Here is a 56,060-nt window from a genome sequence, read left to right on the forward strand (position 1 = left end):
AGCGCCAACGTCGTCTCTCGTCGTGGAGGGCGTTGGCGCCCTACGCGCGGCGACCCCCTCTGGCCTGCCGGCCATCTCCCCCGCAAGGGGGGAGATTGGCAGCTTCAACGCCGGTGCTTACACCGCCGGCGGGTTCAACCGGGCGAAACCTTCCTGTCGCCGATAGGGGAAGTACGGATAGGGCGCGGTTACCGCGCTTGCTTCATCGAGCGTCTTCATCTGCTCCGGCGTCAATGCCCAGCCTACCGCGCCGAGGTTCTGGCGCAGTTGCTCCTCGTTGCGCGCGCCGATGATCACCGACGACACGGTCGGCCGTTGCAGGAGCCAGTTGATGGCGACCTGCGGCACGGTCTTGCCGGTTTCGGCGGCGACGGCCTCCAGAGCATCGACAACCCGATAAAGAAGCTCGTCCTCCACCGGCGGACCGAAGCTTGCCGTGTCGTGCAGCCGGCTCTTTTCCGGCAGCGGTTGGCCGCGGCGGATCTTGCCGGTCAGCCGGCCCCAGCCAAGCGGGCTCCACACCAGGGCGCCGACGCCCTGGTCGAGGCCTAGCGGCATCAACTCCCACTCATAGTCGCGGCCGACCAGCGAGTAATAGACCTGATGCGCGACATAGCGCGGGTAGCCATGCTTGTCCGCCAGGCCGAGCGACTTCATCACCTGCCAGCCGGAGAAGTTGGAAACGCCGACATAGCGCAGCTTGCCGGAGCGGACGAGCTGGTCCAGCGTCGACAGCACCTCCTCGATCGGCGTCGCGGCGTCGAAGGCGTGGAGCTGCAAGAGGTCGATATAGTCGGTGCCGAGGCGTTTCAGCGCCGCATCGACGGACCGGATCAGCCTCGAGCGCGACGAGCCGTAGTCGGCCGGTCCGTCACCCATAGGCAGCGACGTCTTGGTCGAGATCAGCACCGCGTCGCGGCGGCCCTTGATCGCCTCGCCAAGCACCTCCTCCGAGGCGCCGTTCGAATAGACGTCGGCCGTGTCGAAGAGATTGACGCCCGCCTCCAGGCAGATGTCGACCAGCCGGCGCGCCTCCTTGGCGTCGCTGTTGCCCCAGGCGCCGAACAGCGGGCCCGAGCCGCCGAAGGTTCCGGCGCCGAAGGAAAGCGCCGGCACTTCCAAGCCAGCGGCGCCAAGACGTCGATACTCCATGATTTTTCTCCTTGTAATGTCGGGATTGGCGTGTCGGAACGGACGTAGACGCTCAGCACCGGGCCAGCGCCGGAGCGCCGACCGCGCGGCGCTCGAGGCGCTGCGCCAACAGCACCACGGCAAGCGCGGCGAGCGGCACCAGGCCGGCGACAGGCGTGACGGCGCCGAGGCCCGGTCCGTGATCGATGACGAAGCCGCCGAGCCAGGCGCCGATCGCGTTGCCCAGATTGAAGGCGGCGATGTTGAAGGACGAAGCGAGGCCCTGGCCGGCGCCCTTCGCCTTCTCCAGCACCCACATCTGCAGCGGCGCGACGGTGGCGAAGGCAGCCGCGCCCAACAGGCCGACGGCAATGATTGCCGCGATCGGCTGATGGATCGCCGCGGTCATGACGAACAGCACGGCCGACAACGCGACCAGCGTAGCGACGACCGTCGGCACAAGATGCCGGTCGGCGAGGCGTCCTCCGAGCAGATTGCCGGCCACCAGCCCGCCGCCGAAGACGAGCAGGATTGGCGACACGGCGGCTTCGGAAAAGCCGCTGATGCGGGTCAGGATCGGCGCCAGATAGGTGAAGGCGGCAAAGACGCCGACCCAGCTCAGCACCGTGGTCAGCAGGCCGAGCAGTACCGGCCGGCGGCCAAGTACGGCAAGCGCGCCTTCGGAGCTCTCATCCTCGCCGGCCGCGGCCGGCTCGTCGCGCGGCACCAGCAGCGCGATCACGGCGAAGGCGACGACACCGACCAGCGTGACGGCCAGGAAGGTGGAGCGCCAGCCATAGGCCTGGCCGAGCCAGGTGCCGAACGGCACGCCGAGGATGTTGGCGACGGTGAGGCCGGTGAACATCAGCGCGATGGCCGAAGCCTTCCTGTTCGGCGCCACGAGACTGGTGGCAACGACCGAGCCGACGCCGAAGAAGGAGGCATGGGCGAAGGCCGTCAACACGCGCGCCGCCATCAGCGTCCAGTAGCCGGGCGCCAGCGCACAGGCGAGGTTGCCGACGGTGAAGACCACCATCAGGGCAAGCAGCAGCGTCTTCTTCGCCAGGCGGCCGGTGAGCGCGCCTAGCAGCGGCGCGCCGACGACGACGCCCAGCGCATAGCCGGAAATGAGCAGGCCCGCGGCCGAGATCGAGACGCCGAGATCGGCGCTGACATCGAGCAGCAGGCCCATGATGACGAATTCGGTGACGCCGATGCCGAAGGCGCCGGCGGTGAGAGCGTAGAGAGCAAGGGGCATGGCGGTGGTCCAATTGATCTGAGCGGACGCAGTCCCCGCGCCCGACCGGGTAGATCGTTATCCGCCAAGCTGTGAACCAGCCTTGCAAAGGGCATATTTTCTGTGAAATAGATTCACGAATGGCGAGACCCGAAATCAATCGTTCCGGCGAGATCGAGGTGTTCGTCCGCGTGGTCGAGGCCGGCAGTTTTTCTGCCGCGGCGCGGGCGCTGCGCATGACGCCGTCGGCGGTGAGCAAGCTGATCGCGCGCTTGGAGGCGCGGCTCGGCGCGCGCCTCGTCAGCCGTTCTACGCGCCGGCTGCAATTGACGCCGGAAGGCGTCGCTTTCCACGACAGCGGCATCCGCATCCTCGCCGACCTCGACGCGGCCGAGCGCGAAGCGGCGGCGGGCGCGGCACCCCGCGGCAGGCTCAGGGTCAACAGCTATGTGCCCTTCGGCCAGCACCGGCTGATGGAATTACTGCCGCGCTTTCTGGAACGCTACCCGGAGATTAGCGTCGAGGCGGTGCTGACCGACAATGTCATCGACCTTCTGGAGGAGCGGGCCGACGTTGCCATACGCGCCGGGCCGCTGCGCGAATCGCGGCTGGTGGCGCGCAAGCTCGGCCAGAGCCGGATGGTGCTGGTGGCCGCACCTTCCTACCTCGAAGCTCGCGGCACGCCGCACACACTGTCCGACTTCGGACGTCACAATATGCTGGCCTTCGGCTTCGCCAGGCATATTGAAGGATGGCCTTTCGTCGATGCAGCAGGCAAATCGATCATCCTTCCGATCGTCGGAAACATGACGCTGACCGACGGAGAGGCGATGCGGCGGACGGCGCTGGCGGGAGCCGGCATCGCCCGGCTGGCGCGCTGGCATGTTCAGCCGGATATCGACGCCGGAGGATTCGTGCCGCTGCTGGAGGAGTTCAATCCCGGCGACGAGGAACCGACGCACGCGGTCTATGTCGGCCAGGGCAAGCATCTGCCGGCCAGGGTGCGGGCTTTTCTCGATTTTCTCGCGGAGACGGTGCGTCTTTAGGGGAAAGCCACTCGCTCGCAGGAACAGCAGCCCTCGCCTCTTGAAACGGAACGGAAGCTGCAATAAATGAGTGGGCACTCAATCATTGGAGGCGCCTTTTGGCCCGCCCTATAAGCGAAGAAAAGCGGGATGCGATACTCGCGGCGGCGGCGAGGAATGTCGCGGCGCATGGCCTAAGCGCGCGGACCGCTAGGATTGCAGCCGATGCCAAAGTCGCTGAAGGCACAATCTTCTCCTACTTCGAGAACAAGGACGTCCTCCTGAATGAGCTCTTTGTCTCACTGAAACAGGAATTGGGAACGGCCATGGTCGAAGGCTTTCAGCGTGCCGACGATTTCGCCGGCCGGTGGGCGCTCGTATGGGATGCGTATATCGAGTGGGGTGCGGGCTTCCCAGACAAACGGAAGGCGCTCCAGCAGTTGAATGTGTCGGATCGCATCACGGCCGAAAGCAGAAAAAGGGCATCGCTTCCGACGCGCGAGATCGGTGTGGCGATGTTGCAAGACATCAAGACCGGTGCCTTAAGGGCTCAACCGTCTGAATTCATTGGCGCAACATTCGAAGCGTTGGGAGAGATGACCCTGGGCTTCATAGCGCGAGAGCCGGATCGGCTCGGGGAATACAAGCGCGTGGGCTTCGGAGCCCTGTGGCACGCGATCGCAAATCAATGACTATGATCTTGTTCCAAAATTGAGTGATTGCCCACTCAAAAAATTTGAAGGAGTTAAAACATGAGATGGACAGCCAACGACATTCCGTCCCAGGTAGGTCGCCGTATCCTCATCACCGGAGCAAACTCAGGCATCGGTTTCCACGCCGCGCTTGAATTGGCTAGGCGGGGTGCCGAGGTCGTGCTGCCGGCGCGGAGCGAGGACAAGGCGCTGGATGCCATACGCCGCATCAAGGCAGAAGCGCCTGGAGCCAAGCTCGTTCCCGCTTTGCTTGATCTTGCCTCTCAGGAAAGCGTTCAGGCTTTCGCGAAATTTATCGTTCAACGCTTTCCCGGACCGTCCATAGACGTTCTGATCAACAATGCCGGGGTGATGGCATTGCCGAAGCGAGAACTGACCGTGGACGGTTTTGAACGCCAGTTCGCCACCAACTTCCTCGGCCCATTCGCTCTGACGGCGCTGATTTTCCCGCACCTCAAACCGTTGGCGGGCAGCCGGATTGTCACCTTGGCGAGCGAAGCCGCACACCATGGTCGAATTGAGTTCGACAACCTTCAGTCCGAGCGTAAGTACGTTCCGTTATATGGCACTTATGCCCAGTCAAAGCTCGCGGATCTGATATTCAGCCTCGAATTGCAAAGGCGGCTGGACGCGACAGGGTCGCCGATCGCGAGTATCGCGGCTCATCCCGGCATCGCAACCACCAACCTGCAATCGAACATGACCGGGATTTATAAGCTTGTCGGTCCGCTCCTCACGCCGCTTCTCGGTCAGAGCGCGGCGCAAGGAGCGCTGCCGGAATTGTTCGCCGCCGCATCGCCCAGTGCCAAGCCCGGCGGCTACTATGGGCCGGATGGAACAAAGGAACGCAAAGGCTACCCGGCACCTGCCAAAGTTCCTGCCGCCGCAACGGACTTGCGGGTTGCCGAGAAGCTATGGATCAAAGCCGAGCAGCTGACGAAGGTCACTTTCAATCTGCTGACATCGCCGAATGAGGCAATAGTCCGCGCGCAAATGTGACTTCCCCTGGATTTGAGCGTCTTCACCCCGTGGCAATCGAAGTCGGAAACGTCGCAGGCATTCGTGGGCGCGGGCTCGAGCAGCCGCACGCCCGAAGACGCGCGGCTGCTCGGCCAAGTCGATGAGCGGGACTACGCCTTCGGCACGAAAGGCGCCGGGCGCCGGCCGGCGCCTTGCCGCTCCAGCATCCAGCCGGGGTATTCGGAGGGCAGCGCGCTCACCTCGTCGAGCTTGGCGAGATCGCCGGCATCGAGCTTCAGTCCGGTGGCGGCGAGGTTCTGCTCGAGCTGGTCCATGCGGCTGGCGCCGATGATGACGCTCATCACGAAGGGCTTGGCCAGCACATAGCCCAGCGCCACCGTGGCGACGCCGACGTCGTGCTTCCTGGCGATCTCGCGCATGACGGCGACCGCCGCCCAGGCGCGGTCCTCGTCGACCGGCGGGAAGTTGAAGCTGGCGCGGCGGCCCTCGCCATTGCCCGGGGCGCCGGGGCCGTATTTGCCCGAGAGCAGTCCGCCGGCCATCGGCGACCAGACCATCAGGCCGAGCTTTTCCTCGTTGATCAAAGGCACGATCTCGCGTTCGAGATCGCGGCCGGCGATCGAGTAATAGGACTGCACCGTCTCGAACCGGGCATAGTCCTTGCGCTCGGCGATGCCCAGGGCCTTGGCGATGCGCCAGGCCTGCCAGTTGGAGACGCCGACGTAACGCACCTTGCCGCTGGCGACGAGGTCGTCGAGCGCCCGCAGCGTCTCGTCGATCGGCGTCACCGTATCGGTGCCGTGCAACTGATAAAGATCGATATGATCGGTCTGCAGCCGCTCCAGGCTGCCGTCGATCGAATCCATGATGTGGCCGCGCGAGGAGCCGCGCTGGTTGGGGCCCTCGCCCATGACGCCATGCACCTTGGTGGCGATGATGACGTCCGAGCGCTTGACGCCAAGGTCTTTGAGCGACTGGCCGAGCAGCCGCTCCGACTGGCCGAAGGAATAGACGTCGGCGGTGTCGAAGAAATTGATCCCTGCGGCGATCGAGCGAGCGACGATGTCGTTGACGCCCTTTTGGTCAAGGCTGGCGATGAGGCCCCATTGAGCGTTCTCGCCGGCGGCGCCGAAGGTCATGGTGCCGAGGCAGAGTTCGGAGACGAAGAGGCCGGTATTTCCGAGTTGGTTGTAGCGCATGGTGGGATTTTCCCCGGGAGAAGGATTGAATGACATGAGGGGAAATAGGAACGGGCCGTTTCGTTTCAAGCGCTGGCGCAAGCGCGACGGCCATCTGGCTCAAAGATTGCTGACGGTCCGCAGCGGGGGACAGAGCGTGGGTTAGGCTTCCCAAGGATTAAGAACGGTGACGCCGAGACCTTCGAAGTCTGCGACATTACGCGTGACCAGGATAAGGTCATGCACGAGGGCGGTTGCCGCGATGAGAGTGTCGGCGCTGCCGCGCGTACGGCCCGCCGTGATGCGACCCCATACCAAGGCAATCTCTTCAGTAATCGCGAGAATGCGGTCGGCGTTGTCTTTTCGCAACTCCCGCAGCCAGACATCCAGCCGAGCTGATCTTTCGGGATCCGCCTTGCGCTGCTTGACGATCACTCGCTCGATCTCGCCAAGGGTGATGACACTGAGACTGATCGAGGCCGGATCGATCGAAGCCAGCCAAGCTGTTGGCTTCGGCAGGCGTCTCTGCACGTCCGAAACAACGTTCGTGTCGAGCAGGTACATCAGAGGTCAATGTCCCGGACCATCGTGTCCGGACGACGGGTGACTTCCTCGGCAAATTCATCGTCCCAGCCGGGACCGGTCAGAAGATATTCGGCGAGCGACTTCTTCTTTCCCGCCAACCGGTCGTAATCCTCGGCTGACAGCACAACTGCCGCTCGCTCACCGCGCAACGTCACAGTCTGCGGCCCCTCACTGCGTGCACGCTGCACCACTTTTGAGAAATTGTTCTTGGCGTCCTGAAGGTGCCAGTTCATGGGATTGTTGCTAGCTAGCCTGGCTAGATATATGGGAAGACTGCCTCGATATCAAGAATGGGCAGGAGCGTCACGGCTGCCGAAGATCGCCGAGCCGACCCTGACGCTGGTCGCACCAAAGGCGATCGCCGTCTCGTAATCGCCGGACATGCCCATCGAGAGTTTTGCGACGCCGGCTTCGCGGGCGAGCTTTTCCAAAAGCGCGAAATGCGGGCCGGGGTTTTCGTCCGCCGGCGGAATGCACATCAGCCCTTCGATGGCGAGGCCATGGACGTCGCGGCAGCGCTTGACGAAGGCGACCGCCTCGCGCGGCTCGATGCCGGCCTTTTGCGGCTCGGAGCCGGTGTTGACCTGGACATAGAGTTTTGGCGTCCGGCCTTGCCTGGCGATCTCCTTGGCAAGCTCTCCGGCGATCTTCTCGCGGTCGACCGTCTCGATGGCGTCGAAAAGCGCCACAGCTTCCTTCGCCTTGTTGGATTGCAGCGGTCCGATCAGATGCAGCTCAATGTCGGGAAATGCCTCTTTCAGCGCCGGCCATTTACCTTGCGCTTCCTGCACGCGGTTCTCGCCGAAGACGCGCTGGCCAGCCTCGATCACGGGGCGGATATCATCGGCCGCGAAGGTCTTCGACACCGCCACCAGCGTAACGGCGCCGGGTTCGCGCTCGGCATTTGCGATCCTTGCCTTGACCGCGTGAAGCTGTTCGACGGCACTCGTCATGGCCATATCCTGCCTGTAGTTTTAGCGGCAACGCCGGCTCGCCACAGTTGACGGGTCCGGCAATCCATGGTGAACACCGCGACGACATTTTATCGGCTGCCGGCCTTGTCCGGCGCCGCGCACCTGCTTTTAAGTGAAAAACATCCGATGGCAACCGAACGATACAATCCGCGCACCTCAGAGCCCAAATGGCAGAAGGCCTGGGCCGAAAAGAAGCTGTTCGAAGCCCGGAACGACGACCCGAAGCCGAAATACTACGTGCTCGAGATGTTCCCCTATCCGTCGGGCAAGATCCATATCGGCCACACCCGCAACTATACGATGGGCGACGTGGTCGCTCGCTACAAGCGGGCCAAGGGTTTCAACGTGCTGCACCCGATGGGCTGGGACGCCTTCGGCATGCCGGCCGAGAACGCGGCGATGCAGAACAAGGTCCATCCCAAGGACTGGACCTATGAGAACATCGCCGTCATGCGCGAGCAGCTCAAGATGATGGGCCTGTCGCTCGACTGGGCGCGCGAGTTCGCCACCTGCGACGTCGACTACTACCATCGCCAGCAGATGCTGTTCCTCGACTTCGTCGAGAAGGGCTTGGTGACGCGCAAATCCTCCAAGGTCAATTGGGACCCGGAGGACATGACGGTGCTCGCCAACGAGCAGGTCATCGACGGCCGCGGCTGGCGCTCGGGCGCGCTGGTCGAGCAGCGCGAGCTGACGCAGTGGTTCTTCAAGATCACCGATTTCGCGCAGGATCTGCTGGAGTCGCTCAACGGTCTCAACGAGTGGCCGGAAAAGGTCAAGCTGATGCAGCACAACTGGATCGGCCGCTCGGAAGGGCTGCTGATCCGCTGGCCGCTGGCCAAGCCGGTCGACGGCGAGCATGAGCTGGATGTCTACACGACCAGGCCCGACACCATCTTCGGCGCCTCCTTCATGGCAGTCGCCGCCGACCACCCGCTGGCGAGGAGGGCCGCCGAGAGCAATCCGGCGCTGGCCAAGTTCATCGACGAGGTCCGCCATATGGGCACCTCGGTCGCCGCGCTTGAGACGGCCGAGAAGAAGGGTTTCGATACCGGCATCCGTGTCGTCCACCCATTCGACGAGAACTGGACGCTGCCTGTCTATGTCGCCAATTTCGTGCTGATGGAATACGGCACCGGCGCCATCTTCGGCTGCCCGTCGGGCGACCAGCGCGATCTCGACTTCGCCAACAAATACGGCCTGCCGGTGATCCCGGTGGTGATGCCGGAAGGCGAAAATCAAGGAAGCTTCCAGATCATCGAGGAGGCCTATGACGGCGACGGCGTGATGATCAATTCGCGCTTCCTCGACGGCATGAAGCCCGAGCGGGCGTTCGACGAAGTGGCGAAGCTGCTCGAAAAGAAGACGATCGGCGGCCGGCCGATGGCGGAGCGCAAGGTGAACTTCCGCCTGCGCGACTGGGGCATCTCGCGCCAGCGCTACTGGGGCTGCCCGATCCCGATGATCCATTGCGAGGCTTGCGGCGTGGTGCCGGTGCCGAGGGCCGACCTGCCGGTCAGGCTGCCCGACGACATCGAATTCGACCGCCCTGGCAATCCGCTCGATCGCCACCCGACATGGCGGCATGTGAAGTGCCCGCAATGCGGCCGCGACGCGCGGCGCGAGACCGACACGATGGACACCTTCGTCGATTCGTCCTGGTATTTCGCGCGCTTCACCGCGCCCTGGGCCAAAGAGCCGACCGAGCCGAAGGCGGCTGACGAATGGCTGGCGGTCGACCAGTATATCGGCGGCATCGAGCACGCGATCCTGCATCTGCTCTATTCGCGCTTCTTCACCCGCGCCATGCGCGAGACCGGCCATCTCAATCTCGCCGAGCCGTTCAAGGGCCTGTTCACGCAAGGCATGGTGGTGCACGAGACCTATCGGATCGGCGGTCCGTCGACCAATGGGCGCTGGCTGTCGCCGGGCGAGGTCAGGATCGAGGATGCCGGCGGCAAGCGCCGCGCCATCGAGATCGCGACCGGCGAGGGGGCGACGATCGGCGCGCTCGAGAAAATGTCGAAGTCGAAGAAGAACACGGTGAGCCCGGAAGAGATCACTGACGGCTACGGCGCCGATACCGCGCGCTGGTTCATGCTGTCGGACTCGCCGCCGGAGCGCGACGTCGAATGGACCGACGAGGGTGCCGCCGGCGCACATCGCTTCGTCCAGCGCGTCTGGCGCCTGGTGCAGATCGCGGCCGAGCAGCTCAACGGTGTGAAGCCTGCCGCGGCGAAAGAGGGCGATGCCGGAGCCGTCTCCAGGGCCGCGCACAAGATCCTGAAGGCGATCGGCGAGGATATCGAGAAGCTCGGCTTCAACCGGGCTATCGCCCGCATCTACGAGCTTGCCAATGCGCTGACGGCGCCGCTCAACGATGTCGCCGAGGGCAAGGCCGACACGGCGCTGAAAGGCGCCTGCCGCGAGGCCGTCGAGATCCTGGTGCATGCGATCGCGCCGGTGATGCCGCATCTGGCCGAGGAATGCTGGCAGGAGCTGGGCGGCACCGAGATGGTCGCGGAACGGCCGTGGCCGGCCTACGATCCGGCGCTCGTCGTCGACAACGAGATCGTGCTGCCGGTGCAGGTCAACGGCAAGAAGCGCGGGGATTTGACAATTGCCCGCGACGCGGATCAAGGTGCCGTCGAAAAAGCGGTGCTGGCCCTCGACTTCGTGCAAAAAGCGCTCGATGGTAAGGCTCCCCGCAAGGTGATCATCGTCCCGCAGAGGATCGTCAATGTCGTTGCCTGATCCGGAAAAGTCACAGGCGGCGCGTTTGCTGCGCCGCGCGGCTCTCTGCGGCCTAGAGCGGTTCACCGTTTCACGGAAACGGCGAACCGCTCTATCTCTTTGTTTTGACGCAATTCCGGACGGAAAACCGTTTCACACTTTTCCTGCAATTGCTCTAGTCGCCTCGCTGGCGCTGGTCTCGGCCTGCACGGTGCGGCCGCTCTATTCCAGCCAGCCGCTCACGACCGGTTCCAATGTCGGCGCCGCCGCCGAGCTGGCATCGATCTCGATCAAGCCGGTCGGCACCCGTTACGGCCAGCAGGTGCGCAACAATCTGATCTTCGCTTTCGGCCAGGGCTCGGGCGAGCCGGCCTCGCCTGCCTACACGCTCGACCTCGGAGTCAGCGAGCTGGTCGAATCGGCGGCCATCGTCCAGGTGCAGACCGAAGAGGACGAGCCGACGGCGGGCACCGTGACGCTTACCGCCAACTATGTGCTGCGAGATGCGACCGGCGCGGTGGTAGCGGTGGGCAAGCGGTCGATCCCGTCCTCCTTCGACCGGCCGCGTCAGGAATTCGCGGCCTACCGGGCGCAGATCGACGCCGAGAACCGCGCCGCCCGCGAGCTCGCCGACCTGCTCAGGCTGGCGGTCGCCCAGGATTTGGCCAAGCACGGCAAGAAGGCCTGAGCCGCCGCCCTGTTCAATATTCCACGCAATAAAAAGGCCGGTTGCCCGGCCTTTTTGCTATCTGGCGTCTCGCCTCAGCCGATCTTCTGGCCGGTCTTGGCCCAGTCGGCGAGGAAGGCGGCGAGGCCCTTGTCGGTCAGCGGATGATTGACCAGCGCCTTCAGCGTCGCCGGCGGCGCGGTCACGACGTCGGCGCCGATCAGGGCCGCTTGCTTGACGTGGTTCACTGTGCGTACCGACGCGGTCAGGATCTCGGTCTTGAAGTCGTAATTGTCGTAGATGGTGCGGATTTCCGAGATCAGCTCCATGCCGTCCGAGCCGGTGTCGTCGATGCGGCCGACGAAGGGCGAAATGAAGGAGGCGCCAGCCTTGGCGGCAAGCAGCGCCTGGTTGGCCGAGAAGCAGAGCGTGACGTTGACCATGCGCCTCATCTCGGTGCGGATCGTCTTGCAGGCTTTCAATCCATCCAGCGTCAGAGGCACCTTGATGCAGACATTCGGCGCGATCTTGGCCAGCACCTCGGCCTCGGCCATCATATCCTTGAACTCGGTGGCCACGACTTCGGCCGAGACCGGGCCTTCGACGATGTCGCAGATCTGCTTGGTGACTTCGGAGATCTTGCCGCCCGATTTCAGGATCAGCGAGGGGTTGGTGGTGACGCCATCGAGCAGCCCCAAATCGTTCAGTTCCTTGATCTCCTTGATGTCGGCGGTGTCGACAAAAAACTTCATGGCAGTCTCCTTGGGGATTTCCTGGTGCCGGTCCGGCACGTTCGAGGGTCGCTCTTTGATCTAGAGCAAAGTCGGGGCAAGGTCACGCCTGATGATCGAAGATTCGCCCTTTGTCGCGGCCGCGCCGGTGCTGGTGCCGATGCCGGCCGAACGGCCCTACACCTATGCCGTGCCGCCGGGCATGCGCGTGGTGCCGGGCTCGATCGTGCGCGTGCCGCTGGGTCCCCGCCAGGTTGCCGGCATCGTCTGGGATGGCGTCGTCGAATCGGTCGATCCGAAGAAGCTGCGGCCGATCGAGGAGGTCTTCGACTGCCCGCCGATCGACAAGGCGATGCGCCGCTTCGTCGACTGGATCGCGCAATACACGCTGTCGGCCCCCGGCATGGTCGCGCGCATGCTGCTCCGAGCCCCGGAAGCCTTCGATCCGGAGCCGTGGATCGAAGGGCTGCAGCGCACCCTTGCCGAGCCCGACCGGTTGACCGACGCGCGGCGGCGGGTGCTGGAGACGGCCGAGGGTGGGCTTGCCTGGACGCGCTCCGGCCTCGCCCATGCGGCGGGCGTCTCCTCGACCGTCATCGACGGGCTGAGAGCACAGGGCGTGTTCGAGACGGTGATGATCCCGCCACGGCCGGTGGTGGCGGCGCCCGATCCTGGCCATGCCGTGCCGGAATTGATGCCGGACCAGAAAGCGGCAGCCGAGAAGCTGCGCGCCGCTGTCGCGGCGGATGCCTTCAACGTCACGCTGCTCGACGGTGTCACCGGATCGGGCAAGACCGAGGTCTATTTCGAGGCGGTGGCGGCGGCGCTCGACAAGGGCAGGCAGGTGCTGATTCTGCTGCCGGAAATCGCGCTCACTCATGCCTTCCTCGAACGCTTCCAGGACCGGTTCGGCGCCAAGCCGGCGGAGTGGCATTCCGACTTACCGCCCAGAATGCGCGAGCGCGTCTGGCGGCAGGTGGCGGAAGGCGGCGTGCGCGTCGTCGCCGGGGCGCGCTCGGCGCTGTTCCTGCCGTTCAAGGAGCTCGGCCTGATCGTCGTCGACGAGGAGCATGACCCCGCCTACAAGCAGGAGGACCGCGTCTTCTACAATGCCCGCGACATGGCGGTGGTGCGTAGCCATATCGGCGCTTTCCCGGTCGTGCTCGCCTCGGCGACGCCCTCGGTGGAAAGCCGGGTCAATGCCAGCCAGGGCCGCTACACCAGAGCGGTGCTGTCGTCGCGCTTCGCCGAGGCAGCGCTGCCCGAATTGAAGTCGATCGACATGCGGCGCGCCCCGCCGGCGCGCGGCGGCTTCCTGTCGCCTCTCCTTTTGGAGCAGATGCAGCGCACGCTGGAGAGACAAGAGCAGTCGCTGCTCTTTCTCAACCGGCGCGGCTATGCGCCGTTGACGCTATGCAGGGTGTGCGGCCATCGCTTCGGCTGTCCGGTCTGCTCGGCCTGGCTGGTCGAGCACCGTTTTCGCGGCCAGCTGGTCTGCCATCATTGCGGCCACAATGAGCGGCGGCCGGAAGCCTGCCCGGAATGCGGCACGCTTGATCACCTGGTGGCGTGCGGGCCGGGTGTCGAGCGCATCGCCGAGGAGGTGGTGGCGCATTTCCCTGAGGCGCGCACCATCGTGCTGTCGTCGGACCTGCTGGGCGGCGTGCGCCGGCTCAGATTGGAATTGGAGGCCGTCGCCAATGGCGAGGCCGATATCGTCATCGGCACGCAGCTCGTCGCCAAGGGCCACAATTTCCCCGGCATGACGCTGGTCGGCGTCGTCGACGCCGATCTCGGCCTGGCCAATGGCGATCCGCGCGCCGCCGAGCGCACCTTCCAGCTGCTCAGCCAGGTGACCGGCCGCGCCGGCCGCACCGGCAAGAAGAGCCTCGGCCTCTTACAGACCTACCAGCCGGACCATCCGGTGATGCGGGCGATCGTCTCCGGCGATTCGGAAGCCTTTTATGAGCGCGAGATCGCCGAGCGCGAGCGGGCGGCGCTGCCGCCTTTCGGCCGGCTCGCCGGCATCATCGTCAGCGCCGCGACGCGAGGCGAGGCCGAGGGCCATGCGCGAGGATTGAGGCGTGCAGCTCCACAGGCTTCGGATCTCTTCGTGCTCGGCCCGGCCGAGGCGCCGCTGTCGCTGATCGGCGGCCGCCACCGTTTCCGCCTGCTGGTGCAGGGCGAGCGGCGCGCCGACATGCAAGGTTTCATTCGCGCCATGCTAGCGGATGGGCCAAAACTGCGCGGCTCGGTGCGGGTGCAGGTCGACATCGACCCGCAGAGCTTTCTGTAAGGACATCGTCTAGTCTGCTGGAGCGTTCGACTATGAAAACCTTGGGCCTGCTCGGCGGCATGAGCTGGGAATCGACGGCGATCTATTACCGGCTGCTCAACGAGATCGTGCGCGAGCGGCTAGGCGGGCTGCATTCGGCGAAGCTGCTCTTGTGGTCGTTCGATTTCTCCGAGATCGCCGAACGCCAGCATGCGGGCGATTGGGAAGGCGCCGGCGCTCTTCTCGTCGAGGCAGCACGCGGATTGGAGGCAGCCGGTGCGCAAGGCCTGGTGATCTGCACCAATACCATGCACAAGCTGGCCGACGAGGTGCAGGCGGCGGTGTCGATCCCGCTGATCCATATCGCGGATGCGACGGCGCGCGCCGTCGTCGAAGCGGGCGTGAAGCGCCCGGCGCTGCTCGCCACGCGCTTCACCATGGAGCAGGATTTCTACAAGGGGCGGCTCGCCGACAAATACGGCTTGCAGCCGGTGGTGCCGAATCAGGCAGGCCGCGACTTGGTGCATAAGGTGATCTACGACGAACTCTGCCAGGGCATCGTCAAGGATGACTCGAAGGCCGCCTATGTCGCCGAGGTCGGCCGCATGCGGCGCGACGAGAAGGTGGACAGCGTCATCATGGGCTGCACCGAGATCACCATGCTGATCGGTCAGGGCGATTTCGACATCCCGGTGTTCGACACCACGCGCATCCATGCCGAGGCCGCGGTCGACTTCGCGCTCGATTGATTGGGTGCTTCCTGATGCGCGATTTCTAATGTGCGGGCCGCCATCTGGCGCGCGGCTGTTCCTCAGCTAGAATGTTCGAATTTCAAACAAGCATTTACGAGGGGACAAGATGGAATTCGCGTTTCCGTGGCCCGCGAGTCAGGGCGAGTGGCTGGCATGGTCGAGCGCCGTCGTGACCTTGCTCATCGGCCTCATCCTGTTCCTGGCGCCGAACCTCGCCTTCCGCATCCTGCGCCTGCAGGCCAAGCCGGAGAAGGCGGCGGCGATCGCCGAGGGGCGCGGCCGCATGTCGGGCTTCTATCTCGGCGTCAGCCTATGCTGCATCCTCTTGGCGCAGCCGCTGCTTTACATGGCGCTCGGTTTTTCCTGGCTGTTCACTGCTTTCGGCCGGCTTTTGTCGATGATGTCGGACGGCGCCAACACTCCTTTCAACTGGGCCTCCATCGTGGTTGAATTGGCGCTGGCGGCGCTGCCGCTGGCCTTTGCCTTCGGCTTCGTGCCGTGAATTCGCGACTAATCGGGCACTTAGGGTTGGCCTTTGCTACCTGATGCGACAAAAGTGCCTGAAAACCATGCCGGACGATGCATTGCGGTCTTAAAAGGCCTGTGCTAGACGGCAATCGACTTTCGGCCGGGGATAGCGGAAGCCATCCCTCCGTGCTTGGAAAAATCGCAGTAAGGTCAAAGATTTAGCCAGAGTTTTTGCTCGCGCCAACAATCTGCGGCCTGTCAGACAAGAGAAAAGACGGTCCGTGGCCCAATCGTCCTCGCCAATCTCAGCTGTCGCAGAACGCTATGCAGGCTCGCTATTCGAGCTCGCACTGCAGGAAAACTCGGTCGCCAAGGTCGAGGCCGACCTCAATGACTTCGAGGCGATGCTCAACGGCAGCGCCGACCTTGCCCGGCTGATCAACAGCCCGGTGTTCTCCAGCGAGGACCAGGCCAAGGCGATCGGCGCGATCATCTCCAAAGCCAAGATCACCGGCCTGGTCGGCAACTTCCTGCGCGTCGTCGCCAAGAACCGCCGCCTGTTCGCCGTGCCCGGCATGATCAAGGCGTTCCGCCAGATCGCCGCCGACCATCGCGGCGAGGCGTCCGCCGAAGTCACCTCGGCGCATGCGCTGACGGCCGCGCAGCAGACCGAGCTCAAGGCGACGCTGAAGAGCATCGCCGGCAAGGACGTGGCCATCGCCATGACCGTCGATCCGTCGCTGCTCGGCGGCCTGATCGTCAAGATGGGCTCGCGCCAGATCGATACGTCGCTCAAAACCAAACTCAATTCGCTCAAGCTTGCACTGAAAGAGGTCGGCTGATGGACATCCGCGCCGCGGAAATTTCCGCAATTCTGAAAGACCAGATCAAGAATTTCGGCAAGGAGGCCGAGGTCTCCGAAGTCGGCCAGGTTCTGTCCGTCGGTGACGGCATCGCCCGCGTCTACGGCCTCGACAATGTCCAGGCCGGCGAGATGGTCGAATTTCCTGGCGGCATCCGCGGCATGGCGCTGAACCTCGAAGCCGACAATGTCGGCGTCGTCATCTTCGGCAACGACCGCGACATCAAGGAAGGCGACACCGTCAAGCGCACCGGCGCCATCGTCGACGTTCCGGTCGGCCCCGGCCTGCTCGGCCGCGTCGTCGACGCGCTCGGCAACCCGATCGACGGCAAGGGCCCGATCAAGGCGACCGAACGCAAGCGTGTCGACGTCAAGGCGCCCGGCATCATTCCGCGCAAGTCGGTGCATGAGCCGATGTCGACCGGCCTCAAGGCCATCGACGCGCTGATCCCGGTCGGCCGCGGCCAGCGCGAGCTGGTCATCGGCGACCGCCAGACCGGCAAGACCGCCATCATCCTCGACACGATGCTGAACCAGAAGTCGGTGCACGACAACGGCCCGGAGAAGGAGAAGCTCTACTGCGTCTACGTCGCCGTCGGCCAGAAGCGCTCGACCGTCGCGCAGTTCGTGAAGGTGCTGGAGGAGCGCGGCGCGCTCGACTACTCCATCATCATCGCCGCCACCGCGTCCGACCCGGCGCCGATGCAGTTCCTGGCGCCGTTCGCCGGCTGCACGATGGGCGAGTATTTTCGCGACAACGGCATGCATGCCTTGATCAGCTATGACGACCTGTCGAAGCAGGCCGTCGCCTATCGCCAGATGTCGCTGCTGCTGCGCCGCCCGCCGGGCCGCGAAGCCTATCCGGGCGACGTCTTCTATCTGCACTCGCGCCTGCTCGAGCGCGCCGCCAAGCTCAATGACGACAACGGCAATGGCTCGCTGACCGCGCTGCCGATCATCGAGACGCAGGCCAACGACGTGTCGGCCTATATCCCGACCAACGTGATCTCGATCACCGACGGCCAGATCTTCCTCGAGACCAACCTGTTCTTCCAGGGCATCCGCCCGGCGGTGAACGTCGGTCTGTCGGTGTCGCGGGTCGGCTCGTCGGCGCAGGTCAAGGCGATGAAGCAGGTCGCCGGCTCGATCAAGGGCGAGCTCGCCCAGTACCGCGAAATGGCGGCCTTCGCGCAGTTCGGCTCCGACCTCGACGCCGCGACGCAGCGCTTGCTCAATCGCGGCTCGCGGCTGACCGAGTTGCTCAAGCAGCCGCAGTTCTCGCCGCTCAAGACGGAAGAGCAGGTCGCGGTGATCTTCGCCGGCGTCAACGGCTACCTCGACAAGCTGGCGCTCAACCAGGTCGGCAAGTTCGAGCATGGCCTGCTCAGCCACATGCGCTCGGCCGGCAAGGACGTGCTCGACGGCATCCGCAACGAGAAGGCGCTGTCGGACGATCTGCGCGCCAAGCTGAAGGCGGAAATCGACGCCTTCGCCAAGACCTTTGCTTGAACGAAGCCGGACGGGATCGGGTTTGAAGCATGGCTTCGTTAAAAGACCTTCGTAACCGTATCGCCTCGGTCAAGGCGACGCAGAAGATCACCAAGGCGATGCAGATGGTCGCCGCGGCGAAGCTGCGTCGCGCGCAGGAAGCGGCGGAAGCCGCCAGACCCTATTCCGAGCGGATGGGCGTGGTGCTGGCCAACATCACCCAGGCGGTCGGGAGCGGCGGCGACGCCCCGGCGCTGATGACCGGCACCGGCAGGGACGACGTGCAGCTGCTCATCGTCTGCACCGCCGAGCGCGGCCTGTGCGGCGGCTTCAACTCGCAGATCGCGCGCCTTGCCCGCGACCATATCCGCCGGCTTCTCGCCGACGGCAAGCAGGTCAAGATCATCTGCGTCGGCAAGAAGGGTTTTGACATCCTGCGCCGCGAGTATGCCTCGCTGATCCTCGAGCGCGTCGATCTGCGCGAGGTCAAGACGCTCGGCTTCGTCAATGCCGATGCGATCGCGCGCAAGGTGATCAACCTGTTCAACCAGGGCGGCTTCGACGTCTGCACGCTGTTCTATTCGCAGTTCAAGTCGGTGATCAGCCAGATCCCGACGGCGCAGCAGATCATCCCGGCGGCCCAGGCTTCCACTGCTGCCGAAACGAGCAACGGCGCCACCGCCGTCTACGAGTACGAGCCGGAGCCGGGCGAAATCCTCTCCGACCTCATCCCGCGCAACATCGCCGTGCAGATCTTCCGGGCGCTGCTCGAGAACGCGGCCGGCGAGATGGGCGCCAAGATGAGCGCGATGGACAATGCGACGCGCAACGCCGGCGACATGATCAACAGGCTGTCGATCACCTACAACCGCCAGCGGCAGGCGCAGATCACCAAGGAACTGATCGAAATCATTTCGGGCGCCGAGGCGCTCTAAGCACGCGCCGCGCGGGGGCGATGACCTCGCAGCGGACGGCGTGAACAACGGATAGACGAAAAGGGCAAAGACGATGGCGAAAGCAGCTACCCCGAAGACCGCCGCCAAGGCGGCACCGGCCCCCAAGGCGGCAAAGGCTCCGGCAGCAGCCGCGAAGGCCGCTCCGGCCAAGAAGGCGGCCGCTCCGGCCAAGGCAGCGGCGCCCGCCAAGGCGGCCAGCGTTGCGGCGAAGCGGGTTGGCGCCGCCGGCAAGGTCCGCCAGGTCATCGGCGCGGTCGTCGACGTGCAGTTCGAAGACCATCTGCCGGCCATTCTGAACGCGCTCGAAACCGACAATGTCGGCAACCGCCTGGTGCTCGAGGTCGCCCAGCATCTCGGCGAGAACACCGTGCGCTGCATCGCCATGGACTCGACCGAAGGTCTGGTTCGCGGCCAGGACGTCTTCGATACCGGCGGGCCGATCTCGGTTCCGGTCGGTCCGGGCATGCTCGGCCGCATCATCAACGTCATCGGCGAGCCGGTCGACGAAGCAGGCCCGGTCGACGCCGTCGAGCTGCGCGCCATCCACCAGCCGGCTCCGGCCTATGTCGACCAGTCGACCGAAGCGCAGATCCTGGTCACCGGCATCAAGGTTCTCGACCTGCTCGCGCCTTACGCCCGCGGCGGCAAGATCGGCCTGTTCGGCGGCGCCGGCGTCGGCAAGACCGTGCTGATCCAGGAGCTGATCAACAACGTCGCCAAGGCCCACGGCGGCTTCTCGGTGTTCGCCGGCGTCGGCGAGCGCACCCGCGAAGGCAACGACCTCTATCACGAGTTCATCGAATCGGGCGTCAACAAGAAGGGCGGCGGCCAGGGCTCGAAGGCAGCGCTCGTCTACGGCCAGATGAACGAGCCGCCGGGCGCGCGCGCCCGCGTCGGCCTCACCGGCCTCACCGTCGCCGAATATTTCCGCGACCAGGGCCAGGACGTGCTGTTCTTCGTCGACAACATCTTCCGCTTCACCCAGGCGGGTTCGGAAGTGTCGGCGCTGCTCGGCCGTATTCCTTCGGCCGTGGGCTATCAGCCGACGCTGGCCACCGACATGGGCGCCCTGCAGGAGCGCATCACCACCACGACCAAGGGCTCGATCACCTCGGTGCAGGCCATCTACGTGCCGGCCGACGACTTGACCGACCCGGCGCCGGCGACCTCGTTCGCCCACCTCGACGCCACCACCGTGCTCAACCGCGCCATCTCGGAAAAGGGCATCTACCCGGCCGTCGATCCGCTTGACTCGACCTCGCGCATGCTCGACCCGATGGTCGTCGGCGAGGAGCACTACCAGGTCGCCCGCCAGGTGCAGTCGATCCTGCAGCGCTACAAGTCGCTGCAGGACATCATCGCGATCCTTGGCATGGACGAGCTGTCGGAAGAGGACAAGCAGACCGTTGCCCGCGCCCGCAAGATCGAGCGCTTCCTGTCGCAGCCGTTCTTCGTCGCCGAAGTGTTCACGGGTTCGCCGGGCAAGCTGGTCGACCTCGCCGACACCATCAAGGGCTTCAAGGGGCTTTGCGCCGGCGACTACGACCACCTGCCGGAAGCCGCCTTCTACATGGTCGGGGGCATCGAGGAAGCGGTCGAGAAGGCGCAGCGCCTCGCGGCTGAAGCGGCGTAATCAAGGGAATAGGGAGTAGTGAGTAGTGAGTAGGGATTAGCAGGTTTGTGGCTCCGTCCGTTTGGACCGCCACTACTGACTACTCCCTACTCCCTACTCGCTAATTTGATCATGGCTGAAGCTTTCAAGTTCGAACTGGTCTCGCCGGAGCGGCTGCTCGTTTCCGAGCAGGTGGAATTCGTGGTCATCCCGGGCGCCGAAGGCGAGATGACCGTGTTGGCGCAGCACGCGCCGGTCATGACCACGATCAAGCCCGGCGTCGTCACGGTGAAGACCGCTGCCGGCAAGGAAGAGCGCTATGTCGTATTCGGCGGCTTCGCCGACATCCTGCCTTCCGGTTGCACGCTGCTTGCCGAGTCGGCGACGCATGTGAACGACATCGACCGCGCCGACATTACCCGCCGCATCCAGGAGGCCAGGGAAGACGCCGCCGACGCCAAGGATGACGAGAGCCGCGCCAAGGCCGAGCAATTCCTCAGCCAGCTCACCACGCTGGAAGGCGCGCTGCTGCCGGCCTGAGGAGCCTCTGGTCGCGACTCTCTTTTCGCCGGCAGACCAGATCCAGCGTACATACTCTCGATTTACTAGCTTCCACTTGTTATCCTCGGTCATTGGTTGCGATCGGGGGGCTCTCTATGTTTGGATTGGATTTGAAGACTTGGCTGGGTTTTGCCTTTGTAGGCGCCCTCGTGTCGACAATCGGCTCCATTCTTGGAATTGTAATAAAAGATTACTTTTTTTCGCGCTCATTCGAGCTTTGGAAGCAAGGCCGCGCTCTTGAGCAGATATATCAGAAGTATCGTGATCCTCTTCAACTCTCTGCTTGAGAACTTGCCTCTCGTATCATCGAAATTTGTGATACCTATCCAACTGTATTTCTCAAGTCTAACGTCTATGTCTCTAGACCTGCAAAGCAGGAAAAAAATAGCGATCAGGATCCTTATTTCCAGCGCTACAAGTTAATAAGCACCTTGTATCGGTTCTGCGCTTTCCTCGGATGGCTAGAACTCTACCGCCAGGAGCTTACTTTTTATCAGACATCCGAAAATCAACATACAGTTAAGGTTGAGCGGTCCCTAGCCAGTATCAGAAGCGCTTTCGCGGATGGTCACCTGAACAATTCAGAGGACTGGCGCGTTTGGAGGGATACTCTCGTTTTTCGCGAAGAGCTGCGGGCGATCGGAGAATCTATGATCGATTCCAAAGGCGCAGGCAGAGCGATTGTTGGCTATGCGCGATTTGTTGAAATGGTAAACAGTGATACTGAGAATGCGATTAAGTCTTGGGCAGAAATCGTTTTCAATTTTATTGTTGATTTTGAAACCGATGGGAAAGATTTTAGAAAGGTTAGATTGCATCGAATACTCGCAAACCTTCTAGACTTTATTGAACTTATCGATAAACGGGGTTTAGACGCGAGGTTGAAGGGTGCTCGAGAGAAATGGCCAGTAGGGCTGCACTAGCGAGCGATGATCCGCACAATGACAAGACGTAGAGATTTTTGGCCAGCTGATGGCGGGGCTTGCCCCACTTTTTCGTTTGATGGACAGTCCGCCCTACTTGTCAGAAGGGCGCCGGATGTCCAGCGAACCAGTCTCACGATCCAGATGGTCGACGGCGCTCGTGTCGGTGTTGGGCGGGCCGTTCGGCGGCTTTCTGTGGATCGGCGCCGGCTGGTTGGCCGTCGCGTGCCTGATCGTGCTTAGCCTGGCTGTCTTGGCTGTCTGCTACATCGGATTTCCGGTCTTTCCCGGGGCGAACCTCGCCGGGGTCGCCGACCTTTCGGGGCTCGGCCTGGCGGCTCTGTCGGCAGCGATTGTCGTCCCCTTCGCGCAGCGCTTCAGACCGGACAAGTGGTACGCGCACGGCCTGTCCGTCCTGGTTCTGGCCGTTCTCACCTCCTATGGCGCGGCCTTCGCGATCCGCACTTTCCTGTTCCAGCCTTTTTCGATGCCGTCCGGCAGCATGGAGCCGACGCTTCAGGTCGGCGACTACTTCTTCGTCTCCAAATCGATCTACGGCTATAGCCGCTACAGCGTTCCCTTCGGCTTGCTGCCGATCGAGGGGCGGGTCCTCGGCAGCCTGCCGAAGCGGGGAGACGTGGTGGTTTTCAGGCCGCGCGGCGACCCCGGCACCGACTACGTCAGGCGCATCGTCGGCCTGCCGGGAGACCGGATCCAGATGGTCGACGGCCGGCTCTTCATCAACCGCGTCGCCGTCAAGCTCGAGGACCTCGGCGAATATTCCACCCAAGACATACGCTCGGCCCGGCTGCAGCGGGAGACGCTGCCGGAAGGCGTCTCCTACCTGGTGATCGACTATGACGTGAGCTCGGTCGGCGACGACACGCCGGAAATCACGGTGCCGGCGGGAGAATATTTCATGCTCGGTGACAACCGTGACAATTCCGCGGACAGCCGCTTCACCATGGGCACGGTGCCTTACGACAATCTGGTCGGCAAGGCGGTGCGCCTGTTTTGGAATTCGAACGGGGTCGACTATGCCGCGCGGCAAGTCGTTAACGGTTCGGCCGGCGAGTAAGTGTGAAGCGGTCCCAACGCGCTGTTTGACGAATGCCTGGCGGAAAAGGCTATTCGGCCGTTCCACTCTTGTTGCCGATGCCCAGGGCTGCAAAGGCAAGCGCCGGGCCGCCCTGCTTGAAACGGACGAGATGAGTGGTGACGAACTCGATCAATTTCTGCCGCTCCGGATGATCCTTGGCAAAGCCGGTGAGGTCGAACACGGCCGTCGTCATTTCTGCTGTCGGCAGGTTGCGGCCGAACAGGTCGGTGATGGCGCCATCCAGCGGATCGGTGAAGTGGCCCTCGGGCAAAGTCCCGCCGCGCGCGGCGCAGGCGGCGATCCAGGCCGCGACAACGAGCGACAGATGTTCCGGCAGCAGGCCCGCCTCCAGCCGGGCGAGGGCGGAAGCGACGATGCGCTGCGGCAGCTTCTGGCTGCCGTCATTGGCGATTTGCGCCGTGCGGTGGGCGAGCGCCGTGTTCGAGAATCGCTCGGCGAGCTCGGCCGTATAGGCGCTCGTATCGAGCCCGGCGTCGCCCGGCAGTGTCGGGATGGCTTCGGCCCACAAGGCATCGACGAATTGTCGGATCGCCGGATCGGCAAAAGCGCGATCGACGGTGGCGTGGCCGCTGAGCAGGCCGAGATAGGCTGTGCCCGAATGGGCGCCGTTGAGCAGTCTGAGCTTCATATCCTCGAACGGACCGACGTCCTCGACCATGGTGACGCCGAACTTTTCCCAGGCCGGCCGCCCGGCCGGGAAACGATCCTCGATCACCCATTGGCGGAACGGCTCGGTCATCACCGGCCAGGCATCCTCGAGGCCGAGCTCGCCAGCGATGCGGGCGCGGTCGGCATCGGTGGTCGCCGGCACGATGCGGTCGACCATGCTCGACGGGAAGGCCACTTCGTCGGCGACATGGCCGGCTAACGGACGGGCGCCTGCGGCATGGGCGGCATCGCCCTGGCGGGCGAGCGCGGCATCATCCTTGCGGATGAGCCGTAAGTCGCGCAGCTCGGTAAACTCGACCAGCAGCCGGTGCAGCGTCGCGCCGTTGGCTGGAAGGTTGTCGCAGCAGAGCACGGTGAAGGATGGCGTGCCGGCAGCGCGACGGCGCGCGAGCGCCTCGGTGAGAAAACCATGCGCCGTCTTCGGCGATCCTGGGTTCGCCAGATCGTGGACAATATCGGGATGGGCTTTGTCCAGCGTGCCGTCGGCGGCTCTCAGATACGCCTTTTCGGTGATGGTCAGCGTGACGATGCGGATGCGCGGATCGGTCAGCGCGGCGAGCACCGCGCCGGGATCTTCCGGCGCCACCAGCAGCGACAGGATCGAGCCGATCACCTGCAACTGTTCGCCGGCGCTGTCCCTCACCGCCAGCGTGTAGAGCCCATCCTGCGGCGCCAGCGCATCGCGCGTGTCGGGACTGCGCAGCGACACGCCGACGATGCCCCAGCCCGTCTCGCCATCCGCCAGGCAAGCATCGACATAGGCCGCCTGGTGAGTGCGGTGGAAAGCGCCGACACCGAGATGGACGATGCCGGGCGTCACAACAGCGCGGTCGTAGCGCGGTATGGCGACTGCGCCCGGCAGCTCCGCGATCGTGGCGTTCGAAAGACGGCTGGTCATTGGCGTTTGAAGTCTCCGGTCGGCGCGTCGAACCGCTCTCTGGGCAGCAATGGGACGGCTGCGGCGTAGCATCCGTCGCTGCCCCGTACAATGCCAGCGCCTTATGCAAAAGTCATCATACAACTTAATGATTTTTGTATGTTGACATTATCTGTGGCCGATCTACCAATATATCAGCCTGGGAGGAGCCGAGTGGCTGCACTGACCGATCCCGACCTGCTGTTCGCGCCGGAAACGCGAACGCTGGCTCGCGCCCTTTATGCCGGTGTGAAAGACCTGCCCATCGTCAGCCCGCATGGTCATACCGACCCGCGCTGGTATGCGCTCAACGAGCCGTTTCCCGATCCGGCGCAATTGCTGATCGTGCCGGACCATTACATTTTCCGCATGCTGTTCAGCCAGGGCGTGGGGCTGGAAGAGCTCGGCGTGCCGACGCTCGACGGCGCCCCGGTCGAGACTGACGGCAGAACGATCTGGCGACGCTTCGCCGAGCACTATTATCTCTTCCGCGGCACGCCGACACGGCTCTGGCTCGACCATGTTTTCGAGCATCTGTTCGGCATTGACGAGCCGCTCAGCGCAAGCACCGCCGACCGCCACTACGATACGATCGCGGCGCTGCTTCGGCGCGACGACTATCGGCCGCGGGCGCTGTTCGAGCGCTTCAACATCGAGGTGATCGCCACGACCGAAGGCGCGCTCGACGATCTCAAATGGCATCGGATGATCCGCGACAGCGGCTGGAAGGGGCGCGTCGTCACCGCCTACCGGCCGGACGCCGTGGTCGATCCCGACTTCGAAGGATTCCTGGCCAATCTCGACCGTCTCGGCGAGATCACCGGCTGCGACACCGGCAACTGGGCCGGCTACCTCGACGCGCACCGTCAGCGCCGCGCCTATTTCAAGGAATTCGGCGCGACCTCGTCGGACCACGGCCATCCGACCGCCGAGACCGCCAATCTTTCCGGCGCCGGGGCCGAGGAGCTGTTCAACCGCATCCGCCGCGGCTCGAAGGACGAGCGGGAGCGAAAGCTGTTCCGCGCCCAGATGCTGACCGAAATGGCCAAGATGAGCCGCGACGATGGCCTGGTGCTGCAGATCCATCCCGGATCGTGGCGCAACCATTCGCCGGCCGTTTTCCAGAAATTCGGCCGCGACAAGGGTTTCGATATCCCGACCAGGACCGACTATGTGACGGCGCTGAAGCCGCTGCTCGATTGCGTCGGGCTGGAGCGCGACCTCACGATCATCCTGTTCACGCTGGACGAGACCAGCTATGCGCGCGAGCTGGCGCCGCTCGCCGGCGTCTATCCGGCGCTGAAACTCGGGCCGGCCTGGTGGTTCCACGACAGCCCGGAAGGCATGCGCCGCTTCCGCGAGATGACCGCCGAGACGGCCGGCTTCTACAACACCGTCGGCTTCAACGACGACACGCGCGCCTTTCCGTCGATTCCGGCGCGCCACGACATCGCCCGCCGCGTCGACTGCGCCTTCCTGGCGCGGCTCGTCGCCGAGCATCGGTTGCGCGAGGAGGAAGCGCATGATCTGGCGGCGGAGCTTGCCTACACGCTTGCCAAAAAGGCGTATCGGCTTTGAGCCGATCGTCAGGGTTTCAAAGGGAGGAAGTCATGTTGCATTTTTCGAAATTGACGGCGGCCACATTCGCCTTCGGCTCGCTGTTGATCGGCATCGCCAACGCCGAGACCGTGCTGCGCTCGGCCGACACCCATCCGGACGGTTATCCGACCGTCGAGGCGGTCAAATATATGGGCGAGCTGATCAAGCAGCGGACCAATGGCCGCTATTCGATCGAGGTTTACCATTCGGCGCAGCTCGGCGAGGAGAAGGATACGATCGAGCAGACGCAGACCGGCGTCATCGATCTCAACCGCGTGTCGATGGGACCGTTCAACGGCATCGTGCCGGAGACGCAGGTGCCGTCGCTGCCCTACATGTTCCGCTCCGTCGACCAGATGCGCCACGTCATGGACGGACCGATCGGCGACGAGATCTTGAAAGCCTTCGAGGCGCATGATCTCGTCGGCCTTGCTTTCTACGATTCCGGCGCGCGCTCCTTCTACAACACCAAGAAGGACATCACCTCGATCGCCGACCTGAAGGGGATGAAGTTCCGCGTCATCCAGTCGGACGTGTTCGTCGACATGGTCAACGCGCTCGGCGCCAACGCCACGCCGATGGCCTATGGCGAGGTCTATTCGGCGCTGGAAACCGGCGTCATCGACGGCGCCGAGAACAACTGGCCGAGCTTCGAATCCGCCAAGCATTACGAGGTCGCCAAGCACTACACGATCGACCAGCACCAGATCGTGCCGGAAGTGCTGGTGATGGCGAAGGCGAGCTGGGACAAGCTCTCGCCGGAAGACCAGGCGATCGTCAGGCAGGCGGCCAAGGACAGCGTCGTCAAGATGCGCGAGCTCTGGGACGCGCAGGAGAAGAAGTCGCGCGACATCGTCGAGAAGGCCGGCGTCAAGGTCAGCGAGATCGACAAGCAGCCACTGATCGATGCCATGAAGCCGGTCTACGACAAATATCTGTCGACGCCCGAGCTTAAGGACCTCGCCGCGCGCATCCAGGCGACCAAATGAGACTTAGCGCAGGGCGGGCCACGCGCCCGTCCTGCGGCTCTTGAACGGCTGAGGATCGGGAGGATCGGATGGCGACAGCAACAAAGGCAGGCGAAGCGCCGCCGCGCTTCAGCATCGTGCTGTCGCGGATCTGCGACGGCGCGCTCTATCTCGCCGGCTTCGGCCTGGTCGCCATGACCGCTTTGGTCGCCTACCAGGTGTTCTTCCGCTTCGTGCTCAACAGCTCGCCAAGCTGGACCGAGACCAGCGCCATCATGCTGATGAACTGGTTCATCTTCCTGGGTGCTGCAGTCGGCGTGCGCGAGAACTACCATATGGGCTTCGACGTGCTGGTCTATGTCCTGCCGAAAGGCAGCAAAGGGGTGTTGCGCACGCTCTCCGACCTGATCGCGCTCGCTTTCGGCGTCGGCATGGTCTGGTATGGCTGCAAGCTGGTCGGGCTCACCTGGCACACCATCATTCCGGCGCTCGAGCTGCCGGGCGGGTTCGACTATCTGCCGCTGGTCACAGGCGGCGTGCTGATCTGCCTGTTTTCAGCCGAACGGATCGCGCTGCGCTGGTCGGGAGTCGACGTCGACAAGGACCTCAATCTCGAGGACGTGCCCGAGATGCCGGCGGTGCAGGAGGCCTAGATGGAACTCTGGATCCTGTTCGGCGTCTTCACGCTGTTGATGTTCGCCGGCACGCCGATCGCCTTCTGCCTGGGCGCGGCGTCCTTTGCCACCGTGCTCTATCTCGGCCTGCCGCCTCTGGTCGTCTTCCAGCAGCTGAAGTCGGGCATGAGCGTGTTCTCGCTGATGGCGATCCCGTTTTTCATCTATGCCGGCGACCTGATGGTGCGCGGCGGCATCGCGCAGCGCATCGTTTCCTTTGCCGGCTCGCTGGTCGGCCATGTGCGCGGCGGGCTCGGCCAGGTCAACATCATCGCCGGCACGCTGTTCGGCGGCATCTCCGGCTCGGCGGTGGCGGAAGCGGCAGCCGTCGGTGGGTTGATGATCCCGCAGATGAAGGCGCGCGGCTACGGCGCCGACTATGCCGTCAACGTCACCTCGATGGCGGCGCTGATCGCGCTGCTCCTGCCGCCGTCGCAGAACATGATCATCTATTCCATCGCCGGCGGCGGCAAGATTTCGATCGCCGACCTGTTCACCGCCGGCATCCTGCCGGGGCTTTTGTTCGCGGCATCGCTGATGGTCACCGCCTATATCGTGGCGCGCAAGCGCGGCTATCCGGTCGAGCCTTTCCCAGGCCTCGCCCGCGTCGGGCAACTGGCGCTGATCGCCATCCCCGGCCTGCTTCTGGTCGGCATCATCTTCGGCGGCGTGCGCTCCGGCATCTTCACGGCGACCGAAAGCTCCTGCATCGCCATCCTCTATGCCTTGCTGGTGACGGTGTTCGTCTACCGCTCGATGTGCTGGAACGATTTCGTCCACGCCACGCTGGGCGCGGTGCGCACGACCTCGATGGTGCTGCTGATCATCGGCATGGCGGCGTCGTTCAGCTGGCTGATGGCCTATCTCAAGGTGCCGGTGCTCCTGATCGCCGGCATGAACGCCATCTCCACCGATCCGCTGGTCGTGCTTTTGCTGCTCAACGTGCTGATGCTGCTCCTCGGCACCTTCATGGACATGGGGCCGATGATCATCATCTGCACGCCGATCTTCCTGCCGCTGGTCCAGCACTACGGCGTCGATCCGGTGCATTTCGGCGTCATCACCATCCTCAACCTCGGCATCGGCCTCAACACGCCGCCGGTCGGAACGGTGCAGTTCGTCGCCTGCGCCGTCGGCAAGATCACGGTGTGGGAAGCGATGCGCTCGATCTGGCCGTTCTACGGCGCGGGTATCGTTGTTCTGGGGCTGGTGACGTATATTCCCGCGATCTCGCTGTGGCTGCCCAGCGTATTCAGATAGGGGGTGCAAATTGGCCGAAGGCGCAATGGATCTCAGGGTCGAACGGAAGCCGAAACTGTCGGAAACGGTGGTCGCGGCGATCCGCAGGCAGCTCCTGGCGGGCGAGATGCCGCCCGGGCACAAGCTGCCGACCGAGGGCCAGCTGACGGAGACTTTTGGCGTCAGCCGCACCGTCATCCGCGAGGCGCTGGCCAAGCTCGCCGCGGATGGCCTGGTCGAGGCGCGGCAGGGCGCCGGCGTCTTCGTCACGGAGCACATTTCCACCACGCTCGGCGTTTTAGCCGCCGACATGGGGGCCAAGGATTCCATCGCGCTCAACGTGCTCGAGGTGCGCCTCGCCATCGAGATCGAATCGGCCGGACTTGCCGCCATCCGCCGCAACGCGGCGCAGGAGGCGGCGATCCAGGAGGCCTTCTTCGAGTTCGAGCGGCTGCTGCTCGACAGCCAGCCGACCGGGCCGGCCGACCTCGCCTTTCACCGGGCGATCGCCAGCGCCACCAACAATCCCTTCTATGTCGAGATGCTCGACGTGCTCGGCCGCCGCGCCATTCCCTGCGACGTCACCTCGCCCTGGTCGACCGAGCTCGTCCAGTCCGACGACTACCAGCGCGGCCTGCAGCGCGAGCATCTGGTGATCCTCAACGCGATTTCGGCGGGCGACGCCACCGCCGCGCGCGAGGCGATGCGGGCGCATCTCACCGCCAGCCAGCAGCGCTACCGCGAGCGCCTGCAGGCGCGGCAGGCCTATTACGCGAAGTCGGTGGCGGCGGCATCGACCGGATGATCATTCGAGCAGGATAGATGGATCAGAAACACACCGAATTCTCCTCGCGCTTCGCCATCGACCCCATTGCCGCGGCGGCGATGGGAACCGACGAGCTGCGGCACAATTTTCACGTCGAGGGGCTGTTCCAGCCCGGCCTCGTCAGCCTCACCTACACGCATTACGATCGCATGATCGTCGGCGGCGCCATGCCGGTCGATAAGGTCCTGCCGTTGGAAGCGATCAAGCCGACCGGCACCCAGGCGTTCCTCGACCGCCGCGAGCTGATCGCCGTCAATATCGGCGACGCCGGTACCGTGACGGCCGATGGCCTGCCCTATGAGATGGCGGCGCGCGACATGGTCTATCTCGGCATGGGGACCGAGCAGGTGTCGTTCGCTTCGGCCAATCCAGATGAACCGGCCAAGTTCTATCTGCTGAGCGCGCCGGCGCATCAGGTCTATCCAAGCCAGCTGATCCGCATCGGCGACGCCAGGCGGCTCGATCTCGGCAGCCAGGCGACCAGCAACGAGCGCTCGATCTTCCAGTTCATCCCTGCCGACGGCGCAAAAACCTGCCAGCTCGTCGTCGGCATGACCCAGCTTGCGCCTGGATCGGTCTGGAACACCATGCCTTGCCATGTGCATGACCGGCGCATGGAAGCCTATCTCTATTTCGACCTGGCCGAGGGCGCGCGCGTCTTCCACTTCATGGGCGAGCCGGACGAGACGCGCCACATCGTCATGCGCAACGAGGAGGCGGTGCTGTCGCCGGGCTGGTCGATCCATTCGGGCGCCGGCACCTCGAACTACGCCTTCATCTGGGCCATGGCCGGCGACAATGTCGACTATACCGACGTCGATCCGGTTGCGATGGACCAGCTCAGGTGAGCGATCTTTCGGCCTTCAGCCTCGCCGGAAAACGCATCCTCATCACCGGCGCCAACACCGGCATCGGCCAGGGCATCGCAGTGTCGGTCGCGCGCGCCGGCGGCGCCGTTATCGGCGTCGGCCGCTCGGCGATGGACCATACTGCGGAGAAAGTCGCAGCCGTAGGGGGACGTTTCGAAGCGGTGGCCGCCGATCTCGGCGATCCCGCCAAGGCGGCCGCCACGCTCGACCGGATCTGGGACGGGAGCGGGCCGCTCGATGGGCTGGTCAACAATGCCGGCATCATCCGGCGCGCCGATGCGGTCGACCTGACCGAGGCCGACTGGGACGAGGTGATGGACATCAATTTGAAGACGGTGTTTCGGCTCTGCCAGGGTTTTGCCAGGCGCGTGCTGGCGGAGCCCGGACGGCGCGGCAAGATCGTCAATATCGCCTCGGTGCTGAGTTTTCAGGGCGGCATCCGCGTCGCCTCCTACACCGCCTCGAAACATGGCGTGCTCGGCCTCACGCGGCTGCTCGCCTGCGAATGGGCGCCGAAGGGCATCAACGTCAACGGCATCGCGCCAGGCTATATCGAGACCAACAACACCGAGGCCCTGCGCGCCGATCCCGACCGCAGTGCCGCCATCCTCGGGCGCATTCCGGCGGCACGCTGGGGCCAGCCCTGCGACATCGGCGACGCGGCCGTTTTCCTGCTGGCGCCCGCGTCGGATTACATGCATGGCGCGGTGATGCCGGTAGACGGCGGCTGGCTGGCGCGCTGACCATTTCAATTTGTGAACGGAAGCCTGCCATGACCGACATTTTCTCCCATGCGGACGAGAAAACCTGGACGCCGACGCCGGACGGCAACCGGCGACGCGTGCTGGTGCACACGGACGAACTGATGATGGTCGAGTTCGCCTTCGACAAGGGCGGCGTCGGCGCGCTTCATTCGCATCCGCATGTCCAGGCAAGCTATGTCGCCGAGGGCCGCTTCGAAGTCACCGTCGACGGCCGGTCGGATATCCTGGAAGCGGGAAGCAGCTTCATCGTGCCGTCCAACCTGGTGCACGGCGTCAAGGCGCTGGAAGCGGGGCGGCTGGTCGACAGTTTCGCGCCTTACCGGGCAGACTTCCTCGTCTGAGAAGATCGCTTCGCCAAAGGAAAACCCGCGCCTCACGGCGCGGGTTTGTTGCCTGGGGCGCCCGTGGCGCCGCCGCGGTACTCAAACATTGCCGCAGGACGACTACGGTGCCGCAATATGGTGAAGATAGGTTTAACGGCTGCTCGCCGTAGGCGATGACAACCAGGCTGCTCAGCGCTGCTGCAGCGCCAGCCGCACGCCGAGCGCGCAATAGATGCCGCCGACCACCTTGCCCTGCCATTTCAGCACGGCCGGGTTGCGGCGCAGGAAGGAGCCCAGACCTCCGGCAGAGACGGCGAAGACCACCGTGCTGAAGAGACCGAGAAGGACAAAGACGGCGCCAAGGATCGCCAGCTGAAGCACGACCGATCCGCGTTCCGGTCGCACGAACTGCGGCAGAAAGGCGAGGAAGAACAGCGCCGTCTTCGGGTTTAGCACCTCGGTCAATATGGCCTGCCGGAACGCCTTGCCCGCCGGCACGGGCAAGGCGCTGCCCGCGAGATCGGCCGGCGCCTTCTCCAGGATGGCGCGGATGCCGAGATAAACGAGATAGGCCGCGCCGAGATATTTGATGATGGAAAACAGCATCGCGGAGGTGGCGATGATGGCCGAGATGCCGAAGATCGCCATGACGGTGTGGACGACGTCGCCCGCCGCGACGCCGGCGCCGGTGGCGATGCCGACCTTGGTTCCCGAGCTCGTCGCCCGGGCCACGGTGAGCAACGTGGCAGGCCCCGGGATGAAGACGAAGCCGAGCACGATCGCGACATAGGTCGTCAATGTGGCCAGGTCGATCATTGCCGGTTCCTCCGCTCAAGGGTCGGGACAGGTAGCCACCCTTTGCGCGCAAAGGCAATGCGGTGACCACAAGGCATACACAAGGCATGTTTGCGGATCATACCATGGAGTGGTACTATCGCTCACAAGGGGTGAGGGATGATCGTTGGCTTTCGGGAAGAATGGTTGCGAGCCTTCTTCGTTGACGACGTGCGCTCCAGAAATATCCCATCCGATCTCGAGCCGCGGCTGTTCCGCAAACTTCAGATGATCGATGATGCGGTGACCGATCTGGACTTGCGCGTGCCGCCCAGCAATCATTTCGAGAAGTTGCGCGGCAACCTCGAAGGGTTCCATTCGATCCGCGTCAACAAGCAGTGGCGGCTGGTATTCCGATGGGACGGTCGCCGCGGTGAAGCGTCAAGCGTCTATCTTGACGACCATAGCTACAGATAGGTGGAGCATGCTGACGACCAAGCGCAGACCGGTGACGATCGGCGAGATTCTGGTGGAGGAGTTCATGCGGCCGATGGGCCTCACCCAGGCCGCCTTGGCCGAGGCGATGGGTGTGCAACGCAAGCATGTCAACGAGCTCTGCAACAATCGTCGCAACGTTACCGCGCCGACCGCGCTTATCCTTGCACGCGTGTTCGGCAACAGCCCCGAGTTCTGGCTCAATGTGCAGCGGCGCAGTGATCTGTGGGAGGCGATGCACGACCCGAAGGAACGTGAAAGGATCGAGCGGGCGCGCCCATTGCCCAACGCAGCCTGATCCGCGATTGATCGGATGCCCGAGGGCGGTGCAAATCGGCATCCTCGATCTGCTGCCCAGATAGCCTTCCTGCGATCGTCACTCTAAGAACGTGGCCTCAGCCGAATCCGGGAATCATTCTCAATGCGGACATCGATGGCAGGCATTCCGGCCGAGGGACGCGATCCGAAACGGCGCGTGCTGAAGGACGTTTTCGGCTTCGACGATTTTCGCCCCGGCCAGGCCGACGTGATGGACACTCTGCTCTGCGGACGCCACGTGCTGGCGGTCATGCCGACCGGCGCCGGCAAGTCGCTCTGCTACCAGGTTCCGGCGCTGGTCCTTGGCGGGCTCACCATCGTCGTCTCGCCGCTGGTGGCGCTGATGCAGGATCAAGTCGCGGCGCTGCGGCTCGCCGGCGTTGCCGCCGACACGATCAACTCCTCGCTCGACCGCGATGCCAATGTCGCGGCATGGCGCCGCGTCGCTTCGGGCCAGACCCGTCTGCTCTATCTCGCGCCGGAGCGGCTGATGACCGAGCGGATGCTCGACGCGCTCGCCAGGCTCGACATCCGCCTGATCGCCGTCGACGAGGCGCATTGCATCTCGCAATGGGGGCCGGCCTTCCGGCGCGAATATGAAGACCTTGCGCGGCTGCGCGGCATCTTTCCGAACGTGCCGATCATTGCGCTGACGGCGACCGCGGACGAGACGACGCGCACCGACATCTCGGCGCGGCTGTTTGCCGATCGCGTCGACACGCTGGTGCTGGGCTTCGACAGGCCGAACATCAGCCTTGCCATCGAGCCGAAGCAGGACAGCAAGCGCCAGCTGCTGCGCTTCGTCGAGCGCCATCCGGGGCGCAGCGGCATCGTCTACTGCCTGTCGCGGCGGAAGACCGAGGAGATGGCGGCCTTCCTCGAGCAAAACGGCGTTACCGCGCTCGCCTATCACGCCGGCATGAGCAAGGAGGCACGTGAGGCCAATCAGAACGCTTTCATGACTCTCTCCGGCGTGGTCATGGTGGCGACGATCGCCTTCGGCATGGGCATCGACAAGCCGGACGTCGCCTATGTCTTCCACACCGACCTGCCGGCGAGCCTCGAGGCCTATTACCAGGAAATCGGCCGCGCCGGCCGCGACGGGCGGCCAGCCGAGGCGCATATGCTGTACGGTTTCGGCGATATCCGCACACGCCGCATGTTCATCGACGACGAGGACGCCTCGCCGGAGCACAAAAGGCGCTCGCACGGCCGGCTGGACACCTTGATCGGCTATTGCGAGACGGCGCAGTGCCGCCGCCAGGTGCTGCTCGGCTATTTCGGCGAAAGCGCCTCGCCTTGCGGTAATTGCGACAACTGCCTCGGCCAGGCGCCGCGCGCGGACGGCAGCACGGAGGCGCGCATCATCCTTTCGACCATAGTGCAAACCGGCGAGCGGTTCGGGGCCGCCCATGTCATCGACGTCCTGCTCGGCCACGAGACCGAGAAGGTGCTGGCCAGGGGCCATCAAAACATTGCCAGCTTCGGCACCGGCACGGCGCACAAGAGGCCGGCGTGGCTGTCGCTGATCCGCCAACTCGTGGCGGGCGGGTTCCTGATGCCGGACCCGGACGGCTATGGCGGCCTTGCCATTTCCGAAAGCGGCCGCGCGCTCGGCCGCGGCGAGGCAGCGTTCGAGTACCGCGTCGAGACGCGGCACCGTTCGCTCCGCAACAAGGCGCGTTCGGCCCAAGGCGCCGCCGCGGCGGGCACGGATAATCTGGAAGCCGCGCTGCTTGCCGCGCTCAAGGCGCTGCGCCTGCGCCTGGCGAAGGAACGCCAGGTGCCGGCCTACGTCGTCTTCTCCGACCGTACGCTGATCGACATGGCCGAGCGCCGCCCGCGCGACCTCGATGCCTTTGCAGAGGTGAACGGCGTCGGTGAGGCCAAGCTCAGGGAGTTCGGTGAGATATTCTTGGAGGCGATCGCGGCGCATGAAGCCGGGGCGGCGGGCTGAGGCGCTTGATGCTGCACGTACGGAGGCCGATATGGCTACGATGACAGGGTGCGGTGCCAATGCGGGCGACTTCATTCGCAAGGATCAGGAGCGCAACGACAAGATTGTGGCCATGCAGCGCTTCGTCGACGACGGCCTGAAGAGTGGGGTAGGCAGGCGCTCCAAGGACACGCTTTTTGCGGAGGCGGTCAACCGAGCACAGGCGCCGCGCGGCAACGGATAACGAATCTCCGCCTTTCGACAGAGATGCGGCGCGCGAGTATCGTCTCGCCACATCGATACCGTTCAATAATGCGCGTAGCCGCTCAACGGACATCTCTGGGACGCGGGCACCTCGAAGGTGCCGTCGATGCCGCTGCAGGTGCGGAAACCGGACTTCCGTCCCGTTGCCCTTGATTTCGGCGCCGGTCTTGGATTGGCTGCTTCGCGTTGCCGGTCGCGTCTCGGCTTTGAGTGGACAACCGGCTGCGGTTTCTGCGTCTTTTGGGGCGTGGCGCTTTCCTGCTTCCTTGCTTCCGCCTCCGACGCTCGCTGGGCGCGGTAGGTTTTCACCGCGTCGTCCGTGTCGAGTTTGAGGCGAGCATATTGCTCTGAGGTCAGAAAGGTGGTCGGCGGCAGCTTGTTTTCTTCCTGCCACTGGCCGATGGCACGGCGCGTCTTGATGCCGAAGTCGCCGTCGGCCCCTTCCAGCTCGTAACCGGTCGCCAGCAGCCTTTCCTGCAGATCGATCTTCGCCTGACGATCAAGCCCGATCGCGCTTTCCGTCAATTCGGTCCCGACATCGGCTTCCGGATTGGCGGCCGCGGCCGGAGGTTCCGCCGTGGCCGACCGCGACGCGTCGTTCTGCGTATTGGCGACAGCAGTCGGCGCATTGCCGACAGTGATCGACGGCTTCTTGAGCTGACCGATGTTGAGGCGGGCGAGATCGGCGAACGCTCCCTTGGGAAATTGCTGCAGGTAGGCTTCGTAGTGCGCGAGCGTGTTGCGCTTGGAGGCCTCGTCCCACACACGCTGCTCGATTTCCCATCCGCGCGCGTCCGCGCCCGTGGGCTCGGCCGGGGCCTGCGTGGTGGACTGCTGCGGAGCCGCGGCGGCGGGTGGCGGCGTTTGCGGGCCGATAAAGACCTCACGGCCGAGCGAGGCATTGTGCCAGGGCCGCTGACGCCCGTCCGTCTCGGCCGTCACTTCGCCGCGAACCCGGGTCAGCGCGCTCTGGATCTCCACGCCCGGCTCGGCGAGATGCCTGGCCAGCGACATCGTGTAGGGGCTGTTGGCGCCGTTGCCGTCATAGGACACGGACCCGGGATCGGTCGCAAAGGCGATCAGCACGCCACCGGTGCCAACGTCCGACCCGCTGACATCGATGGGCGCCAGGCCCGGCGCGGTGGTCGAGCGGCTCTTCGGCAGCGCCGCCGCCAGCGTCCTCGCCAGCGGATTGTCGCGGCAGGCGTCGAGAATGACGATGCCGACAGCCGGGTCCGGCGGGAGCGCGGCGAGCAGCTCGTCGATCTGGATGGTGCGGGTCTTGAGATGCGCCGGCGCCGTAAGCTCGGCGTCGACGGGGATCAGGTAGTTCTTGCCGTTCACCTGCATGCCGTGGCCGGCGTAGTAGATCAGCGCCGTATCCGCCTCATACGAAGCCTCGGTGAACTTGTTCAACCGGTCGCGCATTCCGGCATAGTCGAGATCGACGCCTTCGATGACGTTGAACCCCGCCTTGCGCAGCACGTCGGCCATCAGGCGGGCATCGCCGGCGGGATTGGGAAGGGCCGGCGCGTAGACATACTTGCTGTTGCCGATGACCAGCGCGATCCGATTGTTGCCGGCGGCAAGGGCGCTTGCCTGCAGCAGATCGACTGCTGCCAGGAAAAACAAACCAACAATGGCGGCCCAGAACCTCATCGCGCGCACTTTCAAGTTGCGGCTTTGCCTGCTCGTTCCAGTCGCAATTTCACGTGGGGGATGCCCCTTCCATGAAATACATAACACATCAGCGCCGTCGAATACGCTCCGCATCGCGCCGTCGGAAAAATTCCTGGAAGGCAGCGAACTCGCCAAAATGAAGGCTGGCACGGCAGGCCAGCCGCTGTCTTAAAGCGCGTCGCGCTGAAACGAATTCAGGCGACGCGCTTTAAGTCTTTGTTCTATGCATGTCGTTTTCCCAAAACCGCTGCGCACTTTTGGGCGACATGCATTTAGGCGCCACGGCAGCGGGTCGCGGTCCCTGTGGAAACATTCTCTATTGCAATCCGCGAAAGAAGAGGGTTCGATCAAGTGTCCGGGGGAGGACACAATAAGTGAACAGGGGAGTGGTTCGGCTTATTCCAAAGCCGAAAGTTTCCATATTTATCTGTGGTTGTGGCCATACCGGCTCGACCTTGCTTGCCCGGATATTGGCCGCCCATCCCGACGTCTTCAGCGTTCCGCGCGAGACAAGCGCTTTTGTCTCGAGCAACGGCGCCAGATGGACCAAGCTAAGCTTGCTTTTATTGGGGGCGGCCATTTCGCGCCGGAGCGTTTGGGTCGAAAAAACCCCCGGCCATATTCACCATACCCGTCAGATACTCGAGGCGATCCCGGGCGCCCGTTTCATCGTCGTCACGCGCGATGGCCGGGATGTCGTGACATCGCTCGGGCAGCGTTACGAGGGCGATTTCGACCGAGCTTTCCAACGGTGGGTTGCCGACAGCAAGGCCTCGATGCTCTGTGTCGAGAGGGGCGGGGGCATGCTGTGGCGCTACGAGGACTTTATCGAATCGCCAGCGCTCTCCATCGAACGGCTATGCGGCTTCATGGGCGTGGCATACGACCCGGCCATCCTGGACTATCACCGGCATCCCGTCGTCTGGGGAAGGGAAAGGAAAGTTCGCACGCCGCATTCCGCCCGCCGCTTGGCGCAGGTCAACCAGCCGATCACCGACTACAGGGGCGGCTGGAGATCTAAGCTGCCCGCGGACGTCGCCTCGCGTTTCGAGGCGGGTGAAGCCCGGGAGCTGATGGCCTATTTCGGATATTGCTGAGAGCAAGCAGCGAGGAAGCGCGTTGCGTGTTCATTGCGCCGGATCGTCGGATACGCAATGCGACTGGCAGCTTCCTCTGAGGGGAAAAGTCAGTCTGGGCGGCGACCAGCTTATCCACCAATCGATCTGCTTGAACCTGAAATCGCCGCGAGTGGGCTAACGCCAAAGGCAGACCTTGACGTCCTTCCCAACATAGCAGGCGCCTTCACGGCGAAGTTCTCCCCAATCTCCTGCCTCGCCATGAGTGTCGCGAATGTCCGCGTTCGCATAGCCTGCCCAAAGATCGCCGTCCTTGTAGACAACCGCCCAGTAATCCTTGGACATTTCACCGGCCCCACTATGAGTGTCGGGATAGTCGATACCGGCAAAAACCTGATGGGGTCCCTGGATATTGAAATCGCCGCCCTTCTCGATTTGATAGGAGCATCTTCCCGAGATGCGGGTCTCGCCGTGAACGACAAGCAGGCAGCGGCCCCATTTATAGCCGCTAGGTAGACGATGCTGTGGTTGCGCATGGGAAGGCGAAACGGAAAAGGCGATTGCAAGGGCAACGGCGATGGTTCGCCCGATCATCTTGTCACCCGTGGTGAAGCAGCCGGAGCGACCGGACACTGTTGGGTTCCGCCCAGAGCGCATGTCGAACGGCCCTCCGCAGGATGATCCCTGAGACGACTGACTATCGACCATGGCCGGATTTTTGTCACGAGAGGCTGCGGAATTCATTCGCAAGGCCGATGTGGCGCGGTAAGGGGAGTAGGGAAGCTCCGAGCCGCCCTCCTTCGCTAAAGCTTCGGAGGGCATCCTGCTTCGCGCTGAGAGGTATTCGGGGACTTGTCCTGCGAAGCGCGCAGCGCGAAGCAGGATGGCGGGCCGCGACCGATAGTGACGATCACTACGTTTACGCTGTAGCCCTACGATAGATCAGGATAGAGTTGGCTCGGTCTGTTTCAACAGTTTCCGGGCCATCGCTAGAGAAAAGGCCGGTCTGACTGGATCGGCATTTTCTCTCATCTTATTGTTTTCATATCATCTTTACCGCCAACCGGCATCCACTTGGCGGGTGGATGCTCCAAGTGGATTCTTGCCTCGGTTATTCCGGCAATCCGGCGGCAATCATCAGGCTCATAACCCGTTCGTACGCCTTCAGATAAATTGCGCTGTTGTTCTTGGTGGGAGGCGGCACGTTGCGCGCGGTTGAACCAGGCCTCAATTCCAGGGCCACCACCATGGCTGCCCTGGCGTCGTCGGCTCGGCCCAATTGCTGATAGGCCGCCGCCAGAGCCATATGTGTGCGTCCGCTGGCCGGCGTGATGGCGATCGATCGCTGGAGCCAGGGTATGGCTTCCTCGGCGTTCTCCATCAAAAGGTATGTCCAGCCTGCGCCGAGCGCCCATGTCCAGCGCGCGACCTGAGGTGTGTCGTATCGGTCCGCCTGCTTGAACGTGGCAAGCGCATCGTCGAAGCGGCCCAGGAAAACTTGCGACAGCCCGATAAGGTACAGCGCAATCCCGTCCCATGGATCGTGGGCGAGCACCTTGCCGCACGTCATCAGACTTTCGACAAACTGGTTCGTCGTTGTCAGAAACCGGCACTGCGTTTCCAGCACCGGAATGTAATCGGGCCTCGCGCGCAGCGCACGCGCCGTGATCGCCCCGACGTTGTTCTCGACCGTCTCGCGCTCGGAAGCGGGGAACCAGACCATCTGAATCCCGCGCAGTTGAAATGCCGCCAGCGCAACCTGCAGGTCCACGTTATCGGGATCGTCGGCGAGCGCTTTCTCCAGGATCGCCAGCGCGGCGCGAAAGCGTTCCAGCGTCGTGTGGTTGATCGAGGCCGTCGCCTGTTCGATGGCGACCCTAGCAGTGCCGGTCGGCGAGCCTTCGGCCGCGCGCTCACCTGCTTTCAGCAGCGCGTTGATGCACAGCGCCAGCGGGTGGCCCATGCCGGCGGTCAGGCGGGTCTGCTGAAGTTGCGCATCGGCGTCCGTTCGATCGACAGACAGCGACGTCGTCCACTTGACCGCGCCGGTTGCCGGTTCGGTCATGCGCGCGCGCAAATTCCACGCGGTTTCAGTCTTCTCCAAGTCACTGCTTATGACGTAATCGGCGCTCGATGCTGCGCCGGACGGAAGCATCACACGGATCGTCTCGATTTTCGCCAGCCCATCGGTCAGGTCGCGGGTGACGCCTGCGGCCATCCGGGCAGCCAGTGGATCGTCGGTTGCCGCCGCCATGGGCATCACAGAGACGGTCACGGGCGAGCTCGAAAAGAGTCGGGGGGGCCACATCGCTGCCGCCAAGGTCGATACGCCGAGCCCCGCCATGGCGACGAGTGCGCCGCGCCGCCGCATGCTGAAATCGTGCCGGCCCGGTGCCGGTTCGTTGTCCGCGTCGGTTCCGATTGCCGGGTGCGGGTCTTCCGGGGCGTCCGTATCTGTCCCGCCCGACACCGCGGCTACGAACAGATAGCCCCGGCCGGACATCAGCTTGATGATCTGCCGCTGCTCATCGCCCAGTGCGGTGCGAAGCTCGCGGATGGACTGGAACAGGCTGTCCTCGGCAACATGGAGGTTCGGCCAGACTGCCTCCATCAGTTCCTGCTTGCTGAGAACCCGCCCCGGATTGGTGACGAAGACCTTCAACATCTCAAAGCTTCTCAGCCGGATCCTGATGACCGCGCCATCCGGCCCACGCAGTTCGGCCCGCTGCCGATCCAGTTCAAATCCCAAAAACCGCAACACGTCGCACCTTACCCCCCAAACGGCAAAAATTGGCTCCGATTATCATAAAACGCGGCCAGGCGCGGCCCATTCAGAAAATAGCAGAAAAATTCAGAACATCGCGCCCTCCGATTCAGGACGTTTCGAGCGTGCGATGGCAGGGAGGGACCACAATAGCGTGGGCGAAGGGTGAATCGGTATCCGGCGGCCGCGCGTTTCTTTGCGGGCCGGGGAACCATGGATACAAGAACAGCTTCGACTTTGGCGCGCGGCGTCACTTCTCAACGCGGCGTCCGGCGCGGCCTGTTGCGCTCTGCCCTGCTGGCCTCGACGGCTCTGGTGCTGGCATCGGTGGCCGCCGGGCCGGGGCGGGCACAGGATGCGACCTGGCAGACCAATCCGGGCTCGGGCGACTTCTTCGACGCGAATAACTGGAGCCCGAACAGCGTGCCGAGCGGTACGGCCACGTTCGGCGCCTCGAACATCACGACGGTGGACCTGAACGCCAACGGCACCTACGGCGGCTGGACATTCAACGCGGGGGCCTCGAACTACACGTTCAACATCCAGAGCGGGGCATTCCAGATCTTCTTGGGAGATGGCATTGTCATCAATGGCGGCAGCGCCACGATCACCAACAACGGCATCCTCAGCTTCAGCAACACCAGCACGGCCGGAACTGCCACCATCACCAACAACGTCTCCCTGCAATTCAACGACACCAGCACGGCTGGTGGCGCCACCATCACCAACAACAATTTCCTGACTTTCGACAATACCAGCACGGCTGGCAGCGCCACCATCACCAGCAACGGTTTCCTGCAATTCTACGGCACCAGCACCGCCGGCAGCGCCAACATCACCAACAGCAGCCTCCTGCAATTCTTCCAAACCAGCAATGCTGGCAGCGCCACCATCACCAACAACAGCGTCCTGCAATTCCACGACACCAGCAGTGCTGATACCGCCGCCATCACCAACAACGTTTTCCTGGACTTCTTACACGCCAGCACGGCGGGCAGTGCCACCATCACCAACACCAACAACAGCGTCCTGAGATTCTTCAATACCAGCACGGCCGGTAACGCCGCCATCATCAACAATGCCGGCGGCACGGTCGATTTCTCGGGCAGCACCGGCCCGAATGGCGATAGCAGGCTGAGCGCCGGCTCGATCGCCGGGGCCGGGAATTACATCCTCGGCGCCAACGAACTCACGGTCGGCTCGAACAACCTCTCGACCGAGGTGAGCGGCGTCATCTCCGGAACCGGCTCGCTGGAAAAGATCGGCACGGGCACGCTGACCCTGACCGGCGCCAACACCTATAGTGGTGGCACCACCATCAACGGCGGCGGCGTGCAGCTTGGCCTTGCCGGCGGCGCGACCGGCTCTATTCAGGGGGCTGTCACCGTCGGTCTCGCGTCCACATTCAATGTCATCAATGCCGACACAAGCGGCATCACGACCATCACCAACAGAGGCTCCCTGAGATTCTTCGATACCAACTCTGCCGGAAGCGCCACCATCTTCAACAACAGCGGCGGCACCCTGTCATTCAACGACACCAGCTCTGCCGGCAACGCCACCATCACCAACAACAGCGATATCCGCTTTTACAATTCCAGCTCCGCCGGCAGCGCCCTTGCCTTCATCAACAACAATGACGACGTGCAGTTCAACGATACCAGCACGGCCGGCAGTTCGACCATCGTCAACAACAATACCTTGGCTTTCACCGCCAGCAGCAATGCGGGCAACGCCACCATCAACAATAGCAGCTCTGGCGCTATGAGCTTCGAAGGTAGCGCCTCGGCGGGCAGCGCCACCATCACCAACATCGGCACGCTGAGCTTCTGGAGCACCAGCACGGGCGGCACCGCCACCATCACCAACAATGTCTTCCAGACTTTCTACCAGACCAGCTCTGCCGGCAGTTCGACCGTCTACAACAACTTCATTCTGGATTTCCTGGACAGCAGCACGGCGGGCAGCGCCACCATCAACAACAGCGGCACCGGCCTCGTGCGATTCAACGACACCAGCACGGCAGGCAGCTCGACCATCATCAACAATGCCCTCAGCTCCCTGCAATTCAACAACAGCAGCACGGCAGGCGATGCCACGATCACCAACGGCGGCACCATGCAATTCGGTAATGTCAGCACAGCGGGCAATGCCACGATCACCAACACCGGCATGGGCTATCTGCGATTCAACGACAACAGCAATGCCGGCAACGCCGCCCTGATCAACAGTTCCGGCGGCACGGTCGATTTCTTGAACAGCACTGGACCGAATGGCGATAATCGGCTGAGCGCGGGGTCGATCGCCGGGGCCGGCTTCTATCTCCTCGGCGCCAACGAATTGACGGTCGGCTCGAACAACCTCTCGACCGAGGTGAGCGGCGTCATTTCCGGCACCGGTTCGCTGGTCAAGACCGGCACCGGCACGCTGACCCTGACCGGGAACAACACCTATACCGGCGGCACGACGGTTGCCGGCGGGACGCTCCAGTTCGGCAACGGCGTGTCGGGCGGCGTCATCACTCAGGCCGGCAGCATCAATGTCACCGGCGGCACGCTGGCGATCCAGGCGCCGGCGATCCTGAATGTCGTCCAGAATGTGACCCTGGGCAACAACACCGCCCTGTCCATCACCGCAGGCGCGGCCAGCCCCGCGCTCTCCGCCGACAGCCTCACGATCGGCAACGGCGTTGCCTTCAACATCAGCGGCATCACCGATGCGAGCCAGCTCGACATGGTGCTGATCAATACGACATCCGGAATCAGCGGCGATTTCGCCAGCATCAACGTCGGCGGCTTCGCCGGCACGGTGGATTATCTCACCGCCACCACCCACAAATCGGCTGACGGCCTGCAATATCTCGCCAGCTATGGCCTGACCTGGAACGCCGGCAACAATCTCGCCAATGGCACCTTCACGCTGACCAACGCGACCGACAGCTTCACGGTCGGGGCGGTGCTGGCCGATCAGGCGGCGAACCCTGCGACCGGCTGGAACGGCACCTCGCTCACCAAGGCCGGCGCGGGCACGCTGATCCTCACCGGAACCAACACCTATAGTGGCGGCACGACGATCTCCGGCGGCACATTGCAGATCGGCAATGGCGGCACGACCGGCTCGATCACCGGCAATGTCGTCAACAACAGCGTGCTGGCCTTCAACCGCTCCGATGCGACGACCTTCGCCGGTGTCGTCTCCGGCAGCGGCGCCGTGCAGCAGATCGGTTCGGGCACGCTGACCCTTACCGCGGATAACACCTATACTGGCGGCACGACGATCTTCGGCGGAACGCTCCAGATCGGCAATGGCGGCACGGCCGGCTCGATCACCGGCAATGTCGTCAACGACGGTGCGCTGGCCTTCAACCGCTCCGATGCGATCACCTTCGCCGGTGTCATCTCCGGCAGCGGCGCCGTGCAGCAGATTGGCACGGGCACGACGATCCTCACCGGAGCCAACACCTACAGCGGCGGCACGACGATCTTCGGCGGAACGCTCCAGATCGGCAATGGCGGCACGGCCGGCTCGATCACCGGCAATGTGGTCAATAACGGCGTGCTGGCCTTCAACCGCTCCGATGCCGTGACCTTCGCCGGCGCCATTTCCGGCAACGGCGCCGTGCAGAATATCGGTACGGGCACGCTGACCCTCACCGGCGACTCCTCCGGCTTCACCGGTACGACGACAATTGCCGGCGGAATGCTGGCGGTGAACGGTTCGCTCGGCGGCATGGTGGATGTTCAGACGACAGGCCGCCTCCAGGGTATCGGCACGGTCGGGGGGGCGACCGTCTCGGGCACCATGGCGCCAGGCAACTCGATCGGCACGCTGAACATCGCCGGAAACGTCACCTTTGCGGCCGGCTCGATCTACGAGGTCGAGGTGAACGCGGCGGGGCAGTCCGACAGGATCATCGCGACCGGCGCTGCCACGATCAACGGCGGCTCGGTGAGGGTGCTGGCGGGGGCGGGCAACTACGCATCGCAAACCCAGTACACGATCCTCACCGCGAGCGGCGGACGAACCGGCACATTCACCGGGGGCGTGACCTCGAACCTGGCCTTCCTCGATCCCTCGCTCAGCTACGACGCCAACAATGTCTATCTGACGATGACCCGCAACAATATCGACTTCGCGGGCGTCGGCCTGACTGCGAACCAGATCGCCACCGGCGGCGGCGTCGAGAGCCTCGGCTGGGGTAGCCCGCTCTATGATGCGGTCGTGAACCTGTCGGCGCCGCAAGCGCGGCATGCCTTCGAGCAGCTCTCGGGCGAGATCCATGCCTCGGCCAGGACCGCGCTGATCGAGGACAGCCGCTTCATCCGCAACGCCGTCAACGACCGCATCCGCGCGGCCTTCGATGCCGTCGGCGCGTCGGGCACAGTCTCGACCTATGACGGCGGAAAGCCTGTGACGGTGAAGGCCAACACCGACCGTTTCGCGATCTGGGGCCAGGGCTTCGGCTCGTGGGGCCACACGAGCGGTGACGGCAACGCCGCCCGTCTCAACCGCAAGACCGGCGGCTTCTTCTTCGGCGCTGATGCGCCGGTGTTCGACACCTGGCGCTTCGGCGCCGTCGCCGGTTACAGCCAAACGTCCTTCGACGTGAAGGATCGCCGTTCCTCCGGCTCGAGCGACAACTACTATGTCGGACTCTACGGCGGCACGGCCTGGGGTGATCTCGCCTTCCGAACTGGCGCCGCCTACACTTGGCATGACGTTTCGACAAACCGGAGCGTAATGTTCCCCGGCTTCGGCGGAAGCCTGAAAGGCGACTACAACGCCGCGACGGCACAGATGTTCGGCGAACTCGCCTATGGCTTCAACGCGGGCAGCGCCCGGTTCGAGCCCTTTGCCAACCTTGCCTACGTAAACCTCCACACCGACGGTTTCACCGAGCAGGGCGGCGCAGCGGCGCTGGCCGGCGCCTCGGACAACACCGATTCGACCTTCGCGACGCTCGGCCTTCGTGCCTCGACGGCCTTCGACATCGGCGGGACCACGCTCACTGCGAAGGGCATGGTCGGCTGGCGTCATGCTTTCGGGGACATGGTGCCGACCTCGACCATGCGCTTTGCGGGCGGCGGCAATACCTTCGCCATCGGCGGGGTTCCGATTGCCGAGGATGCCGCGGTGATCGAAGCCGGTCTCGACTACGCGATCACGCCCAGCGCCACCCTGGGCGTCTCCTATGGCGGCCAGTTCGGCTCGGGAATGTCCGATCAGTCGGCCCGCTTCAACTTCAACGCCAAATTCTGATGGAGAGCGGCGTCAAAGAGCACGGTCAGAGCTGATCTGGCGCGGAGCGCTCGATGCACTCGCGAACATAGTGAAAACGGCAATGCAAGAGCCCCATGGGCTGAACAATCACGGCGCTCCTCGCCAGAGCGAAACCTGAGATGACGATGACCAAAAACACACAAGAAATTCCAACAAAACCGCCCCTCCCGCTATTTTACAAGGACCCCGTTCTTCTTCGTTTCGAGGACCATCGCGATGCCGGGCTTGCGCCAGTGGCGGGCTTCGGGTTTGCGCGCGAGGCGGTCGCCATTCCGCTCTGCATCGGCGAATTCGCCATGGCCATGCGGCACTACCCGATCGTCTTCGCCATCGACGACAACGCCGCGCCGATCGCACTCGTCGCGATAAAGCGGGAGCTCAATCTGTTCATCGAGCGCGATGGCTCGTGGCGCGAGAACACCTACATCCCGGCCTATGTGCGCCGCTATCCCTTCATCGGCACCGAGACGCTGGACAAAGCAGGGCAACTGCTCAGCATCGATCGCGCATCGGATCGCTTCGTCCCATCGACCGCGGACCTGCATGACGCGGAGCGACTGTTCGATGAGGCGGGTGGTCCGACCGCGACCGCACAATCGGCGATGACCTTCTGCCAGGCCTACTTCGCCGATGCAACGAACACGGTCGCCTTCGGCCAGGCGCTGATCGCCGCGAACGTGCTGACGCCGTACCACGTGGACTTCAGGCTTCCGGACGGCTCGCAGCACCAGGTGAACGGTTTCTCGGCCGTGGACGAGAAGGCGTTTCGCACGCTTCCGGCCAAGACCGTCACGGACTGGCATGCGAAGGGCTGGCTCGATCTCGTGGCTCTGCATCTCGCTTCGCTTCAGAGTTTCCAGGGGCTTCTCGGCCTCAATGCGCAGCGCGCGAACGAACGAAACGTGGTCGTATGATGACTAAGAAGATTCAGGTTTTTGGTGTGTCAGCGGTTGCCGCTCTAGCGGTTGCCGCCGGCCTGTCAGCGTACATGGCGCCAAGCGTCGCCATCTCGACACCAAGCTCGGCCGCCGCGATCACCGACGGCCACGACGATCCCGCGCCCCGTCGCTTTCAGGTCGCACAGGCGCAGACTGGCGGGGCCGCCGCATCCGGCCTTCCGGGAGGGGCGTCATCGCTAAACGAGACCTACAGGGACTGGCGGGTCGTCTGCGCCCTGCAGGGAGCGGTGAAGCGCTGCGTGCTGTCGCAGGCTCAGACACAGCAGAACGGCCAGCGCGTGCTGACGATCGAGCTGAACGCGCCGAACGGCAATTCGGTTTCCGGAACGCTGGTCCTGCCGTTCGGGCTCGCGCTCGACTCCGGCGTGGCCTTCCAGATCGACGACAGGCCGGCCATGCAGCCGGCCCGCTTCCGCACCTGTGTGCCCGTCGGCTGCATCGTCTCCGTCACCTTCGACACGCCGACGCTGGCCGCGCTGCGCACCGGAACGGCCTTGAAGCTGAAGGCCACGGCCGATGGCGGCGCCGCCGCGCCCTTCTCGATCTCGCTGCACGGCTTCGCCACCGCCCTCGACCGCGTGGCCGCGCTCTCGCGCTGAACGACAAGCAGGCAGCGGCCCCATTTATAGCCGCTCGGTAGACGATGCTGTGGTTGCGCATGGGAAGGCGAAACGGAAAAGGCGATTGCAAGGGCAACGGCGATGGTTCGCCCGATCATCTTGTCACCCGTGGTGAAGCAGCCGGAGCGACCGGACAATGTTGGGTTCCGCCCAGAGCGCATGTCGAATGGCCCTCCGCAGGATGGTCCCTGAGACGACTGACTATCGACCATGGCCGGATTTTTGTCACGAGAGGCTGCGGAATTTCATTCGCGAGGCCGATGTGGGCACGGTAAGGGGATGTAGGGAAGCTCCGAGCCGCCCTCCTTCGCTAAAGCTTCGGAGGGCATCCTGCTTCGCGCTGAGAGGTATTCGGGGACTTGTCCTGCGAAGCGCGCAGCGCGAATGACCGGCTTGAGACGAATGAGCGGCCCTCCTTCGCCGAGGCTTCGGAGGGCATCCTGCTCCGCACGGAGGGTTGGACCTGTCCTGCGAAGCTCAAAGAGCGAAGCAGGATGGCGGAGAGGGAGGGATTCGAACCCCCGATACCCTTGCGAGTATGCCGCATTTCGAGTGCGGTGCATTCGACCACTCTGCCACCTCTCCGCGAGGTCATGGTCGGCCGTTGCCGGCGCGGCGCACTAGATAACGGCTGACCGCAGCAGTTACAAGGCCCTATTCGACCGATTTCCCGCTTCTGCGAAAAGCGACAGCGACGCGACAGGCCGAGCGTTGCCGGCAACGCCGCTCAGGGTATCGTCAAGGGCAAGGCCGGCTTGCCTTGACTTCCGCGCAACCTTCGGTTAGGGACAGCCCGCATTCGGCGTGGAGGGTTCTCCGCGCCGCTTGTTTTTTGAACCCGCAGACTGACAAAAAGACGGCCGGACCGCTTGAGGCGGTTCATCAAGGCCGACCGAACAGCGAAAGGCAAAAAATGTTCGCAGTCATCAAAACGGGCGGCAAGCAGTACCGCGTCGCCGCCAACGATCTGCTCAAGATCGAGAAGCTCGAAGCCAAGGTCGGCGACATCGTCGAGATCGGCAATGTGCTCGCGCATGGCGAGGGCGAGAATGTCGTCTTCGGCGCGCCGTTCGTCGATGGCGCCATGGTCACGGCGGAAGTCGTCGAACAGGGCAAGAACCGCACCGTCATCGCTTTCAAGAAGCGCCGCCGCCAGAATTCGCGCCGCAAGATCGGCCACCGCCAGCTTCTGACCACCGTGCGGATCTCCGAGATCCTGCTGGGTGGCGCCAAGCCGTCGAAGAAGGCCGCCGCCAAGCCGGAAGCCAAGGCCGAGGCGAAGGCAGAAGTTGCCGCCGAGGCGAAGGCCGAAGCCGCGCCGAAGGAGGCCAAGGCCAAGAAGGAAGCCAAGGCTGAGGCCGCTCCGAAGGCGGAAGCCAAGGCCGAGACCGCTGCCGCGCCGCTGTTCAAGGCGCCGAAGGGCGAGCCGGATGACCTGACCGTGATCAAGGGCATCGGCCCGGTCGCGGCGAAGGATCTCGCCGAGCAGGGCATCGTCACCTTCGCGCAGCTCGCCAAGCTGACCGACAAGGACGTCGCCAAGATCGACGAGCACATGCCGTTCAGCGCCGACCAGATCAAGGACTGGCGCGAGCAGGCCAAGGAGCTGGCGAAGAAGTAATTTTTCCGGCGAGACAGTCGCCGGATCGGACTTGAAACGGAACGCGAACGCGTTCATAAGACCTTTCAAGCGCCCCCTGGGCGCATCGGAGTTAGTTAGATGGCACACAAGAAAGCTGGCGGTTCGTCGCGCAACGGTCGCGACTCGCACTCCAAGCGGCTCGGCGTGAAGAAGTTCGGCGGCGAAGCTGTGGTCGCCGGCAACATCATCATTCGTCAGCGCGGCACGCAATGGCACCCGGGCACCAACGTTGGCATGGGCACGGACCACACCCTCTTTGCGCTCGAAGCCGGCGCAGTCGCCTTCAACAAAAAAGCCAACGGCCGAACCTACGTGTCGGTAAACCCGATTACCAAAGCAGCGGAGTAGCCGGTTCCGCACCATAACACCGGCGCCCATCTCGGGAACCGGTGTCTGGCCAGGCCAGGAAAAGGATCAGGAGAGATGGGCTTCCATCTCTCCTTTTTCATTTTTCTTTTCCTGGAGGACTAAAATGGTTGCCGAAGCGGAAGACACCGACGACGAAAGTTACGCGATCGATTGCCCTGTGCTCGCCACCGAGCGCCTGGTCATGCGCGCCCCGCGCGAGAGCGATCTCGAGCAACTCGTTGCCTTGGCCGACAACCGTCACGTCGCGGAAATGCTGGCCCGCATGCCGCATCCCTACGGCGAAGCCGAGGGTCGCGCTTTCCTCGCCATGGCCTCATCGCGCCGCGCCGGCATCGTCTATGCGCTGACGCTCGCCGGCACCGGCACCTTCGTCGGCTGCGCGGGGCTCAACACCACCGATCGCGGGCTGGAGCTGGGCTACTGGATCGGCGAACCCTACTGGAAGCGCGGCTATGCGACGGAAGCCGCGCATGCGCTGGTCGACCTTGCCTTCCAGAAGACCTCGATCCAGGTGCTGCATGCCTCGACCAGGGTCATCAATCCGGCCTCGCGCCGCGTCATCCACAAGTGCGGCTTCCAGTATGCCGGCCAGGGCATGCTGAACTCGATCGTCGCCGGCCAGGTGCCGGTCGAGCGCTATCGCCTAGACAGGAAGACGTGGACCAGCCTGCGGAACTGGGTGCACTTTTAGGATGGTCGATATTCAGGTGTTGCCGGTCTGACCTGAGTCTCGACCTATCTTGGGCGCGCTTGACGATACTGGAGCTCAGCTCAGCTCTACCCAGACCGGCAGGTGATCCGATCCACGCGCTTGCCGGTCGACCCACAGGCGCTTCAGCGAGCCGGCGAGCGAAGCGCTGGTGAAGACATAGTCGATGCGTTTGTGTCGGCCGGCATCGTCGGGGCGCTTGGGGTCGACCCAGGTGAACAGGCCGGAAACGTCGAGGCGCTGGGCGACGTCGACGGCGAGATCGGCGGTCAGCGGCATGCCGAACTCATGGTCCGGACGCCCGGCGAGTTCGACATATTCGGGCGATCCGGGCAGCATGTTGAAGTCGCCCATGACGATAAAGGCCTCCGGGTAGGGCAGGTCCGGCAGACCGATCTCGGGAATGCCGGAAAGGCCACCGCCTTCCAGCGCATAGTTCAAGAGGCGCTGGCGCAGGAAACGGATCTGGCCCTGGCGCTCGACGGGGCTGCGGTGGTCGAGATGGGTGGAGTAGAAGCGGATGAAGCCGAGCGGCGTCTCGATCAGCGCCTCGAGCGCGCCGCGCTGGAAGTTCATCCTTTCCAGACTGCGGCTGCGCGGCAGAAGGAGATTGCGCGACAGATGAATGGGCGTCTTCGACAGCACCATGTTGCCGAGCTGGAAGGTCCTGGTGACGGCGCGGCCGGCATCCAGGCGCGAGCCGATATTGACCTCGAAATTGCTGCCATAGGCGGCAAAATAGTCAGGCAGCGCCTCGCCGATCTCGGCCACCATGTCGCGGTCGCCGTTGCGCGGGTTGTTGCGGGTCACCTCCTGCAAGGCGATGACATCGGCGCCGCGCACGGCGTCGGTAATGCGGCCGACATCGTACTGGCCGTCGAGGCCGATGCCGTACTGGATATTGTAGGTGACGAGCTGCATTCCGGTACTCCAACACCAACGCAGAACCGCGAGAACCGGAAACGATCGTCGCGCGGGATCATTCGCAATCGGCCAGTGCTGGCATGTTTCCCGCGTGCGCAAAAGCGTGTGCCAGCGCTTTCGTCACAAAACAGCCTCGCCCTTGGCCCCGCCTTGGTTTAGAGCAATCGCGCAAGGCAATCAGCAGAAACCTCGAAAATCCGATGAAATTCCTCGACCAAGCCAAAGTTTACATCCGTTCCGGCGACGGCGGCGCCGGTTCGGTGTCGTTCCGACGCGAGAAGTTCATCGAATTCGGCGGGCCTGACGGCGGCGATGGCGGCCGCGGCGGCGATGTCTGGGCGGAAGCGGTCAACGGGCTGAACACGCTGATCGACTACCGCTACCAGCAGCATTTCAAGGCCAAGACCGGCATGCACGGCATGGGCCGCAACATGACCGGCGGCAAGGGCGCCGACATCACGCTGAAAGTGCCGGCCGGCACCCAGGTCTTTGCCGAGGACAATGAGACGCTGATCTGCGATTTGACCGTCGTCGGCCAGCGCTTCCTGCTCGCCAAGGGCGGCAATGGCGGCTTCGGCAACCAGCATTTCAAGACCTCGACCAACCAGGCGCCGCGGCGCGCCAATCCCGGACTGCCTGGCGAGGAGCTGAGCATCTGGCTCAGGCTCAAGCTGATCGCCGACGCCGGCCTCGTCGGCATGCCCAATGCAGGCAAGTCGACCTTCCTCGCCGCCGTCACCGCGGCGAAGCCGAAAATCGCCGACTATCCGTTCACCACGCTCCATCCGGGCCTCGGCGTCGCCCGCATCGACGGCCGCGAATTCGTGCTGGCCGATATTCCGGGTCTGATCGAAGGCGCGCATGAGGGCGTCGGCATCGGCGATCGTTTTCTCGGCCATGTCGAGCGCACGCGCGTGCTGCTTCACCTGGTCTCGGCGCAGGAAGAGAATCCCGGCAAGGCGTACAAGACCGTGCGCGGCGAACTCGAAGCCTACGGTCATGGCCTGGCCGAGAAGGCCGAGATCGTGGCGCTTGCGCAGGTCGACATCCTCGATGCGGAAGCCCGCAAGAAGAAGGCGGCATCGCTGAAGCGCGCCGCCGGCCGCGCGCCGATGCTTTTGTCGGCCGTCACCGGCGAAGGCGTCGAGGCGGTTCTGCGCGCGCTGATGGCGGTGGTCGCCGAAGCGCGCGACGCCGTTCCCGCTCCCGTCGACATGCGCTGGCGGTAAAATCCATGAAATCGCTGACAAAATACCGGCGCATCACGGTGAAGATCGGCTCGGCGCTGCTCGTTGACCGCGCGACCGGCCTGAAGCGCGACTGGCTGACGTCTTTAGCAAACGACATCGCGGTGCTGGCCAATGCCGGCGCGGAGGTGCTCGTCGTCTCGTCGGGCGCCATTGCGCTCGGCCGCACCATCCTGGGACTCGGGAAAAGGGCGTTGAAGCTCGAGGAGAGCCAGGCCGCCGCCGCCGTCGGTCAGATCGCGCTCGCCGGCGCCTGGTCGGATGCGCTCGGCAAGGACGGGCTGAAGTCCGGCCAGATCCTGCTCACGCTCGGCGATACCGAGGAGCGCCGCCGCTACCTCAACGCGCGCGCCACGATCTCGACGCTGCTCAAGATGAAGGCGGTGCCGGTCATCAACGAGAACGACACGGTGGCCACCTCGGAAATCCGCTATGGCGACAACGACCGGCTGGCGGCGCGGGTAGCGACGATGATGGGCGCCGATCTGCTGGTGCTGCTCTCCGACATTGACGGGCTCTACACGGCGCCGCCGGCCAAGGACCCGGGGGCGAAATTCATTCCGGTGGTCGATCGCATCACGCCCGACATCGAGGCGATGGCGGGGGCGGCGGCATCCGAGTTGTCGCGCGGCGGCATGCGGACAAAGCTCGACGCCGGCAAGATCGCCAATGCGGCCGGCACGGCGATGATCATCACCGCCGGCACGCGGCTCTCGCCGCTGATGGCGATCGAGCGCGGCGAGCGCGCCACCTTCTTCCGGCCCAGCGCCAACCCGGTGAAGGGTTACAAGACCTGGATCGCGGGGCAGCTCGAGCCGGCCGGGCGGCTGACCGTCGACGCCGGCGCCGTCGGCGCGCTGAAGTCGGGCAAGTCGCTGCTGCCGGCCGGCGTCAAGCTGGTAAGCGGCAATTTCTCGCGCGGCGACACGGTGGCGATCCTGTCGCCCGAGGGCCGCGAGATCGCGCGGGGTCTGGTTGCCTATGATGCCGCCGATGCCGTAAGGATCGCGGGCTTGAAGACGACCGAGATCGAAAATGTGCTTGGCTATGAGGCGCGCTCGGCGATGATCCATCGCGACGACCTTGTGGTAAACCTTGCCGGCGACCACGTATTGGCCGACGACTAGAGCAATTCCAGGAAAAGTGTGCCGCGGTTTTCCGTCCGGAATTGCGAAAGAACGAAGAGTGAGCGGAGGATAAACCATGCTGAAGCTGCATGAAAAATCCGGGGAAGACACCTTAGCGCTGATGGCCGATATCGGCCGCCGCGCCCGCGCCGCTGCCCGACCGCTGGCCGTCGCCGCGACCGCGGCCAAGAATGACGCTTTGACCGCCATGGCGGATGCCATCCTGCGCAACGAGCAGGCGATCCTCGAGGCCAACGCCATCGACATGTCGAATGGCCAGGAGTCTGGGCTTTCGGCGTCCTTCACGGACCGGCTGAAGCTGACGCCGTCGCGCATCAAGGCGATGGCCGACGGCATCCGCGAGATCGCCGCGCTCGAGGATCCGGTCGGCGACGTGATCGCCGAATGGGATCGGCCGAACGGGCTCCACATCGAGCGCGTGCGCACGCCGCTCGGCGTTATCGGCGTCATCTATGAAAGCCGCCCGAACGTGACGGCCGATGCCGGCGCGCTTTGCCTGAAAGCGGGAAATCCGGTGATCCTGCGCGGCGGCTCGGATTCGATCAATTCGTCGTCGGCGATCCATGCCTGCATGGCCGAGGGATTGAAGGCGGCGGGCCTCCCCGAGGATGCCATCCAGCTGGTGCCGACCACCGACCGCGCCGCCGTCGGCGAGATGCTCAAAGGCTTGGGCGGCAATCTCGACGTCATCATCCCGCGCGGCGGCAAAAGCCTGGTCGGGCGGGTGCAGAACGAGGCGCGGGTGCCGGTCTTCGCGCATCTCGAAGGCATCTGCCATCTCTATGTCGACCGCTCGGCGAATCTCGACATGGCGGTCAAGATCGCCGTCAACGCCAAGATGCGGCGCACCGGTGTGTGCGGCGCGGCGGAGACGCTGCTGGTCGATCGCGCGGTGGCCTCGACACATCTGGTGCCGATCCTCGAGGCGCTGCGCGCCGCCGGCTGCGAGATCCATGCCGATCAAGATGTGATGAAAGCGTTCGCCGCGGCCCTCCCGGCGACCGATGCCGACTGGGTGACGGAATATCTCGACGCCATCATCGCGGTGAAGCTGGTCGACGGCGTCGCCGGTGCGATCGAGCATATCGAGACCTTTTCCTCGCACCATACCGAGGCGATCATCGCCGAGGATCAGCAAGCGGTCGAAAAATTCTTCAACGAGATCGACTCGGCGATCCTTTTGCACAACGCCTCGACGCAGTTCGCCGATGGCGGCGAGTTCGGCATGGGCGCCGAGATCGGCATCGCCACCGGCAAGATGCATGCGCGCGGGCCGGTCGGCGTCGAGCAGCTGACCTCGTTCAAATACCGCGTGCGCGGGTCGGGACAGGTGAGGCCTTGACGTTTTTTGCCCCAAGGGCCTGAAGCTTGCGCCCAGCCTCCCCCCTCCTCTGTCCTACCGGACATCTCCCCCTCAGGGGGCAGGGCAATCGCATATGGCGGCGCCAGCCCCCCACTCCGGCCGCTGCGCGGCCACCTCTCCCCCATGTTCATGGGGGAGAGGAACCCAAGCTTCTCAAGGCCGCGACCCCTTCGCGGTTGGCGTTTCCTCTCCCCCACGAACGTGGGGGAGAGGTGGCTCGGCGAAGCCGAGACGGAGTGGGCGAGCGCCATATGCGATTACCCTGCCTCAGGGGGGGAGATCGGCTGACATTTCCGGTTTCGCCAATCTCCAACGTTGCGAGATTTGTGCCTGCAATTGAGCTGCCAATCTCCCCCCTTGAGGGGGAGATGCCCGGCAGGGCAGAGGGGGGTGCCTAGCACCATGCTTTCGCAGCCCGAGCAGCCCGTCCCCGCCCGATACCTCAAAATGCCGCATGCCGGCAAAGGACTGGCCGTCGGCCTGTTCGGCGGCTCCTTCAATCCGCCGCATGCCGGCCATGCGCTCGTCGCCGAGATCGCGCTGAGACGCCTCGCGCTCGATCAGCTGTGGTGGATCGTGACGCCCGGCAATCCGCTGAAAAGCGCACGCGAACTCACCCCGCTCACCGAACGTATAGCGCTGTCCAAAAAGATCGCCAGGAATCCGAGGATCA

52 protein-coding genes and 1 tRNA gene (1 of these 53 running past the window's edge) are annotated in these 56,060 nt (G+C 64.1%); 39 read left to right on the forward strand and 14 right to left on the reverse strand.

What is annotated here, in order from left to right; genetic code table 11:
- Positions 1–117: 117 nt before the first annotated feature.
- Together AC4FWB_RS26405 and AC4FWB_RS26410 are read right to left on the reverse strand one after the other, a co-directional pair.
- Entirely contained in the window at positions 118–1,152 is a 1,035-nt protein-coding gene (locus AC4FWB_RS26405) for an aldo/keto reductase (RefSeq protein ID WP_491029174.1), read from the reverse strand.
- Positions 1,153–1,204: 52 nt separating this feature from the next.
- On the reverse strand, positions 1,205–2,389 hold the full coding sequence (locus tag AC4FWB_RS26410; RefSeq protein WP_491029175.1) for an MFS transporter: 1,185 nt from the start codon (positions 2,387–2,389) through the stop codon (positions 1,205–1,207).
- A gap of 119 nt (positions 2,390–2,508) precedes the next feature.
- Between AC4FWB_RS26410 and AC4FWB_RS26415 the strand changes: the two genes are divergently transcribed.
- The 3 genes from AC4FWB_RS26415 (at position 2,509) to AC4FWB_RS26425 (ending at position 5,105) form a co-directional block, all read left to right on the forward strand.
- Positions 2,509–3,414 (forward strand): LysR family transcriptional regulator, encoded by a 906-nt coding sequence (locus AC4FWB_RS26415; protein WP_491029176.1) that lies wholly within the window; start codon positions 2,509–2,511, stop codon positions 3,412–3,414.
- 98 nt (positions 3,415–3,512) lie between these two features.
- Positions 3,513–4,085 carry a TetR/AcrR family transcriptional regulator gene (locus AC4FWB_RS26420; protein WP_491029177.1) on the forward strand — a complete coding sequence of 191 codons (573 nt, stop codon included), beginning with the start codon at positions 3,513–3,515 and terminating at the stop codon, positions 4,083–4,085.
- A 60-nt stretch (positions 4,086–4,145) separates the two neighbouring features.
- Positions 4,146–5,105, forward strand: a complete 960-nt coding sequence (locus AC4FWB_RS26425) for an oxidoreductase (RefSeq protein WP_491029178.1) — start codon at positions 4,146–4,148, stop codon at positions 5,103–5,105.
- Positions 5,106–5,236: 131 nt separating this feature from the next.
- Here AC4FWB_RS26425 and AC4FWB_RS26430 read toward each other — a convergent pair whose 3' ends face one another.
- From AC4FWB_RS26430 to AC4FWB_RS26445, 4 genes are all read right to left on the reverse strand, one after another.
- On the reverse strand, positions 5,237–6,286 hold the full coding sequence (locus tag AC4FWB_RS26430) for an aldo/keto reductase (protein WP_491029179.1): 1,050 nt from the start codon (positions 6,284–6,286) through the stop codon (positions 5,237–5,239).
- A 141-nt stretch (positions 6,287–6,427) separates the two neighbouring features.
- A complete protein-coding gene (locus AC4FWB_RS26435; RefSeq protein ID WP_491029180.1) occupies positions 6,428–6,829 on the reverse strand; it encodes a type II toxin-antitoxin system VapC family toxin in 402 nt (133 codons plus the stop codon).
- Positions 6,829–7,083, reverse strand: a complete 255-nt coding sequence (locus AC4FWB_RS26440) for a type II toxin-antitoxin system Phd/YefM family antitoxin (RefSeq protein WP_491029181.1) — start codon at positions 7,081–7,083, stop codon at positions 6,829–6,831. The genes AC4FWB_RS26435 and AC4FWB_RS26440 overlap by 1 nt, the downstream gene beginning before the upstream one ends.
- Before the next feature lie 51 nt (positions 7,084–7,134).
- Positions 7,135–7,803: a YggS family pyridoxal phosphate-dependent enzyme gene (locus tag AC4FWB_RS26445; RefSeq protein ID WP_491029182.1), complete on the reverse strand. Its 669-nt coding sequence runs from the start codon at positions 7,801–7,803 to the stop codon at positions 7,135–7,137.
- A gap of 147 nt (positions 7,804–7,950) precedes the next feature.
- On the opposite strand from AC4FWB_RS26445, the gene leuS reads away from it, so the two are divergent.
- Positions 7,951–10,578 carry a leucine--tRNA ligase gene (gene leuS, locus AC4FWB_RS26450; protein ID WP_491029183.1) on the forward strand — a complete coding sequence of 876 codons (2,628 nt, stop codon included), beginning with the start codon at positions 7,951–7,953 and terminating at the stop codon, positions 10,576–10,578.
- Positions 10,579–10,690: 112 nt separating this feature from the next.
- Positions 10,691–11,245, forward strand: coding sequence for an LPS assembly lipoprotein LptE (gene lptE, locus AC4FWB_RS26455; protein WP_491029250.1), 555 nt, complete (start codon positions 10,691–10,693; stop codon positions 11,243–11,245).
- 74 nt (positions 11,246–11,319) lie between these two features.
- Here the strand turns inward: lptE and fsa are convergent, their stop codons facing one another.
- A complete protein-coding gene (fsa, locus tag AC4FWB_RS26460; RefSeq protein WP_491029184.1) occupies positions 11,320–11,976 on the reverse strand; it encodes a fructose-6-phosphate aldolase in 657 nt (218 codons plus the stop codon).
- Positions 11,977–12,067: 91 nt separating this feature from the next.
- Here fsa and AC4FWB_RS26465 point away from each other — a divergent pair, with 91 nt between their 5' ends.
- From AC4FWB_RS26465 to lepB, 10 genes are all read left to right on the forward strand, one after another.
- Positions 12,068–14,251 (forward strand): primosomal protein N', encoded by a 2,184-nt coding sequence (locus AC4FWB_RS26465; protein ID WP_491029185.1) that lies wholly within the window; start codon positions 12,068–12,070, stop codon positions 14,249–14,251.
- Positions 14,252–14,283: 32 nt separating this feature from the next.
- On the forward strand, positions 14,284–14,979 hold the full coding sequence (locus AC4FWB_RS26470; protein ID WP_491029186.1) for an aspartate/glutamate racemase family protein: 696 nt from the start codon (positions 14,284–14,286) through the stop codon (positions 14,977–14,979).
- A 109-nt stretch (positions 14,980–15,088) separates the two neighbouring features.
- A complete protein-coding gene (locus AC4FWB_RS26475) occupies positions 15,089–15,484 on the forward strand; it encodes an AGROH133_08824 family phage infection protein (protein ID WP_491029187.1) in 396 nt (131 codons plus the stop codon).
- A 247-nt stretch (positions 15,485–15,731) separates the two neighbouring features.
- Complete coding sequence (locus AC4FWB_RS26480; RefSeq protein ID WP_491029188.1) at positions 15,732–16,292, forward strand: F0F1 ATP synthase subunit delta; 561 nt, start codon at positions 15,732–15,734, stop codon at positions 16,290–16,292.
- Positions 16,292–17,821 (forward strand): F0F1 ATP synthase subunit alpha, encoded by a 1,530-nt coding sequence (gene atpA, locus AC4FWB_RS26485; RefSeq protein WP_292324576.1) that lies wholly within the window; start codon positions 16,292–16,294, stop codon positions 17,819–17,821. Before AC4FWB_RS26480 ends, atpA begins: the two co-directional genes overlap by 1 nt.
- 29 nt (positions 17,822–17,850) lie before the next feature.
- A complete protein-coding gene (locus AC4FWB_RS26490; protein WP_491029189.1) occupies positions 17,851–18,735 on the forward strand; it encodes a F0F1 ATP synthase subunit gamma in 885 nt (294 codons plus the stop codon).
- Positions 18,736–18,808: 73 nt separating this feature from the next.
- Positions 18,809–20,389, forward strand: coding sequence for a F0F1 ATP synthase subunit beta (atpD, locus tag AC4FWB_RS26495; RefSeq protein WP_491029190.1), 1,581 nt, complete (start codon positions 18,809–18,811; stop codon positions 20,387–20,389).
- A 111-nt stretch (positions 20,390–20,500) separates the two neighbouring features.
- A complete protein-coding gene (locus tag AC4FWB_RS26500; protein WP_491029191.1) occupies positions 20,501–20,908 on the forward strand; it encodes a F0F1 ATP synthase subunit epsilon in 408 nt (135 codons plus the stop codon).
- Positions 20,909–21,579: 671 nt separating this feature from the next.
- Positions 21,580–21,852 (forward strand): hypothetical protein, encoded by a 273-nt coding sequence (locus AC4FWB_RS26505; RefSeq protein ID WP_491029192.1) that lies wholly within the window; start codon positions 21,580–21,582, stop codon positions 21,850–21,852.
- Between the two features lie 115 nt (positions 21,853–21,967).
- Entirely contained in the window at positions 21,968–22,930 is a 963-nt protein-coding gene (gene lepB / locus AC4FWB_RS26510; RefSeq protein ID WP_491029193.1) for a signal peptidase I, read from the forward strand.
- Between the two features lie 49 nt (positions 22,931–22,979).
- Here the strand turns inward: lepB and AC4FWB_RS26515 are convergent, their stop codons facing one another.
- Positions 22,980–24,539, reverse strand: a complete 1,560-nt coding sequence (locus AC4FWB_RS26515) for a mannitol dehydrogenase family protein (RefSeq protein WP_491029194.1) — start codon at positions 24,537–24,539, stop codon at positions 22,980–22,982.
- A gap of 192 nt (positions 24,540–24,731) precedes the next feature.
- Here AC4FWB_RS26515 and uxaC point away from each other — a divergent pair, with 192 nt between their 5' ends.
- The 8 genes from uxaC (at position 24,732) to AC4FWB_RS26555 (ending at position 31,837) form a co-directional block, all read left to right on the forward strand.
- Positions 24,732–26,135 carry a glucuronate isomerase gene (gene uxaC, locus AC4FWB_RS26520; RefSeq protein WP_491029195.1) on the forward strand — a complete coding sequence of 468 codons (1,404 nt, stop codon included), beginning with the start codon at positions 24,732–24,734 and terminating at the stop codon, positions 26,133–26,135.
- Between the two features lie 32 nt (positions 26,136–26,167).
- On the forward strand, positions 26,168–27,145 hold the full coding sequence (locus tag AC4FWB_RS26525; RefSeq protein ID WP_491029196.1) for a TRAP transporter substrate-binding protein: 978 nt from the start codon (positions 26,168–26,170) through the stop codon (positions 27,143–27,145).
- A 68-nt stretch (positions 27,146–27,213) separates the two neighbouring features.
- On the forward strand, positions 27,214–27,777 hold the full coding sequence (locus AC4FWB_RS26530; RefSeq protein WP_491029197.1) for a TRAP transporter small permease: 564 nt from the start codon (positions 27,214–27,216) through the stop codon (positions 27,775–27,777).
- Positions 27,778–29,058 (forward strand): TRAP transporter large permease, encoded by a 1,281-nt coding sequence (locus tag AC4FWB_RS26535; RefSeq protein WP_491029198.1) that lies wholly within the window; start codon positions 27,778–27,780, stop codon positions 29,056–29,058. It begins immediately after the preceding gene.
- A gap of 25 nt (positions 29,059–29,083) precedes the next feature.
- Positions 29,084–29,842 (forward strand): FadR/GntR family transcriptional regulator, encoded by a 759-nt coding sequence (locus AC4FWB_RS26540; RefSeq protein ID WP_491029251.1) that lies wholly within the window; start codon positions 29,084–29,086, stop codon positions 29,840–29,842.
- A 17-nt stretch (positions 29,843–29,859) separates the two neighbouring features.
- Positions 29,860–30,711 carry a 5-dehydro-4-deoxy-D-glucuronate isomerase gene (kduI, locus tag AC4FWB_RS26545; protein ID WP_491029199.1) on the forward strand — a complete coding sequence of 284 codons (852 nt, stop codon included), beginning with the start codon at positions 29,860–29,862 and terminating at the stop codon, positions 30,709–30,711.
- Positions 30,708–31,475, forward strand: a complete 768-nt coding sequence (gene kduD, locus AC4FWB_RS26550; RefSeq protein ID WP_491029200.1) for a 2-dehydro-3-deoxy-D-gluconate 5-dehydrogenase KduD — start codon at positions 30,708–30,710, stop codon at positions 31,473–31,475. Before kduI ends, kduD begins: the two co-directional genes overlap by 4 nt.
- A 29-nt stretch (positions 31,476–31,504) precedes the next feature.
- Entirely contained in the window at positions 31,505–31,837 is a 333-nt protein-coding gene (locus tag AC4FWB_RS26555; protein ID WP_491029201.1) for a cupin domain-containing protein, read from the forward strand.
- A gap of 171 nt (positions 31,838–32,008) precedes the next feature.
- On the opposite strand, the gene AC4FWB_RS26560 is transcribed toward AC4FWB_RS26555, so the two are convergent.
- On the reverse strand, positions 32,009–32,635 hold the full coding sequence (locus AC4FWB_RS26560) for a LysE family translocator (RefSeq protein WP_491029202.1): 627 nt from the start codon (positions 32,633–32,635) through the stop codon (positions 32,009–32,011).
- 138 nt (positions 32,636–32,773) lie between these two features.
- Between AC4FWB_RS26560 and AC4FWB_RS26565 the strand changes: the two genes are divergently transcribed.
- The 4 genes from AC4FWB_RS26565 to AC4FWB_RS26580 all read left to right on the forward strand — a co-directional run bounded on the left by AC4FWB_RS26565 (position 32,774) and on the right by AC4FWB_RS26580 (position 35,586).
- Positions 32,774–33,070, forward strand: a complete 297-nt coding sequence (locus AC4FWB_RS26565) for a type II toxin-antitoxin system RelE/ParE family toxin (RefSeq protein ID WP_491029203.1) — start codon at positions 32,774–32,776, stop codon at positions 33,068–33,070.
- Between the two features lie 7 nt (positions 33,071–33,077).
- Positions 33,078–33,386 carry a HigA family addiction module antitoxin gene (locus AC4FWB_RS26570; protein ID WP_491029204.1) on the forward strand — a complete coding sequence of 103 codons (309 nt, stop codon included), beginning with the start codon at positions 33,078–33,080 and terminating at the stop codon, positions 33,384–33,386.
- Between the two features lie 123 nt (positions 33,387–33,509).
- Positions 33,510–35,363 carry a DNA helicase RecQ gene (gene recQ, locus AC4FWB_RS26575; RefSeq protein WP_491029205.1) on the forward strand — a complete coding sequence of 618 codons (1,854 nt, stop codon included), beginning with the start codon at positions 33,510–33,512 and terminating at the stop codon, positions 35,361–35,363.
- A gap of 31 nt (positions 35,364–35,394) precedes the next feature.
- Entirely contained in the window at positions 35,395–35,586 is a 192-nt protein-coding gene (locus AC4FWB_RS26580; protein ID WP_491029206.1) for a ribbon-helix-helix domain-containing protein, read from the forward strand.
- A gap of 62 nt (positions 35,587–35,648) precedes the next feature.
- On the opposite strand, the gene AC4FWB_RS26585 is transcribed toward AC4FWB_RS26580, so the two are convergent.
- Positions 35,649–37,265: a caspase family protein gene (locus AC4FWB_RS26585; RefSeq protein ID WP_491029207.1), complete on the reverse strand. Its 1,617-nt coding sequence runs from the start codon at positions 37,263–37,265 to the stop codon at positions 35,649–35,651.
- Between AC4FWB_RS26585 and AC4FWB_RS26590 the strand changes: the two genes are divergently transcribed.
- Together AC4FWB_RS26590 and AC4FWB_RS26595 are read left to right on the forward strand one after the other, a co-directional pair.
- Entirely contained in the window at positions 37,246–37,458 is a 213-nt protein-coding gene (locus AC4FWB_RS26590; RefSeq protein WP_491029208.1) for a hypothetical protein, read from the forward strand. The genes AC4FWB_RS26585 and AC4FWB_RS26590 overlap by 20 nt on opposite strands.
- 202 nt (positions 37,459–37,660) lie before the next feature.
- A complete protein-coding gene (locus AC4FWB_RS26595; RefSeq protein WP_491029209.1) occupies positions 37,661–38,383 on the forward strand; it encodes a sulfotransferase family protein in 723 nt (240 codons plus the stop codon).
- Between the two features lie 156 nt (positions 38,384–38,539).
- Here the strand turns inward: AC4FWB_RS26595 and AC4FWB_RS26600 are convergent, their stop codons facing one another.
- Positions 38,540–38,995 (reverse strand): hypothetical protein, encoded by a 456-nt coding sequence (locus tag AC4FWB_RS26600; protein ID WP_491029210.1) that lies wholly within the window; start codon positions 38,993–38,995, stop codon positions 38,540–38,542.
- Between the two features lie 478 nt (positions 38,996–39,473).
- Positions 39,474–41,123, reverse strand: a complete 1,650-nt coding sequence (locus AC4FWB_RS26605; protein WP_491029211.1) for a winged helix-turn-helix domain-containing protein — start codon at positions 41,121–41,123, stop codon at positions 39,474–39,476.
- Between the two features lie 216 nt (positions 41,124–41,339).
- Between AC4FWB_RS26605 and AC4FWB_RS26610 the strand changes: the two genes are divergently transcribed.
- The 3 genes from AC4FWB_RS26610 to AC4FWB_RS26620 all read left to right on the forward strand — a co-directional run bounded on the left by AC4FWB_RS26610 (position 41,340) and on the right by AC4FWB_RS26620 (position 47,964).
- Positions 41,340–46,385 carry an autotransporter domain-containing protein gene (locus tag AC4FWB_RS26610; protein WP_491029212.1) on the forward strand — a complete coding sequence of 1,682 codons (5,046 nt, stop codon included), beginning with the start codon at positions 41,340–41,342 and terminating at the stop codon, positions 46,383–46,385.
- Positions 46,386–46,525: 140 nt separating this feature from the next.
- On the forward strand, positions 46,526–47,320 hold the full coding sequence (locus AC4FWB_RS26615; RefSeq protein ID WP_491029213.1) for a SapC family protein: 795 nt from the start codon (positions 46,526–46,528) through the stop codon (positions 47,318–47,320).
- Complete coding sequence (locus AC4FWB_RS26620) at positions 47,320–47,964, forward strand: invasion associated locus B family protein (protein ID WP_491029214.1); 645 nt, start codon at positions 47,320–47,322, stop codon at positions 47,962–47,964. The genes AC4FWB_RS26615 and AC4FWB_RS26620 overlap by 1 nt, the downstream gene beginning before the upstream one ends.
- 516 nt (positions 47,965–48,480) lie before the next feature.
- On the opposite strand, the gene AC4FWB_RS26625 is transcribed toward AC4FWB_RS26620, so the two are convergent.
- Positions 48,481–48,570 (reverse strand) — tRNA-Ser (locus tag AC4FWB_RS26625).
- Between the two features lie 328 nt (positions 48,571–48,898).
- Here AC4FWB_RS26625 and rplU point away from each other — a divergent pair.
- The 3 genes from rplU (at position 48,899) to AC4FWB_RS26640 (ending at position 50,687) form a co-directional block, all read left to right on the forward strand.
- Positions 48,899–49,606, forward strand: a complete 708-nt coding sequence (gene rplU, locus AC4FWB_RS26630) for a 50S ribosomal protein L21 (protein ID WP_491029215.1) — start codon at positions 48,899–48,901, stop codon at positions 49,604–49,606.
- A gap of 99 nt (positions 49,607–49,705) precedes the next feature.
- A complete protein-coding gene (gene rpmA / locus AC4FWB_RS26635; RefSeq protein WP_059189273.1) occupies positions 49,706–49,975 on the forward strand; it encodes a 50S ribosomal protein L27 in 270 nt (89 codons plus the stop codon).
- 124 nt (positions 49,976–50,099) lie between these two features.
- The gene (locus AC4FWB_RS26640) at positions 50,100–50,687 is read left to right on the forward strand and encodes a GNAT family N-acetyltransferase (protein WP_491029216.1); all 588 of its coding nucleotides are present in this window, start codon (positions 50,100–50,102) and stop codon (positions 50,685–50,687) included.
- A gap of 75 nt (positions 50,688–50,762) precedes the next feature.
- Here AC4FWB_RS26640 and AC4FWB_RS26645 read toward each other — a convergent pair whose 3' ends face one another.
- Positions 50,763–51,626, reverse strand: coding sequence for an endonuclease/exonuclease/phosphatase family protein (locus AC4FWB_RS26645; protein WP_491029217.1), 864 nt, complete (start codon positions 51,624–51,626; stop codon positions 50,763–50,765).
- Positions 51,627–51,829: 203 nt separating this feature from the next.
- On the opposite strand from AC4FWB_RS26645, the gene obgE reads away from it, so the two are divergent.
- The 4 genes from obgE to AC4FWB_RS26665 form a co-directional block, all read left to right on the forward strand.
- Entirely contained in the window at positions 51,830–52,858 is a 1,029-nt protein-coding gene (gene obgE / locus AC4FWB_RS26650; RefSeq protein WP_491029218.1) for a GTPase ObgE, read from the forward strand.
- Positions 52,859–52,863: 5 nt separating this feature from the next.
- Positions 52,864–54,003 carry a glutamate 5-kinase gene (gene proB, locus AC4FWB_RS26655; RefSeq protein ID WP_491029219.1) on the forward strand — a complete coding sequence of 380 codons (1,140 nt, stop codon included), beginning with the start codon at positions 52,864–52,866 and terminating at the stop codon, positions 54,001–54,003.
- 76 nt (positions 54,004–54,079) lie between these two features.
- On the forward strand, positions 54,080–55,366 hold the full coding sequence (locus AC4FWB_RS26660; protein WP_491029220.1) for a glutamate-5-semialdehyde dehydrogenase: 1,287 nt from the start codon (positions 54,080–54,082) through the stop codon (positions 55,364–55,366).
- Positions 55,367–55,789: 423 nt separating this feature from the next.
- On the forward strand, positions 55,790–56,060 hold the beginning of the coding sequence (locus tag AC4FWB_RS26665) for a nicotinate-nucleotide adenylyltransferase (protein ID WP_491029221.1). 362 nt of this gene lie beyond the right edge of the window; the window shows 271 of its 633 coding nt (coding positions 1–271); its start codon is at positions 55,790–55,792; its stop codon lies beyond the right edge, outside the window.

It is taken from the genome of Mesorhizobium sp. LEGMi-168a (assembly GCF_058312955.1).

What these genes read in the sequence shown, in the direction of transcription:
- AC4FWB_RS26405 (WP_491029174.1), bottom strand. Translation starts at nt 1,152, where the DNA reads ATGGAGTATCGACGTCTTGGCGCCGCTGGCTTGGAAGTGCCGGCGCTT.
- AC4FWB_RS26410 (WP_491029175.1), bottom strand. Translation starts at nt 2,389, where the DNA reads ATGCCCCTTGCTCTCTACGCTCTCACCGCCGGCGCCTTCGGCATCGGC.
- AC4FWB_RS26415 (WP_491029176.1), top strand. Translation starts at nt 2,509, where the DNA reads ATGGCGAGACCCGAAATCAATCGTTCCGGCGAGATCGAGGTGTTCGTC.
- AC4FWB_RS26425 (WP_491029178.1), top strand. Translation starts at nt 4,146, where the DNA reads ATGAGATGGACAGCCAACGACATTCCGTCCCAGGTAGGTCGCCGTATC.
- AC4FWB_RS26430 (WP_491029179.1), bottom strand. Translation starts at nt 6,286, where the DNA reads ATGCGCTACAACCAACTCGGAAATACCGGCCTCTTCGTCTCCGAACTC.
- AC4FWB_RS26435 (WP_491029180.1), bottom strand. Translation starts at nt 6,829, where the DNA reads ATGTACCTGCTCGACACGAACGTTGTTTCGGACGTGCAGAGACGCCTG.
- AC4FWB_RS26440 (WP_491029181.1), bottom strand. Translation starts at nt 7,083, where the DNA reads ATGAACTGGCACCTTCAGGACGCCAAGAACAATTTCTCAAAAGTGGTG.
- AC4FWB_RS26445 (WP_491029182.1), bottom strand. Translation starts at nt 7,803, where the DNA reads ATGACGAGTGCCGTCGAACAGCTTCACGCGGTCAAGGCAAGGATCGCA.
- leuS (WP_491029183.1), top strand. Translation starts at nt 7,951, where the DNA reads ATGGCAACCGAACGATACAATCCGCGCACCTCAGAGCCCAAATGGCAG.
- fsa (WP_491029184.1), bottom strand. Translation starts at nt 11,976, where the DNA reads ATGAAGTTTTTTGTCGACACCGCCGACATCAAGGAGATCAAGGAACTG.
- AC4FWB_RS26465 (WP_491029185.1), top strand. Translation starts at nt 12,068, where the DNA reads ATGATCGAAGATTCGCCCTTTGTCGCGGCCGCGCCGGTGCTGGTGCCG.
- AC4FWB_RS26470 (WP_491029186.1), top strand. Translation starts at nt 14,284, where the DNA reads ATGAAAACCTTGGGCCTGCTCGGCGGCATGAGCTGGGAATCGACGGCG.
- AC4FWB_RS26475 (WP_491029187.1), top strand. Translation starts at nt 15,089, where the DNA reads ATGGAATTCGCGTTTCCGTGGCCCGCGAGTCAGGGCGAGTGGCTGGCA.
- atpA (WP_292324576.1), top strand. Translation starts at nt 16,292, where the DNA reads ATGGACATCCGCGCCGCGGAAATTTCCGCAATTCTGAAAGACCAGATC.
- AC4FWB_RS26490 (WP_491029189.1), top strand. Translation starts at nt 17,851, where the DNA reads ATGGCTTCGTTAAAAGACCTTCGTAACCGTATCGCCTCGGTCAAGGCG.
- atpD (WP_491029190.1), top strand. Translation starts at nt 18,809, where the DNA reads ATGGCGAAAGCAGCTACCCCGAAGACCGCCGCCAAGGCGGCACCGGCC.
- AC4FWB_RS26500 (WP_491029191.1), top strand. Translation starts at nt 20,501, where the DNA reads ATGGCTGAAGCTTTCAAGTTCGAACTGGTCTCGCCGGAGCGGCTGCTC.
- AC4FWB_RS26505 (WP_491029192.1), top strand. Translation starts at nt 21,580, where the DNA reads ATGATCGATTCCAAAGGCGCAGGCAGAGCGATTGTTGGCTATGCGCGA.
- lepB (WP_491029193.1), top strand. Translation starts at nt 21,968, where the DNA reads ATGTCCAGCGAACCAGTCTCACGATCCAGATGGTCGACGGCGCTCGTG.
- AC4FWB_RS26515 (WP_491029194.1), bottom strand. Translation starts at nt 24,539, where the DNA reads ATGACCAGCCGTCTTTCGAACGCCACGATCGCGGAGCTGCCGGGCGCA.
- AC4FWB_RS26525 (WP_491029196.1), top strand. Translation starts at nt 26,168, where the DNA reads ATGTTGCATTTTTCGAAATTGACGGCGGCCACATTCGCCTTCGGCTCG.
- AC4FWB_RS26530 (WP_491029197.1), top strand. Translation starts at nt 27,214, where the DNA reads ATGGCGACAGCAACAAAGGCAGGCGAAGCGCCGCCGCGCTTCAGCATC.
- AC4FWB_RS26535 (WP_491029198.1), top strand. Translation starts at nt 27,778, where the DNA reads ATGGAACTCTGGATCCTGTTCGGCGTCTTCACGCTGTTGATGTTCGCC.
- AC4FWB_RS26540 (WP_491029251.1), top strand. Translation starts at nt 29,084, where the DNA reads ATGGATCTCAGGGTCGAACGGAAGCCGAAACTGTCGGAAACGGTGGTC.
- kduI (WP_491029199.1), top strand. Translation starts at nt 29,860, where the DNA reads ATGGATCAGAAACACACCGAATTCTCCTCGCGCTTCGCCATCGACCCC.
- AC4FWB_RS26555 (WP_491029201.1), top strand. Translation starts at nt 31,505, where the DNA reads ATGACCGACATTTTCTCCCATGCGGACGAGAAAACCTGGACGCCGACG.
- AC4FWB_RS26560 (WP_491029202.1), bottom strand. Translation starts at nt 32,635, where the DNA reads ATGATCGACCTGGCCACATTGACGACCTATGTCGCGATCGTGCTCGGC.
- AC4FWB_RS26565 (WP_491029203.1), top strand. Translation starts at nt 32,774, where the DNA reads ATGATCGTTGGCTTTCGGGAAGAATGGTTGCGAGCCTTCTTCGTTGAC.
- AC4FWB_RS26570 (WP_491029204.1), top strand. Translation starts at nt 33,078, where the DNA reads ATGCTGACGACCAAGCGCAGACCGGTGACGATCGGCGAGATTCTGGTG.
- recQ (WP_491029205.1), top strand. Translation starts at nt 33,510, where the DNA reads ATGCGGACATCGATGGCAGGCATTCCGGCCGAGGGACGCGATCCGAAA.
- AC4FWB_RS26580 (WP_491029206.1), top strand. Translation starts at nt 35,395, where the DNA reads ATGGCTACGATGACAGGGTGCGGTGCCAATGCGGGCGACTTCATTCGC.
- AC4FWB_RS26590 (WP_491029208.1), top strand. Translation starts at nt 37,246, where the DNA reads ATGGCGGCCCAGAACCTCATCGCGCGCACTTTCAAGTTGCGGCTTTGC.
- AC4FWB_RS26585 (WP_491029207.1), bottom strand. Translation starts at nt 37,265, where the DNA reads ATGAGGTTCTGGGCCGCCATTGTTGGTTTGTTTTTCCTGGCAGCAGTC.
- AC4FWB_RS26610 (WP_491029212.1), top strand. Translation starts at nt 41,340, where the DNA reads ATGGATACAAGAACAGCTTCGACTTTGGCGCGCGGCGTCACTTCTCAA.
- AC4FWB_RS26615 (WP_491029213.1), top strand. Translation starts at nt 46,526, where the DNA reads ATGACGATGACCAAAAACACACAAGAAATTCCAACAAAACCGCCCCTC.
- AC4FWB_RS26620 (WP_491029214.1), top strand. Translation starts at nt 47,320, where the DNA reads ATGACTAAGAAGATTCAGGTTTTTGGTGTGTCAGCGGTTGCCGCTCTA.
- rplU (WP_491029215.1), top strand. Translation starts at nt 48,899, where the DNA reads ATGTTCGCAGTCATCAAAACGGGCGGCAAGCAGTACCGCGTCGCCGCC.
- rpmA (WP_059189273.1), top strand. Translation starts at nt 49,706, where the DNA reads ATGGCACACAAGAAAGCTGGCGGTTCGTCGCGCAACGGTCGCGACTCG.
- AC4FWB_RS26640 (WP_491029216.1), top strand. Translation starts at nt 50,100, where the DNA reads ATGGTTGCCGAAGCGGAAGACACCGACGACGAAAGTTACGCGATCGAT.
- AC4FWB_RS26645 (WP_491029217.1), bottom strand. Translation starts at nt 51,626, where the DNA reads ATGCAGCTCGTCACCTACAATATCCAGTACGGCATCGGCCTCGACGGC.
- obgE (WP_491029218.1), top strand. Translation starts at nt 51,830, where the DNA reads ATGAAATTCCTCGACCAAGCCAAAGTTTACATCCGTTCCGGCGACGGC.
- proB (WP_491029219.1), top strand. Translation starts at nt 52,864, where the DNA reads ATGAAATCGCTGACAAAATACCGGCGCATCACGGTGAAGATCGGCTCG.
- AC4FWB_RS26660 (WP_491029220.1), top strand. Translation starts at nt 54,080, where the DNA reads ATGCTGAAGCTGCATGAAAAATCCGGGGAAGACACCTTAGCGCTGATG.